This is a genomic window from Bacteroidales bacterium (genome assembly GCA_014860575.1).
Classification (GTDB): domain Bacteria; phylum Bacteroidota; class Bacteroidia; order Bacteroidales; family JAAYJT01; genus JAAYJT01.
Genome location: JACZJK010000043.1, coordinates 115,343 through 173,013, shown reverse-complemented (window position 1 = coordinate 173,013; position 57,671 = coordinate 115,343). Strand labels below are relative to the sequence as shown.

The 57,671-nt window shown below is 44.0% G+C and carries 40 protein-coding genes and 1 tRNA gene (2 of these 41 running past the window's edge); 20 read left to right on the top strand and 21 right to left on the bottom strand.

The genetic code is table 11. From position 1 onward, the window contains the following. Positions 1-398, top strand: partial view of a tail fiber domain-containing protein gene (locus IH597_12350; protein MBE0663242.1) — the 3' portion only. Its footprint begins 1,567 nt before the window's first position; only the last 398 of its 1,965 coding nucleotides appear in the window; the start codon falls outside the window, past its left edge; it ends in the stop codon at positions 396-398. Positions 399-635: 237 nt separating this feature from the next. Beyond that, complete coding sequence (rsgA, locus tag IH597_12345; protein MBE0663241.1) at positions 636-1,706, top strand: ribosome small subunit-dependent GTPase A; 1,071 nt, start codon at positions 636-638, stop codon at positions 1,704-1,706. Positions 1,707-1,743: 37 nt separating this feature from the next. Here rsgA and IH597_12340 read toward each other — a convergent pair whose 3' ends face one another. Next, complete coding sequence (locus IH597_12340) at positions 1,744-2,772, bottom strand: hypothetical protein (GenBank protein MBE0663240.1); 1,029 nt, start codon at positions 2,770-2,772, stop codon at positions 1,744-1,746. 347 nt (positions 2,773-3,119) lie between these two features. On the opposite strand from IH597_12340, the gene IH597_12335 reads away from it, so the two are divergent. Continuing rightward, the gene (locus IH597_12335; GenBank protein ID MBE0663239.1) at positions 3,120-3,872 is read left to right on the top strand and encodes a T9SS type A sorting domain-containing protein; all 753 of its coding nucleotides are present in this window, start codon (positions 3,120-3,122) and stop codon (positions 3,870-3,872) included. Between the two features lie 124 nt (positions 3,873-3,996). After that, a complete protein-coding gene (locus tag IH597_12330) occupies positions 3,997-7,869 on the top strand; it encodes a hypothetical protein (GenBank protein ID MBE0663238.1) in 3,873 nt (1,290 codons plus the stop codon). 280 nt (positions 7,870-8,149) lie between these two features. Here IH597_12330 and IH597_12325 read toward each other — a convergent pair. After that, a tRNA-Gln gene (locus tag IH597_12325) sits at positions 8,150-8,220 on the bottom strand. 260 nt (positions 8,221-8,480) lie between these two features. Here IH597_12325 and IH597_12320 point away from each other — a divergent pair. The 5 genes from IH597_12320 (at position 8,481) to IH597_12300 (ending at position 13,917) form a co-directional block, all read left to right on the top strand. Further along, positions 8,481-8,720: a 50S ribosomal protein L28 gene (locus IH597_12320; GenBank protein ID MBE0663237.1), complete on the top strand. Its 240-nt coding sequence runs from the start codon at positions 8,481-8,483 to the stop codon at positions 8,718-8,720. A gap of 154 nt (positions 8,721-8,874) precedes the next feature. After that, positions 8,875-9,516 (top strand): carboxypeptidase-like regulatory domain-containing protein, encoded by a 642-nt coding sequence (locus IH597_12315; GenBank protein MBE0663236.1) that lies wholly within the window; start codon positions 8,875-8,877, stop codon positions 9,514-9,516. Positions 9,517-9,562: 46 nt separating this feature from the next. Then, positions 9,563-12,082: a carboxypeptidase-like regulatory domain-containing protein gene (locus IH597_12310; protein MBE0663235.1), complete on the top strand. Its 2,520-nt coding sequence runs from the start codon at positions 9,563-9,565 to the stop codon at positions 12,080-12,082. Positions 12,083-12,272: 190 nt separating this feature from the next. Next, a complete protein-coding gene (locus tag IH597_12305; protein MBE0663234.1) occupies positions 12,273-12,884 on the top strand; it encodes a superoxide dismutase in 612 nt (203 codons plus the stop codon). A 334-nt stretch (positions 12,885-13,218) separates the two neighbouring features. After that, positions 13,219-13,917 (top strand): superoxide dismutase, encoded by a 699-nt coding sequence (locus IH597_12300; protein ID MBE0663233.1) that lies wholly within the window; start codon positions 13,219-13,221, stop codon positions 13,915-13,917. A gap of 91 nt (positions 13,918-14,008) precedes the next feature. Here the strand turns inward: IH597_12300 and IH597_12295 are convergent, their stop codons facing one another. Continuing rightward, positions 14,009-16,009, bottom strand: coding sequence for a urocanate hydratase (locus tag IH597_12295; protein ID MBE0663232.1), 2,001 nt, complete (start codon positions 16,007-16,009; stop codon positions 14,009-14,011). A 323-nt stretch (positions 16,010-16,332) separates the two neighbouring features. Here IH597_12295 and IH597_12290 point away from each other — a divergent pair, with 323 nt between their 5' ends. Continuing rightward, the gene (locus IH597_12290) at positions 16,333-17,478 is read left to right on the top strand and encodes a tetratricopeptide repeat protein (GenBank protein ID MBE0663231.1); all 1,146 of its coding nucleotides are present in this window, start codon (positions 16,333-16,335) and stop codon (positions 17,476-17,478) included. 195 nt (positions 17,479-17,673) lie between these two features. Here the strand turns inward: IH597_12290 and IH597_12285 are convergent, their stop codons facing one another. The 6 genes from IH597_12285 to IH597_12260 form a co-directional block, all read right to left on the bottom strand. Next, a complete protein-coding gene (locus tag IH597_12285) occupies positions 17,674-19,593 on the bottom strand; it encodes a DUF3078 domain-containing protein (GenBank protein ID MBE0663230.1) in 1,920 nt (639 codons plus the stop codon). Between the two features lie 370 nt (positions 19,594-19,963). Continuing rightward, complete coding sequence (gene ccsA / locus IH597_12280; protein MBE0663229.1) at positions 19,964-22,351, bottom strand: cytochrome c biogenesis protein CcsA; 2,388 nt, start codon at positions 22,349-22,351, stop codon at positions 19,964-19,966. Positions 22,352-22,544: 193 nt separating this feature from the next. Then, a complete protein-coding gene (locus IH597_12275; protein ID MBE0663228.1) occupies positions 22,545-23,759 on the bottom strand; it encodes a DEAD/DEAH box helicase family protein in 1,215 nt (404 codons plus the stop codon). 112 nt (positions 23,760-23,871) lie between these two features. Further along, complete coding sequence (locus IH597_12270) at positions 23,872-24,258, bottom strand: four helix bundle protein (protein MBE0663227.1); 387 nt, start codon at positions 24,256-24,258, stop codon at positions 23,872-23,874. 64 nt (positions 24,259-24,322) lie between these two features. After that, positions 24,323-24,712 carry a thioesterase family protein gene (locus tag IH597_12265; GenBank protein MBE0663226.1) on the bottom strand — a complete coding sequence of 130 codons (390 nt, stop codon included), beginning with the start codon at positions 24,710-24,712 and terminating at the stop codon, positions 24,323-24,325. Between the two features lie 123 nt (positions 24,713-24,835). Further along, positions 24,836-25,243 carry an OsmC family protein gene (locus IH597_12260; GenBank protein ID MBE0663225.1) on the bottom strand — a complete coding sequence of 136 codons (408 nt, stop codon included), beginning with the start codon at positions 25,241-25,243 and terminating at the stop codon, positions 24,836-24,838. A gap of 138 nt (positions 25,244-25,381) precedes the next feature. Between IH597_12260 and IH597_12255 the strand changes: the two genes are divergently transcribed. Beyond that, positions 25,382-26,671 (top strand): HAMP domain-containing histidine kinase, encoded by a 1,290-nt coding sequence (locus tag IH597_12255; protein MBE0663224.1) that lies wholly within the window; start codon positions 25,382-25,384, stop codon positions 26,669-26,671. Positions 26,672-26,727: 56 nt separating this feature from the next. On the opposite strand, the gene scpA is transcribed toward IH597_12255, so the two are convergent. From scpA to IH597_12235, 4 genes are all read right to left on the bottom strand, one after another. After that, entirely contained in the window at positions 26,728-28,869 is a 2,142-nt protein-coding gene (scpA, locus tag IH597_12250) for a methylmalonyl-CoA mutase (GenBank protein MBE0663223.1), read from the bottom strand. Positions 28,870-28,968: 99 nt separating this feature from the next. Then, complete coding sequence (locus IH597_12245; protein ID MBE0663222.1) at positions 28,969-29,271, bottom strand: nucleotidyltransferase domain-containing protein; 303 nt, start codon at positions 29,269-29,271, stop codon at positions 28,969-28,971. Continuing rightward, on the bottom strand, positions 29,250-29,636 hold the full coding sequence (locus tag IH597_12240; GenBank protein MBE0663221.1) for a HEPN domain-containing protein: 387 nt from the start codon (positions 29,634-29,636) through the stop codon (positions 29,250-29,252). The genes IH597_12245 and IH597_12240 overlap by 22 nt, the downstream gene beginning before the upstream one ends. Before the next feature lie 11 nt (positions 29,637-29,647). After that, positions 29,648-31,546 (bottom strand): methylmalonyl-CoA mutase small subunit, encoded by a 1,899-nt coding sequence (locus IH597_12235; protein ID MBE0663220.1) that lies wholly within the window; start codon positions 31,544-31,546, stop codon positions 29,648-29,650. 268 nt (positions 31,547-31,814) lie between these two features. Here IH597_12235 and IH597_12230 point away from each other — a divergent pair, with 268 nt between their 5' ends. After that, the gene (locus tag IH597_12230; protein MBE0663219.1) at positions 31,815-32,690 is read left to right on the top strand and encodes a TIGR01777 family protein; all 876 of its coding nucleotides are present in this window, start codon (positions 31,815-31,817) and stop codon (positions 32,688-32,690) included. 17 nt (positions 32,691-32,707) lie between these two features. On the opposite strand, the gene IH597_12225 is transcribed toward IH597_12230, so the two are convergent. From IH597_12225 to IH597_12205, 5 genes are all read right to left on the bottom strand, one after another. After that, the gene (locus IH597_12225; protein MBE0663218.1) at positions 32,708-35,650 is read right to left on the bottom strand and encodes a hypothetical protein; all 2,943 of its coding nucleotides are present in this window, start codon (positions 35,648-35,650) and stop codon (positions 32,708-32,710) included. Positions 35,651-35,839: 189 nt separating this feature from the next. Then, complete coding sequence (locus IH597_12220; GenBank protein MBE0663217.1) at positions 35,840-37,999, bottom strand: S46 family peptidase; 2,160 nt, start codon at positions 37,997-37,999, stop codon at positions 35,840-35,842. Positions 38,000-38,097: 98 nt separating this feature from the next. Continuing rightward, positions 38,098-38,475, bottom strand: coding sequence for a RidA family protein (locus tag IH597_12215; GenBank protein ID MBE0663216.1), 378 nt, complete (start codon positions 38,473-38,475; stop codon positions 38,098-38,100). Between the two features lie 54 nt (positions 38,476-38,529). Beyond that, on the bottom strand, positions 38,530-40,038 hold the full coding sequence (locus IH597_12210; GenBank protein ID MBE0663215.1) for an MFS transporter: 1,509 nt from the start codon (positions 40,036-40,038) through the stop codon (positions 38,530-38,532). Positions 40,039-40,350: 312 nt separating this feature from the next. Continuing rightward, a complete protein-coding gene (locus IH597_12205) occupies positions 40,351-41,352 on the bottom strand; it encodes an aminodeoxychorismate synthase component I (GenBank protein MBE0663214.1) in 1,002 nt (333 codons plus the stop codon). 251 nt (positions 41,353-41,603) lie between these two features. On the opposite strand from IH597_12205, the gene IH597_12200 reads away from it, so the two are divergent. Then, positions 41,604-42,020, top strand: a complete 417-nt coding sequence (locus tag IH597_12200; GenBank protein ID MBE0663213.1) for an SgcJ/EcaC family oxidoreductase — start codon at positions 41,604-41,606, stop codon at positions 42,018-42,020. Positions 42,021-42,084: 64 nt separating this feature from the next. Next, positions 42,085-42,657, top strand: a complete 573-nt coding sequence (locus tag IH597_12195) for an aminodeoxychorismate/anthranilate synthase component II (protein ID MBE0663212.1) — start codon at positions 42,085-42,087, stop codon at positions 42,655-42,657. A gap of 326 nt (positions 42,658-42,983) precedes the next feature. On the opposite strand, the gene IH597_12190 is transcribed toward IH597_12195, so the two are convergent. Next, positions 42,984-45,647, bottom strand: a complete 2,664-nt coding sequence (locus IH597_12190; protein MBE0663211.1) for an LPS-assembly protein LptD — start codon at positions 45,645-45,647, stop codon at positions 42,984-42,986. A 217-nt stretch (positions 45,648-45,864) separates the two neighbouring features. Here IH597_12190 and IH597_12185 point away from each other — a divergent pair, with 217 nt between their 5' ends. Together IH597_12185 and IH597_12180 are read left to right on the top strand one after the other, a co-directional pair. Beyond that, positions 45,865-46,995 carry an N-acetylmuramoyl-L-alanine amidase gene (locus IH597_12185; GenBank protein MBE0663210.1) on the top strand — a complete coding sequence of 377 codons (1,131 nt, stop codon included), beginning with the start codon at positions 45,865-45,867 and terminating at the stop codon, positions 46,993-46,995. A 56-nt stretch (positions 46,996-47,051) separates the two neighbouring features. After that, positions 47,052-48,041 (top strand): MCE family protein, encoded by a 990-nt coding sequence (locus IH597_12180; GenBank protein ID MBE0663209.1) that lies wholly within the window; start codon positions 47,052-47,054, stop codon positions 48,039-48,041. 2 nt (positions 48,042-48,043) lie between these two features. Here IH597_12180 and IH597_12175 read toward each other — a convergent pair whose 3' ends face one another. Further along, positions 48,044-49,570, bottom strand: a complete 1,527-nt coding sequence (locus IH597_12175; protein ID MBE0663208.1) for an organic solvent tolerance protein OstA — start codon at positions 49,568-49,570, stop codon at positions 48,044-48,046. Between the two features lie 290 nt (positions 49,571-49,860). Between IH597_12175 and gatE the strand changes: the two genes are divergently transcribed. The 4 genes from gatE (at position 49,861) to IH597_12155 (ending at position 56,028) form a co-directional block, all read left to right on the top strand. Next, positions 49,861-51,831 carry a Glu-tRNA(Gln) amidotransferase subunit GatE gene (gene gatE / locus IH597_12170; protein ID MBE0663207.1) on the top strand — a complete coding sequence of 657 codons (1,971 nt, stop codon included), beginning with the start codon at positions 49,861-49,863 and terminating at the stop codon, positions 51,829-51,831. Positions 51,832-51,849: 18 nt separating this feature from the next. Beyond that, positions 51,850-53,097, top strand: coding sequence for a M20/M25/M40 family metallo-hydrolase (locus IH597_12165; GenBank protein MBE0663206.1), 1,248 nt, complete (start codon positions 51,850-51,852; stop codon positions 53,095-53,097). 126 nt (positions 53,098-53,223) lie between these two features. Further along, positions 53,224-54,609, top strand: a complete 1,386-nt coding sequence (gene gatD / locus IH597_12160; GenBank protein ID MBE0663205.1) for a Glu-tRNA(Gln) amidotransferase subunit GatD — start codon at positions 53,224-53,226, stop codon at positions 54,607-54,609. A gap of 54 nt (positions 54,610-54,663) precedes the next feature. After that, the gene (locus IH597_12155; GenBank protein ID MBE0663204.1) at positions 54,664-56,028 is read left to right on the top strand and encodes a sigma-54-dependent Fis family transcriptional regulator; all 1,365 of its coding nucleotides are present in this window, start codon (positions 54,664-54,666) and stop codon (positions 56,026-56,028) included. Here IH597_12155 and IH597_12150 read toward each other — a convergent pair. Next, positions 56,025-57,671, bottom strand: the 3' portion of a protein-coding gene (locus tag IH597_12150) for a response regulator (GenBank protein MBE0663203.1). 969 nt of this gene lie beyond the right edge of the window; the window shows 1,647 of its 2,616 coding nt (coding positions 970-2,616); its start codon lies beyond the right edge, outside the window; it ends in the stop codon at positions 56,025-56,027. The genes IH597_12155 and IH597_12150 overlap by 4 nt on opposite strands.

Below are 57,671 nucleotides of genomic sequence, written 5' to 3'. Positions count from 1 at the left end.
CGGGTGGCGGCGCGTGGTCTGTATTTTCCGATGCCAGGCTGAAACATTCTATTGAGCCGATTCAGCCCGGTATGCTTGATCAACTTCTAAAACTCAAAGGCTACACATTCGAATATAAACCCGAAGCCATTGAAAACCGCCTCGCGCTTCCCGGCAGGCAAACCGGATTAATAGCGCAGGAAGTGCAGCGGATTTTCCCGGATTGGGTAGATGCCGATAATGAGGGTTACCTGTTTGTATCCGAAAGAGGCTTAACTGCTATTTTGGTAGAAGCAATCCGCGAACTCAGGTTAGAAAAAGATACGGAAATTGAGTCTCTTAAAACCCGGCTCGAAACGCTTGAAGCATTTTTAGATTTGCCAGATGAGCAGGCTAATAAACGCGTTTCACTTGATTAATAGCAATTGGCAATCTATATTTCTCCGTTTCAAAGAAGGGCCTATCGGGGAAAAGTTGGCAATAGGCAATGAGCAGTTGGCAAAACAACAAAATCAGTAACATTGTATTACTGCATCACTGCATCACAAAAAAGCGATCCCATACCCTTGACTCGCTGCCCAGTTTCTGCATGAAGAAGAAAGCATACAATCTCGGTATTTCAGAAAAAAATTTATCCATACTTTTGGGTCATGGAAATACATTTAGAAGACCTGGGGCTGAACAGCAAACTTCAGCAATTATGGGTTGATCAAAACCCCGACAACCTTGAAATCGGAAGAATAATTGCCGAATACAAGGAACGATACCTTGTTAAGACATCCGAAGGCGAATTTGAAGCGGAAATAACCGGGAACATGCGGTTTACAGCCGGCAGACGGGAAGATTTTCCTGCCGTGGGAGATTGGGTTGCTTTGGTTATCTATGATCATGATTTCGCAGTGATCCATAAAATATTGCCAAGGTTTTCTGTTTTGAAACGCAGGGCAGTCGGTGTTTCGGGCGACATACAGCTAATCGCAACGAATATTGATTTCGCGTTCCTTGTACAGGCTGCCGACCGGGATTTTAACATTAACCGCCTCGAAAGGTTTCTTACCATTTGCTATTCAGGCAAGGTGGTGCCGATTATTGTCCTGACCAAAACCGACCTGACAGACAATCAAAGAATTTCAGAATTGTTTGACAGCATTAAGGATCGGATAAAAAATGTTCCTGTACTTGCAATAAGCAACGAAACCCTGGACGGTATGGAAGCCTTGAGTAATCTTATCGAAAAGGGGAAAACCTACTGTATGCTCGGCTCTTCAGGAGTTGGTAAATCCACCTTGCTGAATAATCTTTCCGGCCGGGACATCATGAAAACAAGTGAGATCAGCCAGAGTTCGCAAAGGGGGCGGCATGTTACCAGCCACCGTGAACTGACTGTGCTAACAAACGGAGGAATAATCATTGACAACCCCGGTATGCGGGAAGTTGGAATTGCCGATGTATCTGGTGGATTGGAAGCTACTTTTAACTCCATCATCAGCCTTTCCGGAAACTGCAGGTTCAAAGATTGCACGCATACACATGAAGTTGGCTGCTCTATCCTGGCGGCGCTTGATAGTGGGGAATTGGATCCGGCATCCTATGATAACTACCTGAAAATGGAGAAAGAAAAATCGCATTTTGAAACTACCGTGGCCGAGAAACGTAAAAAGGAAAAGATTTTCGGGAAAATCATTAAGAACTATCTTGATAAGGACATTAAGCAAAGAAAGCCCTGAATTGGGTTGCATTTGGACTTCCCAGCCTCAACCAGATTTATCTCATAAACTTCATGAAGTAGATAGCCTCATTTCCAAAAAGCTGAATGATAAACAGTCCTTTCCCCAGTGATGACACATTTACTGGTGAGGAAATTGTTTCCCCTTCCAATAATACTGCCCCGCTTATCGAGAAAATTCTGTATTCCATCTCAGGTGCAAAGCGGATTGTCAGCAAGTCGTCTTTTAAACTTATTTGTGGCTTTTTCAGAGCATTTTCAGTTGGCAAACCCAGTGGATCCCATACATAATAATAAGCTTCTGACATCTTTTTGCACCCATGCGAGTCAGTAAATTCAAAACTATACCAAGCTGTGGTATCAGGGATCAGGTATTGTCCGGTTGCTCCTGGAATGATATCGTCTCCGGCATACCACTGCCCAGGAAATACAGAGGTGTATAAAGTGTCGGCAATTTGTGTGATGACAGGAAGTGGTGCTACATGCACAATTACCGGTAAATCAATGCTGTACTGCACATAGTTGGGGCAAAGCTCAGGCGAACCGCTCACGGCATAAACTCCTGTTTCCTGGACTCCGTATACCGGACTGTTCGCTCCAAATATCGGCACTCCATTGCGATACCACTGAACGTTGTTATGGTATGGGAGCATCACTTCAAAAAAAAGTTCATGGTATTCACACAATTCCCAGCCAACACCAGGGGTAAACCAGAATCCTTGTCCATAATTTGAAACCACCAAGGGATTGAAAAGCCAGCCATCAACAAGAATTGAAGGCGACATGGCTGATTGTGCTCCCTGAGTAACAAACACTGTGAAGTTGTAACCGGCATCGTTATATCCAACCACTAGGGTCTGAAAAACAGCGCCTGGTATAATGTTCCCGTTTTTATACCACTGGTAAGTGTCGTATTCCTGTGTTTCAAGGGTTACTTGCTCTCCCGGGCACAGGATCACATTACCATTGATGATGGTGGGGTTTAATCCTCCTCCGTTTGAAGCATGAAGCAGAACCGGTAAAATGATTAACAACAGGTATCCGCTAAAAGGTCTGATATTTTTCATGATGACAAATTTTGTTACGGCATTTTGGATTTGCTGGTGCTAAAGGTATTAATAAAATTCCTACTTCATGTAAATGATGAAACAGATTAGCCTGGTTGCATTATAAGCGAAGAATAAATTAATTCCGGAGTTTAACATGATTGGCCAGTCGAATTCTCCTATCTATCAGGTTGCCGAAAGACAATTGACAGATATTTATTTGGAGCTATTCATGCGAACTTCTTTCTAACATGATAGCAAATAAACAACTTCCTAAAAAATATATTCAATTCTTATTGCATTGCGGCTCAAAATCCCCTAAATTGCGCCCTGCTTACCGGATATTATTTACCATCATAATAACCGCAATGAAAAATCCCTTCCTAATCAATTGCTTTCTAATTGTTTGCAATATTAACATCGTTTTAGCGCAGCAAGGTAGTGTAGCCACAGGAGGTGAGGCTACTGGTACCGGCGGCACATTGAGTTATTCTGTCGGACAGACGGATTATCTCGTGTACAGTTCCGAACACGGCAGCTTAAGCTTTGGCTTGCAGCAATCCTGGACACTGAGTGTTCCACCGCTGCTTGAAATCCCTGCTATCATTATTAGCGACAACGAAGCATTATGTTTCAATGCCACAGAAACCGTAATTGTTGCCGGCGATGGCAAACATTTTATTGTTCAGGACGGAGGAAATGTAGATATAATTGCAGGGCAAAACATTCTTATGAAGTATGGAACCTCCGTTGAATCCGGCGGCAACCTGCATGCTTATATCTCCGATGTTTGGTGCGAACAGCCTGAAAGCCTTCTTGCATCCTTCTTTGAAGAACCTCTTCCAACCCGGCAAATTGTTGAACCGGAAACAAATGATTCTTTCTTCAAAATTTATCCCAATCCCACCACAGGAGATTTCACCCTTGAACTGCTGGAGTTTGAAGAATATTCAAACATCAAGGTTGAAATTTATAGTGCGCAGGGACATCTTGTGCTTGGAAAAGAACTTCCTGCAAAGAAACTCTATCACTTCAATTTAACTGAAAGGCAGCCGGGAATCTACATGGTGAGTGTACTTAAAGATAAAGAAATCGGAGTTTATAAAATCATTAAACAATAAACCCTAAAGTCCCCGTAAGGAATGGGTTTGTATATAGATCAGGACTAATAACTGATTCACAGTCTTTACAGAACCTTTAAGTGGTCAAAAAACTCAACAATTTATCCATCAAAAACTAGAAATCGTGCTAAAAATTTTTACAACAACAATCTTCGCTGCAATCTGTATCAGCGTTATGGCACAAGTGCCACAGGGCATCAGCCACCAGGCTGTGATCCGTGATGCCAATAATGCATTGGTAACTGAATCGCCGATAGGTATTCAGGTAAGCATTCTCCAGGGTGCTCCCGCGGGTGTTGTGGTTTATTCTGAAACCCACACCCCGCAAAGCAACGCCAACGGCCTTATCACTTTCATCATCGGCCAGGGTCTAACGATAAATGGTGTTTTTGCGGAAATAGACTGGGCTGAAACTCCATATTTTATCAAAATTGAGGCTGATCCACAAGGTGGCAGCAATTACACGATTGAGGGAGTTAGCCAAATTCTCAGTGTGCCTTACGCTTTGCATTCATCGGCATTAACACTTACTTCGGCAAATGGGTTTCAATACAATCTCAGTATTGATGATTATGGAAATTTTAGCTCGCAATTAATTCCCGGCCAACCTTGTCCCGGATTGCCAACTGTTTCTGACATTGATGGCAATGTGTACAATACAGTCATGATAGGCAATCAATGCTGGATGCGGGAAAACCTGAAAACCACCAAATACAGCGATGGCACCCCAATTGAATATCCGGGAAATGATAATGAGGCATGGGCAGTTAATACAAATGGCGCTTATAGCTGGTATGATAATGACCTGGCTTATAAAAATGATTATGGAGCGCTCTACAACTGGCATGCTGTCGGAAACAGCAAGGGACTTTGTCCTTCGGGTTGGAAAGTGCCAAGCCATGAAGAATTTAGCATCCTGGAAGGTACAGTTGACAGTCAGTATGGCGTTGGAGATCCCATCTGGGATATAGTTGACTGGAGAGGGTATGATGTAGGTAAAATTTTAAAATCAACAACACTTTGGTTAGAGGAAGGAAAGGGAACTGATGATTTTGGCGCCTCCATTGTTCCGGCAAGCCGAAGGGTGTTCAACGGCAATTACGGTACTTTAGGTGATTATGCTTTTATCTGGCTGGAAGAGTCCTTTAATGATGACTTTGCCTGGAGTCGCTACCTGAGCGCCGATTCTGACAATACCAGATATGGGTATTATCTTAAAGAAGATGGCCGCACTGTGCGTTGCCTGCAGGGCGAGGCACTACTTACACCAAGAGTTTCTACATCGCCTGTAACAAATATTTCTTTGAATAATGCCACTTCAGGAGGCAATGTAACCAATGAAGGTGGATCTCCGGTTTTGTCCCGTGGTGTTGTCTGGAGCGCCAGCCCCAATCCAACCTTGGAGGATAACTTTACCGAAGATGGCACAGGCACCGGTTCATTTATCTCTGAAATTACTGGCCTGACCCATGCCACTGATTATTATGTACGGGCTTATGCTACCAACGATTTTGGGATTGCTTATGGCAATGAAGTGAATTTTACGACCCAAAGTGGTGAAATTTCACTTAGCACAAATCCAGTAACAGATATCATGGCATTCTCAGCAACCTCCGGTGGCGACATCACTTCTGATGGTGGCTCTGCTGTTTCGGCCCGTGGTGTTGTCTGGAGCATCAACCCCAACCCAACCTTAGCGGATAATTTTACCGAAGATGGCGCAGGAACAGGTTCGTATATCTCTGAAATTACTGGTCTGATCCAAGACACTGAATACTATGTGCGGGCTTATGCCACCAATGCGTTAGGAACTCAATACGGCAATGAATTCAATTTTTCGACTCAAAATGGTGAAATTTCACTTACCACAAATACGGTAACAAATATTATGGCATTATCTGCAACTTCCGGTGGCGACATTACATCCGATGGTGGTGCTCCTGTTTCGGCCCGTGGTATTGTCTGGAGCACCAACCCCAATCCAACATTAGCGGATAATTTCACCGAAGATGGCACAGGCACAGGTTCGTATAACTCAGAAATTACTGGTCTGATACAGGCTACTGAATATTATGTGCGGGCTTATGCTACCAATGCGATAGGTAGTGAATACGGCAATGAATTCAATTTTACTACACAGGATGGAGTAATTGTGCTCACAACAAATGAGGTTACTGATATAACTAATATTGCTGCAAGTTCAGGCGGTAATATCGCAAGTGATGGTGGCGCTTATGTTATTTCCCGCGGTGTAGTCTGGAGCACATCAGAAAACCCAACAATAAATGATAACGACGGTATAAGCAGCGACGGAACCGGAATCGGAGAGTATATCAGCAATCTTACAGGACTTAATGTCAGCACAGTTTATTATGCCAGGGCTTATGCTAACAACGCCGTGGATACCTATTACGGTTCAAATCAAACTTTCAGAACCTATCATGATATGCTGACTGATTTTGATGGAAATACCTATGGAACAGTTCTTATTGGCACACAGGAATGGATGGCTGAAAACCTCAAAACCACACATTACCGCAATGGTACTGCCATTGAAAATCCAACAGGCAACTCGGATTGGATCGCTAACACCAGTGGCGCTTACGCCTGGTACGACAACGATATCTCATGGAAAGACAGTTATGGTGCACTATATAACTGGTTTGCCGTGACAAATGCCAATGCGCTTTGCCCATTGGGATGGCAGGTACCAACAGGTGCAGATTTCACTATTTTAACGAACTTATTTGGTGGCATCTATAACGGCGGCGGACATTTGAAAAGCACACGCACAGACCCCGATCCACATCCAAGGTGGGAAAGCCCCAACGTAGGCGCAACCAACGAAAGCAATTGGTCAGGCCTTCCAGGCGGACGCCGTCATACCGATGGACAATTCATGTTAATTGGCTATTACGGTACCGGGTGGACCTCTAATGAGCACTCGGAATCCACTGCCTGGACCCACTACTTGTACAATTCGGGCAATTATTCAGTCATTGACTACTACCCTAAGGTTAATGGGTTTTCTGTTCGTTGTATCAAATCCGAAACAACCTCCTCAGTAGTACCCTCAGTTACAACATCTCCTATCATAGAAATTACTTCCAATTCAGCAACAAGTGGTGGTAACGTATATAATGATGGTGGCGCAGAAGTTACTGCCAGAGGTATCGTTTGGAGTTCCACCGCAAATCCGACAATTGAGACCAATGAAGGGATCACTTTGAATGAAAGTGGCATAGGTGTTTTCATGAGCACACTCACATCTCTTACTCCAGAAACAATCTACTATGTTCGTGCTTACGCCACCAATAGTGTTGGAACAGCTTATGGGGATGAGTTGAGTTTTACAACGGATGCTCCTCCTTTTGTATGCGGAACATCAACCATTACTGATATTGACAACAACATTTACAACACCGTGCTTATAGGCAACCAGTGCTGGATGAAAGAAAACCTGAAAACCACTAAATATCGAAACGATAATCCAATAGAATATCCTGGCTCAGATAACAACGCTTGGACAACCAATACATCCGGGGCTTATACCTGGTATGATAATAACATTGGCTGGAAAGAAAGCTATGGTGCTTTGTATAACTGGAATGCTGTAAACAATGCCAATGGTTTATGTCCATCGGGATGGCATGTGCCAACAGATGCAGAATACACTGCCATGACTGACTATTTGGGCGGCACAAGTGTAGCCGGCGGAAAAATGAAGAGCACACTTACAGCCCCCGATCCGCACCCTCGGTGGGAAAGCCCCAACACAGGCGCCACCAACGAAAGTAACTGGTCCGGTCTTCCTGGCGGTTTCCGTTACGACTCTGGTAGTTTCATCCATTTAGGCTTATACGGCATTGTGTGGTCTTCTACTGAGGTCCATAGCACTGGAGCCTGGCTCCTCCAACTGTCTTATCAAGAGGTCAGTGTGCTCGGGTACGGCTACGGCAAGGCTTATGGGTTTTCTGTGCGTTGCTTAAAGGATTAGCTATTTTTTGCATTTAAGAGGCAAGGAGCGAAGCCTGATAATTTTTGATCTGAAAGAAAGCTGGGTTTGCTGATTCGTTTATTAAAATAATCAGATAAAGGAGTTCAGTGAAAGAGAAGTAATACTACCATAACTTCAGACTTCCCAACAATTGAAATTAATCACTCAGGCTGGAAACCCATTATATCTAGAACGAAAGTTTCTGCAAGCATAATCCTCCGCCAAATCCCCGCCATTAAAAACAAAAACCGCTGATTTACAGCGGCTCAATTGTTAATTGTTGTCCGACTAGGATTCGAACCTAGACAGGCAGAACCAAAATCTGCAGTGCTACCATTACACCATCGGACAATCTTCCCTTTTCGGAAATGAGGTGCAAAAGTATGAAAATATTTCATTGCCCAAAGCAAATGCAATAGAATATTACTTCGTTAACCGCCGTATAATAATATCAACGCCAATGATCACGTTTAGCAATCAAACCTGGGAAGTAAACACCTCAGCACCATTACAAAAAATATAATTACCTGCCCCTTGTTTGTTTCAGATTAAATTCCGTTCTTTGCACCCCGATTTTAAAGAACCAAAAATATTACAAAATATTTACAGCCATGTCAGGAATTTGTCAGATTACAGGAAAGCGTATGATGGTGGGTAACAAGGTTTCACACTCCAATATTAAAACCAAACGCAAGTTTTACCCGAACCTCCAGTCGAAAAGATTTTATATCCCTGAAGAAGATCGTTGGATCACATTGCGCGTAACGGCAGATGGTATTCGCCATATCAATAAAAAAGGCATCAGCACTTGCCTGAAAGAAGCCCGCGAAAAAGGTTTCCTCACTGCATAGTAATAGCTCAATTTATATAATCAAGCCTCAATGTACATTGGGGCTTTTTTATTTGTGTTCATAAATAAACCCGGAAATAAACCATTGATATATTGCGTTTATGAACCAGCGTAAGTCTTATGTGTTTACTTCCTGATGTTTATCATCACTTAAAATGGCCACTTACCAACTCTTATTCCCTGTTTTGCTGATATTTATACTGATGTCCGTTGATTTGAACGCGCAGGATAAAGATCATGACCTGGTTCAGTTTTCCGGGCTGGTTGTTACCGGCGATAGCCTGAAACCTGTCCCGTTTACAAATATTCTGAATATGAGCAGGCGACGTGGCATGAGCAGCGATTACCAGGGTTTCTTTTCTTTTGTTGCAAAAAAAGGAGATACAATTGCATTTTCTGCGATTGGTTATAAAAACGGCATGTATGTAATTCCTGACACCATCAGCACCCAGCGATATTCCATGATCCAGATGATGAGTGCGGACACCATCCTGCTTACTGAAACCGTCATTTACCCCTGGCCATCGCGCGAACAGTTCCGCGAAGCTTTTATCAATATCCGACCTCCCGATGATGATTTTGTGGTCGCACAAAAAAACCTCGATGCCATGGAAATGCGCGAAAGATCCTTGCAGATGCCAATGGATGGAAGCCAGAATTACAGGAACTTCATGCAACAAAATACTGACCGCCTTTATTATTATGGACAAGCGCCGCCCATGAACATTTTCAATCCCTTTGCATGGGCGAAATTTATTGAAGCATGGAAAAAAGGCGACTTCCGCAAGAAAGACTAAAAATAGCCGTTATGTTATACATTAATTTCACGCGAATCAAACCCGGATGAAACGTTTCTGCTACTTAACAATCACACTAATTCTATCTATCGCACTGGCATCCCACGCCCAGGTTACAGGAATTGTTACCGGAAAAGTGCTTGATAACGAAAACAGGCCAATAGAACTGGCTTCGGTTAAAATATTGGAAACCAACGGCGGAACCGCTACCGATGCGAATGGCAAATATCGCTTAAGTCTTCCTGCGAACCAACCTATTACGTTGGTATTTAGTTTTTTGGGGTTCACATCCGAACGCACCGTTATTAGGTTGAAAGCCGGTGAAGAAAAGATGTTGAACATTACCCTCGTTGAATCCTCAACGATGATTGCTGGCCCTGTGGTCGAAGACAAGCAGGTTCGAACCACCACGCTCACACGCATAGATCCCAAGGTTGCTGTTGCGATCCCAAGCATCTCCGGAGGTGTTGAAAGCCTTATCAAAACCATGCCGGGTGTATCTTCCAGCAATGAGTTGAGCTCACAATACTCGGTTCGGGGAGGAAATTTTGATGAGAACCTTGTGTATGTAAACGACATTGAAATTTACCGTCCCTTTCTGATCCGCTCAGGACAACAGGAAGGCCTCAGTTTCCTGAATTCCGACCTGGTATCTTCCATCCTGTTTTCGGCCGGTGGGTTCGATGCCAAATACGGCGATAAGATGGCTTCAGTGCTTGATATCCAGTATAAAAAGCCACGTGAACTTGCCGGATCTTTATCCGGTAGCTTATTAGGCGCTTCCGGCCATATCGAAGGGATTTCGAAAAACTCGAAGTTCACTTACCTTGCAGGCATGCGTTATAAATCAAATCAGTACATCCTGAAGGCAATGGACACCAAAGGCGAGTATAAACCGACTTTTACCGATGTTCAAACTTATCTTTCGTACGATCTCTCCCCGAAATTTGAAATTGCTTTCCTTGGCAACTATGCAAGAAACAACTACACGGTGGTGCCCGAAGACCGGGAAACCGCGTTTGGGACCATCAACGAAGCTTACAAATTTCGTGTGTACTTTGAAGGCCAGGAAGTTGACCGGTTCGAAAATTATATGGGGGCTTTGAGTCTATCGTGGAAGCCTCAGCAAAATGTTAACCTTAGGTTGATCGGCTCGGCATTCCATTCCCTCGAAAGCGAAACCTACGACATTCTCGGGCAATACTGGATCGGACGCCTGGATTCGAATATCGGTAGCGGAGACTATGCCGAAGTTGTTGAAGCCATAGGTGTAGGCTCTTACCTGAACCACGCCCGTAACAACCTTGATGCAAATGTTTATAGCATTGAACACCGTGGCGCCGTACTTTTTGAAAATTTAAGCTGGCAATGGGGGGCAAAATTTCAGCACGAACTTATTGATGACCGCCTGAATGAGTGGGTGCTCATTGATTCAGCCGGATATTCAATCCCGCATCCAACAGATTTTCCGGGCATCGCAAATGACAATCCTGCGTTTGGGTTAAATTCATCGGTCAGAACCGATATCATGCTGAGTTCAAATCGTTACACTGCATTTTTACAAAACATCTGGACACTTGATGGTGCCAGCGATCGCGTTCACCTCACAAGTGGGGTAAGAATCAATTACTGGGATCTTAACAATCAATTTCTTGTAAGCCCACGTGTGACCCTATCTTATCGTCCGGTTTGGGAACGGGATATCTTGTTCAGGTTCTCAGCCGGTTATTACCACCAGCCACCTTTCTACCGTGAGCTTCGTGATCTGAATGGGGTAATTAATTACGACCTCAAGGCGCAAACCAGCATTCATTTTGTAGCGGCCGGCGATTATAATTTTATCGCCTGGAACCGCCCCTTCAAGTTCGTGACAGAGGTGTATTACAAACATCTTGAGAACCTGGTTCCTTACGAAATTGACAATGTGCGCATCCGTTACCACGCTAAAAATAATTCCAAAGGCTTTGCCCGTGGCATTGATTTCAAGATCAACGGCGAATTTGTAGCGGGCATTGATTCCTGGGCCAGCCTTTCAATCATGCGCACCATGGAAGACATTCAGGACGATTTTTATTACAAATACTATAATGCAGACGGTGATGAAGTCAGGGCAAGTGCAATAAACGAAATTGCTGACAGTACAAGGTTCGAACCGGGATACATCCCCCGCCCTACCGACCAGCGGGTAAATTTTTCGTTATTTTTCCAGGATTACCTTCCACGAAACCCAACCTATAAAATGCATCTGAACCTATTGTTCGGCAGCGGCCTGACTTTCGGGCCTCCGGGTTCGCCAAAATACAGGCACACCTTGCGCATTCCACCTTATCGCCGGGTTGATATCGGGTTCTCAAAAGAAATTATTGGCGCCGAATCCCGCTTGCGCGAAGGTCATTTGCTGCATCATTTCAAGTCATTATGGATCAGCCTTGAGGTTTTTAATCTACTGCAGGTCAGCAATACAGTTTCCTATATCTGGATCAGTGATGTAAGGAACCGGCAATACGCCATTCCCAATTATCTTACCCCCCGGCAAATTAATCTTAAATTGCAGGCAACTTTTTGACGTTTGGATGGTTTAATAATCAGAAACCAAAAGAACCTTACAACAAATACATTTTTTTGATTTCAAAAACAAACAGGTGAACAATTCAACAACATCTCTTGTTATTTAGATTCAAACTGAATAAAAAACAATCTAGTCGAACTTTTACGAAGAACCTGTGTTTATGTTATTAGAATTAAAAGCGAAAGAAATGAACTTCCCTGAGTTGCCATATGCTTACGATGCACTGGAGCCTTACATTGATAAAGAGACAATGGAGATCCACTATACAAAACATCACAGGGCTTATTTTGATAAGTTCATGGCAGCGGTGAAAGGCACAGAGCTGGAAGGTAAATCCCTAGAAGAAATATTCTCTACCATGTCAAAGCATCCTGCTGCTGTTCGCAACAATGGCGGTGGATTTTATAACCATAACCTTTTCTGGAACATCATGTCAGCAAATGCTGGCGGAGAGCCCGGCAGAGAACTTGCCGCCGCGATAACAAAAGAATTTGGTTCTTTCGAAAAGTTTAAAGAAAAATTCAGTGATGCAGCCGCCACACGTTTCGGAAGCGGATGGGCCTGGCTGTGCGTAAAAAAAGATAAGACATTATGTGTTTGCTCTTCTCCTAATCAGGATAATCCATTGATGGATGTAGCTGATTGCCCCGGAACTCCCATATTGGGGCTGGATGTTTGGGAACACGCTTACTACCTGAAATATCAGAATCGCCGTCCGGAATACATCAGTAATTTCTGGAATGTTGTGAACTGGCAGGCTGTAGGTGAAAATTATTCAAAGGCGTTGGGCAGAATTTAACCTCCTGCTCAATTTGTTTGTTTTCTCGTGGTTAATGATGGGGAAAGCCGGACACTGATTACAGGTCCGGCTTTTTTTTATTTCTATGCGTGAAATCTGAAACATTTTCCTGCCTTCAATCCTTTATTAATTATCAACCTACCATTAAATTAATCATGAGACCGTCTCGAATAGTCAAATCTTGTTATCCTGAACGAAGTGAAGGAACTCTTCAAAGCTTCAAAACCAGTTCCTTCGTTACACTCAGGATGATAGAAAACAGTAGGCTCAGTATTTTTGAAGAATCCTCAAACAAATCAACAAATTAACCTTTTAACCCACTAATTTTAAATCAATGAAAAAGTCAGTAATTACAGTTTTCGCAATTTTACTGGGGCTGAATTTTGCCAGTTCCCAGGTTCAGAAAGAAACCAAAGCCAAATTTGAGTTTCCTCCCCTGCCCTATGCTTTCAATGCGTTGGAGCCTCACATTGATCAAATGACCATGGAAATTCATTACGATCGCCATCACAGGGCCTATTACAATAATTTTATCAAAGGAATTGAGGCTACTGAAATGGAGCGAATGAGCATGGAACAGATTTTTGCAAATATGAGCAAGTACTCCGAAGGAATACGCAACAATGCCGGCGGACATTACAACCATGTGTTGTTCTGGTCGGTCATGTCGCCTTATGGTGGTGGCGAACCTAACATGCGCAATCTTAAAAGTGCAATCGAAGAATCGTTCGGATCTTTTGAAAAGTTCAAGGCCCGGTTTGAAGATGCTGCCCGTACCCGTTTTGGAAGTGGTTGGGCATGGTTGAGTGTTGGCAAAGACGGAAAATTGTTTGTTTCTTCCACACCCAACCAGGACAATCCTTTGATGGATGTTGTGGAACTGCGCGGCATTCCAATCCTTGGTCTCGACGTATGGGAACATGCCTATTACCTGAAATACCAAAACCTTCGAGGCGATTACATCAGCAATTTCTGGAATGTAGTGAACTGGGAAGAAGTGAACCGGCGGTACGAGGAAGCGAAGAAGAAATAGTTCAAGGGTAGGTGTTCATTGTTCAAAGTTTCAGGTTCAAGGTTAATACAAACTCCCCAACCTTGAACATTGAACCCGGAACCTGGAACCCTTAATCAAACAATCCTGCGATAAGACTTTCATCCGCAATATTCGGAAGTGTTATTCTGAGCCGTGGCTCCTGCGCCATGGCTCTTTTTATTGCGAAGATAGCTTCGTTGTTGCGAGCCCAACAACGGCGGGCTATGCCATTGTTCACATCCCAGAAAAGCATTGATTTGAGGCGGCGTTCTGCATCAGCGCTGCCATCGAGTAGCATCCCGAAACCGCCATTGATCACTTCACCCCAGCCAACGCCTCCACCATTGTGCAAGGAAACCCAGGTGGCCCCGCGGAAAGCATCGCCAATTACATTGTGCACGGCCATGTCGGCAGTGAATTGCGAACCATCATAAATATTGCTGGTTTCACGGAAGGGTGAATCGGTGCCGGAAACATCATGGTGATCGCGGCCGAGAACGATGGGTGCAGATATTAATCCGTCTTCAATGGCTTTATTGAAAGCTTCGGCAATGCGCATGCGGCCTTCGGCATCGGCATATAAAATTCTGGCCTGCGAACCGACTACCAGTTTGTTTTCCCTGGCTCCGGCAATCCACTGGATATTGTCTTTCATTTGCTGTGAAATCTCAGCGGGGGAAGTGGCCGCGATCTTCTCCAACACTTCCATAGCGATTTTATCTGATTTGTCCAGATCGGATGACAATCCGGAAGTACACACCCAGCGGAAAGGCCCGAAACCATAATCGAAGCACATGGGTCCCATAATGTCCTGCACATATGAAGGATAGCGGAAAGTTCCATCAGGTTTCATCACATCAGCTCCGGCTCGGCCGGATTCAAGCAGGAATGCATTGCCATAATCAAAGAAATACATGCCGCGTTCAGTCAACGTATTGATAGCTGCAATCTGCCTGCGCAAAGATTCCTGCACCAGGACTTTGAATTTTGCTGGGTCTTTGGCCATCAACTCATTCGACTGATCATAGCTCAAACCCACCGGGTAATAACCACCCGCCCAGGGATTGTGCAGGGAAGTCTGGTCAGAACCCATATCAATCGGAATGTTGCGTTCAACAAGGCGTTCCCACAGGTCAACTATGTTTCCGAGGTAAGCGATGGAATGGGCTACTTTTTTATTTTGCCAGTGCAATGCCAGGTCTATTGCTTTGTCGGCATCGTCGGAAATCTCATCCACCCAGCCCTGGCTATGGCGTTTATGGGCGGCAACAGCATTGATTTCAGCAGTGATGCTCACCACGCCTGCAATATTTCCAGCCTTGGGTTGTGCGCCGCTCATTCCGCCAAGGCCGGAAGTAATAAATAAATTCACTTTATCGCCCTGTCCGGCTTTCGCTATTTTCCTGCCTGCATTCAGCACGGTAATGGTTGTACCATGCACAATCCCCTGCGGCCCGATATACATATAAGAACCGGCTGTCATCTGACCGTATTGGGTCACACCCAGCGCGTTGAAGCGTTCCCAGTCGTCGGGTTTGGAATAATTGGGGATCATCATGCCGTTGGTAACCACCACGCGGGGCGCATCGGTATGTGATGGAAATAAGCCCATAGGATGCCCGGAATACATGATCAGGGTTTGCTCATCGGTCATGGTAGCCAGGTATTGCATGGTAAGCAGGTATTGCGCCCAGTTCTGGAAAACAGCTCCATTGCCGCCATAAGTGATCAATTCGTGCGGATGCTGTGCAACCGCCGGATCAAGGTTGTTCTGGATCATCAGCATGATGGCTGCTGCCTGCGTTGATCTTTGAGGATAATCATTGATTGGCCTGGCAAACATCTTATAATCCGGGCGGAAGCGGTACATATAAATCCTTCCAAAGTTCTTTAATTCTTCGGCAAATTCCGGCGCCAGCACCGCATGATGCCGGGGATGAAAATACCGCAAGGCGTTTTTGAGCGCCAGCTTTTTCTCAGTGCTAGTCAAAATATCTTTGCGAACCGGTGCATGGCTAACACTTGAGTCTAAGGTTTTATGTTCGGGCAATTCTTCAGGAATGCCTTGCAGTACAGCAGTTTTAAAATCAATTGATGACATAACTGATGGGCTTGGATTGTGATGGGCAAAGATAGGGAAAAAGGCGGAGGCTAAGGCCAAGGAAAAGGCGGAGGCTGAGGCGAAGGGGGCTGATTCAATAGTTAATGTGTAGTAATAGGATTAAGCACTCGAAGCTATAGTAAACGAAACTATGTGGGTTTTATCTATTGTGCTCTACTGTGACTACTGTGGTAAGTAAAAAGCTATCGAAAATGCATCCTCAATCCACAATGTAAGTTCAAATTGGTCGTTTTTTAATAGTCAGCCTTTTATTAACTCACACAACCAATACCAGGATTATACTTTCAGATCGCATGAAGAACTTGCTTCTTATCTTATTACTAACCATTGTTTTTGGCGGATGCGCAGTGATGCAGCCTTTGCAAAAGCGTAAGCTTATTGCTGTTTATCATCTGATTGAAACGGCCAAATATGCTGAGGCTAAAATCGAAGTTGAGGAACTTATTGATGACAAAGAAGCAGCACAATGGCCCAAAACATGGTATACCCGGGGCGTGCTCAGCCAAATTGCCTATCGTGAAGGGATCAGGAAAAATGACAGAAAGCTCTCTGAACTTTATCCCGATCAGCTTTATGTTACCCTGGAATCGTTTAACCACACGCTTGCACTGGATAAATCTGGACGCTTTGAAAAGCAACTGGCGCCCAGGTACATCCTTCTGGCCAATGATTTCCAGGTGCTGGGCGAACGGCATTTCGGCAGTAAGAAATATGCAGAGGCGCTGCGGGCTTTTGAGCAGGCATTGGCAATTTCTGAAAAACCTGTTTTTTCGCTGCAGGCAGATACCAACCTGTTGTATAATACCGCGCTGGCGGCTTTTGAAAGCAAAAACTGGGATAAGGCCATCATCTATTTCGGCAGGCTGCATGATCAGCGGCATTCGGCAAATGTAGCCCACCTGCTGTTCAAAGCACATCTCCAGAAAGGCGACACCCTTGCAGCAGAAAAGGTGATGGCAGAAGGTATCGAACGCTACGAAGACGATCATGAACTGGTTTTATTGCTTAGCGATCTTTATTTCACGAGAAACGATACCGCTGCTGCCCTGCTCACACTTGAAGATGCGATCCGGGAAAACCCTGACCGCCAAATATTTCATTACACGAAAGGATTGATTTATCAGAAAACCGGTCGCTATACTGATGCAATCGCCTCGTACAATGAAGCCATAGTACTAGCTCCTGCTGAGCTGATGGCTTACGTTAACATAGCCACCTGCTATTATAATATTGGGGTCGGAATTGATGAAAACGCCAGATCAATCATGAACGGCACAAGAGCCAGGGAAGAAAAAGCAAAATCAACAGCAGCTTATGAAACTGCAGTCAGTTGGCTTGAAAAAGCTTATGCCACGAACCCGAAAGACAAGGAAATTCTCGCAAAGCTTAGCGAAATTTTAAAAATGATCCGTATTCCTGAAACAGCAGGAAATCCTTAACTCAACTTTTATATTTGTTCCTAAGAAAGGTTCTTCGGGAAAGTTGGCAATAGGCAATAAGCAGTTGGCAAACAAATACATCACTCCATCACTCCAATACTCCAGGCTTCGACAAGCTCAGCCACCGCATCACTGCATCACAAAAAATCCGGCAACATGATGGTTAGTCTCGAACCCTAATTACCTAAGGTTGTTTTACATCCTGAGGGACAAGGTTAGTCCAAGAAACTGATTGAACTGTGTTTTTGCAACTTTTCGGGGGCTGCCATCAGGCAACAGAACGGGTTCATCGTTCGCATCGAGTACCGGGAACCGGATATCATCGTCATAGATCAGGTGCAGGTTCAAACGAATCGTGAATAGCCAGTTAATTTGTTTGTCAATGTTCATTTCCCAATCCACATCCACGTTCTGAGGTTTATCAATATAGTTTGAGAAAAGGCGGATTGCGTTGGTAATACTCAGACCATCCATAATGAGGGCTTTGTTCCTGATCATAAGCTGGCCACCCATTTCCTGCTTCGCCCGTTTGCCAATTTCAACGCCATGTGTTGTCTGGCTGATATTTGTTGTGTCCAGTACAAAAGTGTTTTTATAGGATAGCACAGAAAAGTTCATGAGCGTTTCCTTAAAAGGTTTGTATTCAACGCCTACCCCAATGGTAAAGGTTCCTGGGTTTAGGAATTTTGAAATTACTACTGAATCATTAGGATAATTGTATCCTTTGGCCAACTGTGTTTTCGCATAAAAAATTGAACTGAAGTCCAGCTTATTCGCCATTACTCTGTTATACTGAGAATTCAGCTCAACAATATCGGTACTGGTTCTAACCCCTTGCTCTTTGGTTCTGATGGAACCGTATCTGATTCTTCCGATGTTTGTCCATGTAGCCCCTGAAGCTTTGTTCGCGTATTTCGCTTCGCCCTTCACATCAATCATGCCCGATAAGGAACTCTGTCCACCCTTCGACCAGTTTGCCAGGTAATTCTGGTTCAGTGAAAAAGCGTTTACCAAACTATAACTCCAATGCACCGGGGTTTCTTTAAAAGGACTGAGTTTTGCCAATGTCCTGTCGGGTGTAATGGCAACAATAGGAATATCATCCGCTGTTTTCTTTTGCATGCGCTCCACACGAATATCATCCTCAAGGATCATGGTCAGGTCATACTTTGCAGGGTTTCCGAGCCAGATTGTAATAGAGTCATTTTCTGCGTTTCTGACCCAAAACCGGTAAAGATCATCTTTTGCCGAACCAAGCCAGAATGGTTTTCTCTGGCCTCTGACATCGTTTATGAACATCTGTATTGAGTCGCGTTCGAAGGTATGGGTCAACAAAGTTTCAACGGCAGACTTCAGGGAATCGGGCATTTTGCCGTCAGGAACTATATAAAATGGCGACTCGTCGTTGGCCATGATAACCTGCCAGGTTTCAGTAATGACGATGTTGGTGGAATCGGCCAGAAAACGGGCTGTTTTTCCACTTCCGGGAGGCAGCAAAGGCGGAACAATAGTGCCGCTTTCTATACTGTGAACCGGAACGTTTTTGGATTCGAGGTATTTATAATCAACATACACTTCAGTAATCGTGTCCATTACACGCGTTGTTGACCAGAAAATGGAATCAATCATGGCTTTCAGATCCGAGGTATTTTCAGGCAATGTAAGGACGAGGGCATCAATATCAATTGTCCGCATGGTGATGATTTGGCGCTGAACAACAGGATCTTTTTCAAGAAGCATTGTATCAATAATAAAAACATCTTCTTCCAGCCACCTCACTGGCAAAGTATCATTCAATGAAATTTCCGTGAGGGTAAATTCTGTTGCATCATATGGGAAGCTTGAAAGACGAATTCTTACACTGTCGAAAGGTTCATTGAAATGCTCAATCAATCTTGAAAGAGATTGCCTCAAAGTATCCTTATCCGATCTCCAAAGATTATTCAGCTTCAGAAGGTTGTTAATATATTCCGATGCTGAGGCCGGTTCAAACACAATGGGTTCTGACGAAATTGTGTCTTTTTCAATAAAGACTACTTCTTCGTTGTTTTGTGCATTAACACTGCTAAAATACAATAAACCAATCCAAAATAACAGCAAGCAAATCCGACGCATGAGCCAGTTTTTTAATGTTGATGAAATTCCTGATGAAAGAATGAAAACAATTTTCAAAGCAGAATATTGTAAAAGGAAATCGTTTGAACCCGGTAGTGTCCGGCTAAAAGTGAAAACATTCCAAAATGAGTTTGAGATTACCTTCGGTGAGCTCCCTTTGGTCGGTTCCTCACTACGTTTGGAATGACAAGCTATAAGCTTGTTAAAGATGGAGTGAGCTGCTTCAAAAGGTAAGATCTTGTCATCCTTATCCACCGCGGCGGATCAGAATGACAAAAAAAAGTAAACTCAGTGATCTTGAGATATCCTCACCGGTTTCAACCTTTACGATGTTCTAGCTCCGCCGGGTCTTAAGAAATACCTGACCAACTTACAAGATATTATTCTGGCTTGTTGAGCGTGCTCCTCTGATCCGTCTTACCAGCGCCCAGATAAACCCGCCCAACATGATAAAAGCGCCAAGCCAGAGCATACTTATGTAGGGAAAGATAATTGCACGCAGAATAATATGATCTTCGGATTTGGCATAAATTCCCAGCAAAATGGTTTTTGGTTGCTCGGTTACACTTTCGAACCGCATTTTCATTTCCAGTTCCTCGATGTGGGCATCTTCAAACCGCTCATTTTCTTCATCAAGGTGATAACTGATCCAAACTTCACGCGAAGGCATCATCATGCTCCTGATCTGGAAGCGGGCATGCAGGCTGATCTTCTCAGTACCATCGGCTGGCATTTCAACCCTCAGGCTATCAAAAATAACAAAACTCCGCATCGCAATTATGGTGTCGCCAGGTTTCATCATTTCCTGCATCATAATGCTGTACCCATCGGCATCGGTGGCGTCAACTTCGTGGGCATGGCTCACATAAGTGTAGATGTCTTTAAATAATTCATGCCGTGTAGCAGGATTGCTCACCTGGCCCATTTGCGGATGGCGATTGATTGATGGAACCAATGAGAAATCCAGCACATAAGTGCTATCGGGTCGCACAGACAAGAAATCGAGCGTGTAATGGGTTTCATTTACTTCGGTTGTACGGCCACTGTAAACAACGTTGTAATTGCCAAGGCGGGCTAACTGACCTTTGACAAGTTTCACATCTTCGGCCCGGGTTACAGGATCGCGGGAGATGGTTCTTTCATTGGTAAAAGTGAGTACAACTGCTGCCAGGAAAATACCAAAGCCAATATGGGTTATCGAAGAAGGAAGGTTTTGAGGCTTCTTCACAAACCTGAGCATATAATCCAATGATGCAATGGCTGCGAAAATTGAAAAACCTAAAAGCACAAGGTTCAGAAAACGGGTAGGATAAAATACAGAATATGCTAAGGTAAGCGCCGCTGAGATTATCAATGCGAATGTGAGATTCCTTACGAACACGCCTGCATCACTTTTCCCGTAGTTCAGGTAATTCGCCAGGCCGATGAGTCCGGCAATCATAATTGCAAATGGCAATTGCCAGCTATTATAATAATCAACCGGTTCAGACGGCGGCGCCATATTGGTTCCAAGCACAGCATTGATAACCGGAATTGAGGTGGCAAAGATTATCTGGAATGATGAAAGCAGCAATACGATGCTACCGGCAAACAGGAAGAAATCGCGCGACAACAGATTGTCCGTTTCAATATGTGGGATTTTTTTCCAGTACTTTATCAGTCCGAACAATGGCAAAATGAAAAATACGGCCATGTAAACAACCAGTTGCTGGAATTTTTTATCGGCGCTGAATGAGTGTACCGAGGTTTCGGCAAGAATACCACTCCTTGTTAAAAACGTCGCATAAAGTATAAAGAGGAAACCAAGAAAAACAAATATAAAGCTGGCGCGATAATATTGTTTCCGGCGCAGATTGAGCAGCATGAAATGTAAGGCTCCAACCATGACAAGCCAGGGAACCAATGATGCATTTTCAACAGGATCCCAGGCCCAGAAACCTCCGAAAGTAAGCGATTCGTATGCCCAGCGGCCACCTAATAGAATTCCGGTACCAAGGGCAATCAGCGATGCAATTGTCCATGGCATAGCTGGTTTTATCCATCCTGTATAATCTTTGCGTAATAATCCTGCAATTGCATAAGCGTAAGGAACAACAAAAAGTGCATACCCCAGGAAAAGCATTGGAGGGTGAGTGACCATCCATGGATTCTCCAGCAAAGGGTTAAGTCCGAGCCCATCCGCAATTTGTGAGATGTAATTTGGGTTCAGGAAAAATGCATCGCCGGCATAATCAGGCATGTTGCGCAACAATGCAAACGGACTGCTGCCAATCTTAAATCCCAGCACATGGATGCCCAGCATCATTGAGGTGAGGAAAAACTGCGATAATGCCACTACCGACATTACAGGCGCTTTGCGATTGCGAACCCAGATGACTATAAATAAGCCAGTTAGACCCTGGAGTAAAGCCCAGACCCAGAAACTACCTTCCTGCCCGGCCCACATGCTGGCAAAAACATATCTCGGCTGTAACGACATGGAGCTGTAACGCCATATATAATTAAATTCGAACCTGTGGTTGAAGATCAGGTAAACAAGCATTGCTCCAATGCCCACAAGCGCAATGGAGTGAAATATATAGATCCAATTTCCCAGCTTAACTAACCTCTGCTTTTCGATCCCATCTTTGCGTTCTGACAGCCAGTAATAAAAAGCTGAGAGCAAGGCAGTGAACACCGTAATCAAAACAAATACATGGCCAATCCGGCCTGATAAGGCCCATTCGCCAACATACTCGATCCCATCAAAATTTTCCATTCGTTGTATGAGTTGATTAATTTTAAAATATGCACAAAACTACATGAATTCTTTTAATTATTGTCAGGTGGGAACCTTTTCTGTGATACAGTGATGCAGTAATACAGTGTTGCACTAATACAGTGTTGGCATTCAGGTAGCAATCAATCATAAAACGGTTGTCATACATTGTCATACGGTTGTCATACGGTTGTCATACATTGTAATACAATGGTAACGGTCCTTCTCCATTTCTCCATTTCTCCATTTCTCCCCCTCTTTCCCGAACACGACTCCATACCTCAGCTCTTTCAGCTTCTCCGTAACGCGAATGATACACGCCCACCACATCGCCAAAAAATCGACGCAGGCGACTAATGATTTGGGTGGTAAGGGCGATTTCGGGCAGTAGATACAAGACTTGTTTACCACGCTTCAGCGCCTCATCAATGAGTTTGATATAAATCTCAGTCTTTCCGCTTGAAGTGATGCCATGCAGCAGCACCGGCATTTGGTTCGTAAAATGCGTTGTTATTTTTTCATAAGCCTCAGCCTGGTGTTCAGTAAGCTGAATATCTCTAACTGACTGAATTGCATCATGGGTTTCGAGCCGGGAGATTTTTCGTTCCACTTCATCAATCAGGCCTTTTTCAACCAGCGAATGCAAGGCTGCATCGGCAGTGGGAATTTCAATCGCCAGCGTGGATTTAGGAATACCTTTTTCCGGTTCATCGGCTATATCAAGGTGGTGGAGCAGGGCCTGTATTACCTCGCTCTGCTTTGGGGCACGTTTTTCCAGATAATCGAGCATAGCGCCCAGCGCCTTTTCGTCTTGCTGCCAGGTTTTTGAAAGCTGATAATGTTTCTCTGTTTTTGGTTTGTAGCGTTGCACCACTTCCTCAAAAACCTGCACGGCATTTTTTTCAATCAATGAATTGATCAGGGGAATTACCTTCAACTGCCCGGCAATTTGCGCCGCTTCGCCGATGTTTATTTCTTTGCGCTGCTCAAGCACATTAACGATGCGGTATTCGCGTTCGTTCAGTTTGCTGTAATCTTCGTCAAAATCGGGGTTTAAGATAATGCGGCTTTCGCTGCTGAGTTTGAGGGCCGGCGGCAAGGCTGCGTTCATCACCTCACCCATGGTACACATGTAGTAAGTGGCCAGCCATTCCCAGAACTCAAATTGCAAGGCATTTACAACCGGCTTTTTATCCATTTGCGCCATGATCTCCTTAACAGAAATAGTTGGCTTTTTTTTATGAATTTCCCGAACCAAAGCTGTGTAAAGCTTCTTTTTCCCAAACTGCACCACCACTCGCATGCCCACCTGCAAACTCCCTTCCAGTTCCTCAGGCACCGCATAGGTAAAGTAACCCGGAAGGGGAATGGGAAGTAAAAGCTCAGCATATATGCGTGAATCGAACATTTTTATTCCAGATTTAAAATTCCAGATTCCTGATTCAAGATTCAGATTAAACTCACTATGCAATGAGATTTTGAATCTTGAATATGGAATTTTGAATTACTTGAATTTTGAATTATTTGTATTTGGTTCCTTTCATTTCACTTTGTTTCAGGTATGCCATGAATCCGGAAATATTCTTACTCAGGGATGTTGTTCTGGAAATCAAATCGTCGAGTGTTTGCTGATCTATATATCCTGAATCAAATGCCCTGTAACATTGAGAACGGCATTCTCCGCAGGAACCCTTGGCGATACTCAGAAACTGAATGAACTCTTTATTTCCTCCCCGTTCAAAGCCTTCTGCTATGTTGTCCATGATTGATCCGCTTGAACCTCTGATTTGATCACGGAACTTAAAATCACTAAAAAAGAGATTTCGGGAGGTGATCTCAAAAATAATTTTATACAACTCTCTTGCCTGTTGCCATACCGGCAAATCTTCAAACCGTGAAATTTTCATGATCCTTCATTTGTGAAAAGTCAATATAGAGTCGAATTTTGAATCTTGAATTTGAAATTTTGAATTATCCTTTCGCTATTTTATCCATAAACGTTGCCCCATGTACGATAAACCTTTGGTGTGTTCCGGTGCCGATCTTGCCTTGCTCATCCCAGGCATCAACCCGGAAGCTGAGTTTGCGGCCTTCAACTTTGATAAGTTCTGATTCGCACCACACTTTTTTGTCTTTTGGCGTGGCTTTCAGGTGTTTGATGTTTACTTCGGTTCCAACAGTGATATAACCTTCCGGCAATAAATCCTGAATGCTGAACTGGCTGGTGCCCTCCATCAATGCTAGCATCGCCGGTGTTGCAAAAACTTCTACCAGTCCGGAGCCAAATCTTGCGGCTGTTGCTTCATGCACAACCATCATCTCCTTGTAACCTTTTATTCCTTCTTTGAGATTATATTCCATAGTATCAATTCAAAATTTAAAATTTAAAATTCCAGATTCCAAATTCCAAGATTTACTGATTTATAAAGTTTTGCAAGATCTTTCATCAAAGGCAATCTTGAATCTTGAATTTTGAATCTTGAATTAAATAAAGTTCAGTGTTATGGTTTGCTTTACATCTGGGTGCAGGCTAAGTGCCACAGGGCACGTATCGGCACAGATTCTGAGAATTTTTTTCTGTTTTTCGGTGTATTCGATGGGTGGAAAATCAATGTCAATCACCACTTCAGCAATGCGGCGCGGATCGGATCGCATAATTTTGGTGATGCGCAGTTTGGCGCCATCCACATTAAAGCTGTGGGTTCGGGCAGCAATACCCATGATTGTCATCATACAACTTCCCAGGGCGGTTGCAACAAGATCGGTGGGGGAGAAGGCTTCAGCTTTTCCCTGGTTATCGAGGGGTGCATCAGTAATTATTTCGGTTCCGGATTGAAGATGCGTTGCCTGGGTTCGCAGTTCGCCAAGATAAATGGTTCGCGCAGTTTCCATATTTATCAGTGTTTAACGGTTATTTCTGAGGTGTAAAGGTAGAGAATTCTGCACCAAATTTGGCGCTTTGAAATACCGTTGAATATTAAAATTATCTTTGCAACTCAATGGCGTATATCAATAACAATTCCTGTATCAATGGATAAGAAACGATTCTCCATTCTTGTTGCAATATCTGCCATCGCACTTTCCGGAATCATGATCATTCAATTGTATGGCATTCGCAATGCTGCCATGTTCCAGCGTGAGCAATTTGCCGGAAGCGTTCAGATAGGTTTGAAAACAGTTGCCAACCGCCTGCTTGAAATGCAGGTAGATACCAATGTACTTCTATTGCAATCATGTAAATATACTCAGGATTTTGAAAGACAGAGGATTCTACCACTGCTCATTTCCCCCGCTGTTGAAAAATTGATTGATGATGAGTTCCAAGTCCTGAAGATTGGCCTTGCCTACGATTACGGCGTTTACAGAACTCCGGATGATATTATTGAGAAGACAAGCAATGTGAAGTCAAACCGAAACCTGCTTGACTCACCGCATTTTGTATCTTTTTCCTGTATTTACGACCACGAAGGGTATAACCTCGCCGTCTGGTTCCCAAATCAGAAATCATTGATATTGCAGAGTATCTTACCGTGGGCTTCGTTGCTGTTCATCCTGATTGTTGTTCTGGTAGTATCATTTTATAAAATCATCCGAATGTTTTTGATTGAAAAGAAACTTTCGGATATGAAAACAGATTTTGTCAACAATATGACCCATGAATTTAAGACCCCCATTGCTTCGCTATCTCTTGCAGCGGATATGTTGCTAAGATCCGAAGTGAATAGCATGCCATGCCAGGTTCAGAAATATGCAAAGATTATCAGCGATGAAAATAATCGCCTGAAAAGCCGGGTGGAACAAGTGTTGCACCTGACCTTGGTGGAACGGGGTGAGTTTCAGTTGAAAATGAAACAGGTAGATGTTCACAAAGTGATTGATGAGGGCTTAAAGCCCTACAAACTACTTATAAAACAACAGAAAGGCAATGTGACCAAAAGGTTCACAGCCCAAAATACTTTATTGGTTGCCGATCACGACCACCTGGAGAATGTTGTTTCCAACCTTGTTGACAATGCCATCAAGTATTCTATCGGTTCACCTGAAATTACAATTGAAACCAGGAACAATGATGGGGGAGTGTATATTGCTGTTGAGGACAGAGGCATAGGCATTAGCAGCGAACACCAGCAGGATATTTTCCGCAGGTTTTACCGCGTTTCAACGGGCAATCTTCATGATGCCAAAGGCTTTGGGCTTGGTTTGTTTTACGTGAATACTGTTGTGAAGGCGCATCATGGCAATATAACCGTGAAAAGCCAACCAGGCAAAGGAAGCCGTTTTGAAGTTTATATACCATCGAACGGACAGGCAACCGATTAAACCTTTTTACAGCCTGAACCTAAATTTGCTTCAGCAAAAGAATTGCAGCAAAGTATTTAGACCTTGCGTGATGCGATCATGATTTCCAGCAGTTTCACCGCTGCATCAGGAATTGAAGTTCCCGGTCCGAACACAGCCACCGCACCCGCTTTATAAAGAAAAGCATAATCCTGTGGTGGGATTACACCACCAACGATTACCATGATGTCTTCGCGACCATGCTTCTTCAGTTCTTCAATAACTTGCGGCACCAGGGTTTTATGCCCGGCGGCAAGGCTTGAAACACCAAGGATATGCACATCGTTTTCAACCGCTTGCTTTGCCGATTCCGCAGGCGTCTGGAACAATGGGCCAACGTCTACGTCAAAGCCGATATCGGCATAACCGGTGGCAACTACCTTGGCACCCCGGTCGTGGCCATCCTGACCCATTTTGGCAATCATAATGCGGGGACGACGGCCTTCCATAGTTGCAAAATCGTCAGCCATCGTGCAGGCTTTGCGGAACATATCGTCGTCTTTGGATTCTGAGGAGTAAACTCCTGAAATGCTACGTATCACAGCTTTATACCTCCCATAAACTTTTTCCAGTGCAGTTGAGATTTCGCCTAATGACGCTCTTTTGCGGGCTGCGTCAATCGCCAGCGCAAGCAGGTTGCCTTCGTTTGTTTCGGCGGCGCGGGTGAGAGCATCCAGGGCGACCTGTACCTCTTCATTGTTGCGGTTGGCACGCAATTGCTCCAACCTTCGTATCTGCGAACTTCTCACGGCAGTATTGTCAATATCAAGGGTTTCAATCGGGTCTTCCTTGTCGCGGCGGTATTTGTTTACGCCCAGGATCGTGTCTTTGCCTGAGTCAATGCGCGCCTGACGGCGCGCAGAAGCTTCCTCGATGCGCATTTTTGGAACCCCGGTTTCAATAGCCTTGGCCATTCCGCCCAGTTCCTCCACTTCCTCGATCAGTTGCCAGGCCTTGTGCGCCAGTTCATGGGTCAAAGCTTCAACATAGTATGAACCGGCCCAGGGATCAACGGCCTTGCAGATATTGGTTTCTTCCTGTAAATAAATTTGTGTATTTCTTGCGATCCTGGCCGAGAAATCGGTGGGCAGCGCAATGGCTTCGTCAAGGGCATTGGTATGCAGGCTCTGGGTGTGGCCCAGTGCAGCCGCCAGCGCTTCAATGCAGGTTCGCGCAACATTGTTGAACGGGTCTTGTTCCGTGAGGCTCCAGCCTGACGTCTGGCTATGGGTTCGCAAAGCCATAGACTTGGGATCTTCAGGATTGAACTTTTTAACAATTTTTGCCCAAAGCATGCGCGCGGCACGCATTTTTGCGATCTCCATAAAGTGATTCATACCTACAGCCCAGAAGAAAGAAAGCCGCGGAGCAAAGCTATCAATGGGAATGCCTGCGGCGATGCCGGTTCTCAGATATTCTAAACCATCGGCCAAGGTGTAGGCCAGCTCAATATCAGCGGTGGCGCCGGCTTCCTGCATGTGATAACCGCTGATGCTGATGGAATTGAACTTTTTCATGTGTTGTGAAGTGAACTCAAAGATATCAGCGATAATCTTCATGGATGGCAGCGGCGGGTAAATATAGGTATTGCGAACCATGAATTCCTTGAGGATGTCGTTCTGTATAGTTCCGCTGAGTTTTTCCATGGGCACTCCCTGTTCTTCGGCGGCTACAATGTAAAAGGCCAATACCGGCAACACGGCGCCATTCATGGTCATTGATACCGACATTTTATCGAGCGGTATCTGATCAAACAGGATTTTCATATCCAGGATAGAATCAATGGCTACACCGGCCTTGCCAACATCGCCTTCCACGCGTTCGTGGTCGGAATCGTAGCCACGGTGTGTGGCCAGATCGAACGCAACTGAAAGTCCCATTTGCCCGGCGGCAAGGTTACGGCGGTAAAAAGCGTTGGATTCTTCGGCGGTGGAGAAACCGGCATACTGGCGGATGGTCCAGGGACGCATCACATACATGGTGCTGTAAGGCCCCTGCAGGAATGGCGGCAATCCGGCAGCATATTGTAAGTGCTCCATACCGTTCAGATCATCGGCAGTGTAAACGGGTTTCACCTTGATGCGTTCATTGGTGAGCCAGGTGCAGGCAGGGTTCTCAACCCTTGTAGCCTCTTGCTTTGGTAGTTCCTTGAAATTTATTTTGCTGAAATCGGGTCTCATTATTTACGATTTTTGAATTACGATTTTGGATTTTTTGTGAAACGGTGATGCAGTTATACAGTGATGCAGTGGCTTATACCTTGGGAATAGGTAAATTGTTCAGGTTATTTTTATGCCATAACGTTGGATTTCTTCCAGGAAACCTGATTTGTCCTCATTCTTATGAATCAGAATGGGTTCTATTCTGTCATCAACCTGCCTTCTGAGTTTCCACAGCAATGGATTAACTGAAAAAAAATCCCCTGTGATGTTGGTAACAACCACGGCTACATCAATATCACTGTCTTCTTTGTTTGTATCCTGTGCATAGGAACCAAACAAATAAACCGATTCAAGATCAAAATGCTTGCCCAGCAGCAATTTGTATTGCTTAACCTTAGCTATAGCTTCTCTTTTATCCATTGTTGAAGTTGCTTTGTGTTATGAATGATCTCTGTGCACTTTTCATATGTCAGGCTCTTCAATAGCCTTTCTTTGTGCGATGGGTATCGTGTTTCAATATTTAATGGTTCAAGTTGATCTATGAAATCTTTCTGCTCTTCTGAAAAGCTTTCATAGAATTCCCCTTTTTTTGCGAGATAGGATAAACTGTGTGAATATGGAGCAGTAACTGATTTTAGTTTTACAAAACAGGCCTTGAATATCTTTTCAACGGCCTGGTGACACATGAAGCCAACATAGAGGTATCTTTTGCTTTTCAGCATCGCCATTGCAGTTTCAAGATCATAATCTGATAGTTCCTGCCAATAATCTACTTTATCATCCATTGATTTATTATTTATTGCACAATTCCCAATTTCCGTTGGAAGTTGCTCAAAGTCTCCAGTACATTGCTTCTCACATGAATGAACTCCTCAATACCGGCTTGCTTAAAGCTTTCAATCTGATCCTTTGGATAACCGGCCACCACCAGGATGGCTGCGCTTCCGGTGGCTTTGACTTGCTTGCATATTTCAGGAACAATATCCACATATTCCTCATCTGAGCTGCAGATTACAACGATTGACGGATTTTGTCCGCTTATAGCTTTCACACCTTCTTCAACAGTTTTAAAACCGGGGTTCTCAATTACTTTGTATCCAGCGCATCCAAAGAATCCACTGCTGAACGAAGCGCGGGCTTTGCGCATGGCAAGATTGCCGGTGGTGAACAGGAAAACGCCGGGTTGTTCGTTTCCGGCATCCATAAATATTTCTGTAGCCAGACGCAAATCTTCGAATGCATCGGCGGCGCGGCCAGGATTCAGCGTTTTATATTTTGTCTCCGTTGGCTGGGTTTCTTCCTGTTCCATCACTTCTTCCTGAATTTTTTCAAGCATACGCTCATCCTGGTTCGGCTGTTGATTTGTTCCAAGCATCACCAGACGGCGGTTGGCTATATCCTGGCGACGGGCATTGGCGTTTTTCTCCACTTCATCCTGTATGAAACCGTCTTTCACGGCCTGGGTCATGCCGCCCATTTGCTCAACCTTAACAAACAATTCCCAGGCATGGGCAGCAATGCTTTCGGTGAGTTTTTCAATGTAATATGAACCTGCTGACGGATCAATGACTTTATCCAGAAAAACTTCTTCCTTAAGGAGTATTTGCTGGTTGCGGGCAATGCGGCGTGAAAAATCATCAGCTTCCTTATATGGCGTATCAAATGGGTTCACCGTAATGGAATCTACACTGGCAATAGCAGCTGCCATGGCTTCGGTGGTGGTTCGTAGCATGTTCACATAAGGATCGTAAACGGTTTTGTTCCAGTTGGAAGTAACGGCATTGATATGCGCCATCATACTTTCCGGTTTTTCTGGTTTGTATTGCTCCACTATGCGGGCCCAAAGCAAACGAGCAGCACGGAATTTTGCGATCTCCATGAAGTAATTGCTCCCAGAGGAAAGGAAAAAGGTGATGCGTGGGGTTATGTCATCCACTTTCATGCCTTTTGAGGTAAGCAGCGCAACATAGTCGGAAGCGGAAGCCATTGCAAAGGCCAGTTCCTGGATCATGTTTCCTCCGCTGTCGTGAATGTATTGCCCGTTAATACTGATGAACCTGAATTTCTTACCAACGCCGCTACTTCTAAGAATCAGATCATACGATTGATTCATATCTGCAGACTCAACATGATAAAAATCACCGTTGATCAGCACATAACTGATAGGATCGAAATCAAATGAGCCATGCAGTTGTTTTGGATCGCAATTTAAAAGTTTGCATGCTTCTGTCAATTGACTGAGCAATAATGGATAATTACGTGAACTGAAATAATGTATATCGGTTTTATCCAATGGTATGCCTTTAAGCAAGGCTGCCAGATCAGAAGCGGATTCCACTTCACTAACATCAAGACTCAGGGCAGTGGCTCCTTTGGCAAGTGCATTCACGGCAATACAATTGGCTTCCTTGATATTTGAAACATCAATGCACTGCCTTATTTCCCATGAATTATCTTTTGTTTTATTGCTTCTTACATAGGGATACTGGCCGGGCAGGATTGCTGAGTAAGGCAATTCGCTGATATGTTCAGCACGATAATAGGGTTTTACATTTATGCCTTCAGCGGTCTTCCATACGAGCTTTTTATCATATTCGGCGCCTTTCAGATCTTCAATTATTTTGGCTTCCCACTTTTCTGTAGTAACAGGTGGAAACTCGTTGAAAAGCTTAACATTATTGTCTTTTGGTTCCATGTTTTACACAAGTTTTTGAAAAGTGATGCAAAGGTATAGAATTCCTTTAGAAGAGTATGTTGAATTATATAGTCTGGGGCAAAGAACGGAGGGCTTAGTGCGGAGAGTATGGGGAAAGGGACGAGGGGCGAGGAACGGAGGGCTAGGAGAGCGGGTGAAGGGGAGAATGGGTGAAGGGCGAGTGCTTATATTGATCCGCGGAAATCCGTTCAATCTGCGTTATCAGCGTTCCATTACTTGCTATCTTTACCAACCTAAATTGAAGTGAATGAATATGAACCGGGAGAAAACAATTGCCATTTCAGGAGCAGGCGGCCTGATAGGCAGCCATCTGACAAAACATTTTCTATCAAAAAACTGGGTGGTGATCCCTCTGGGTCGCAAAGATTTTGCCGGCAGCTTTGAAGCATTGGTCGAAAAAATTGAACAAGCCGATGTACTGATAAATCTAGCCGGAGCTCCCATCATTAAGCGCTGGACAAAAAAGCACAAGGAAGAAATTTACAACAGCCGCATTCTTACAACCCGTAAACTGGTTCATACCATTGAAATAGCAAAAAAGAAACCTTCGCTGTTGATTTCTGCATCTGGCGTCGGTATCTACGATCAGCAATGTGTGCAGGACGAATACAGCAATCAGTTTGCCGGCGATTTCCTGGGCAAAGTTTGCATGGACTGGGAGTTCGAAGCAGAAAAAGCATCCACTTTTACCAGGCTTGTAATTGTCCGGCTTGGGGTGGTGCTGGCGCAAGCCGGAGGCGCTTTAAAAACCATGCTTCCCTTATTCAGGTTTGGACTGGGGGGAAAGATAGCTTCAGGCAATCAGCCTTTTGCATGGATCCATATCGAAGACATTGTGTCTGCCATTGATTTTATGGTTCAGAACCAGGAAGCCAAAGGTGTTTACAACCTGGTGGCTCCGGGGCTGATCAACAACCGACAGTTTACCTTTGCTCTTGGTAAAGCGCTGAACAGACCAACATTATTTACCGTTCCAGCTTTTGCTCTGCAATTGCTTTACGGTGAAGCTGCGATTACTTTAACAAGCGGGCAAAAAGTGGTTCCTGCAAAGTTGGAAAAAGAAAACTATAAATTCCTCTTCCCGGAAATAAATCAGGCCTTCACAAACATTGTAAGAGCCTGAAGTTATGTTTTACAACCTTAGTGAACGTAAATCCGCCTTACTTTTCCATAGCTGTAAGAACCCATACGCACAATGTAAACGCCTTTGGGTGCATACGACATGTCGAGCAGGTAAGTGTACTTGCCATCAATATTTTCCACCCTGTTTTCAACCAGTTTATTTCCGAGCACATTGTGTACATTAAAAATTAAAGTGCTGTTTACTTCCCTTGTTTGAAGAATGATTTCAAATTGGTTATTGCCAAGCGAATTTACCTTCATTTCAGAATTATTCAGCGGCAAACCTTCAAAACCTGTGAATAGCCCAATGTTAACCATATAGTCTTCAGTTTCGCCAAACTCAGTTGTTTCACATGCATTATCAGGAACCGGTTCCTGCCAGCTTAATCGCGCCCTCAGCAAATGTTCGCCCAATGCAGCTCCGGCAGGTATTGTAAATGGAACATCAAAACTATACAGGCCGGGGCCTTGTCCGGGTGCCAGGTGAACATTGTCAACAAGTATTTCGTCTTCTTCGAACACAAAGTTATCGTTATAGTCAATCCAGAGCTTAATAAACTGATCGCCGCGACCGGTTGAAATCCGGAGTTCATACGAACCGCCCTGGTGCAATACAGTGACGAGGTCTGAGTAATCGCTGTATCCATCGGGTGAGCAGGTTGATGGGTTGTTGATATCAACAAGGCTGAATAACCTGAACCCGGTTCCATTTGAACATTCAGCAAAAGGCTGGCACATTGAATTTGCGATCTCCACCGTGATTGAATCGTTCAAAGGATTGGCATCACCTTCTAATGATGTAAATGCCTTTAGATCATGAAGCGCGACTGCAGAGAAATCGCCGGGAGTAGTGAACGTATATGGAATGGTTCCGGCCATAGGAATCGGACCCACAGCCTGTTCAGAAATCAAGCTTCCATTCAGCATATAGGACACATCAATCATGTTTTGTTCAGTTGATCCAAAATTCTCGATGACAATTGTAATTTCTTCGGCCGGGGTTAAGCCGCTGCCTGAAACAGGGCTGACAATGGCCTGAACCCCTATATCGTTTGGATACAGGTGTTTCACTGATTTACTGAGTGTGTCATTTTCGGGAACCATATCGCCGTCGAGGATCGCACCAACGGTAAGCAAATAGGTATTGCCAACAATGTTCAAATCGGCTAGGGTATCAAAAGTGTATTGAATTGATTCGCCTGCAGCCAGCGGGCCTGCAAATACTTCGGTAATAATTTCATTGGTATCAACCTGGAAAGTTAGCGGAATATCAACCTGATCACTCAGACCGTAATTATAAATTGTAATGGAAACGGGTACGCTATCGGATAAAGCCCCATTTACAGGCGCATCAATGCTAACAACACCAATATCGGTTGCGAGTACAGCCGCGATCTGAAAAACGCCAACCACATCGCGTCTTTGACCTAACTTGAAATATTCCGCTATATGCCAGAAGGTGATATCGTCAGCGGGATCAACTGTCAAGTGCACATAATCAGCAAGGCGGTTCGAAGGATTATTTGATGTGCTCTGTCCTATAAGTGTTTCATCAATGGTCATAACGCCCAATGGATCTGAAGCCAGACGGCCTGTATAATAGATGGCTATCATCTCCTGAGTGCTAACAGTTGTATAGCCCATTCCAATATTTCCCTGCCCGTCCATGGCCATACTGCCCGAAAATGCATCCTTGTTGTTATACGGCGAAATGTATGTTCCTTCCTGGTAGATTTCCCAGGGTTCGCCATCGGCAGTTTGCCGCAATTCATACCAACGGATGCCGGCAAGCTCGCCGCTTGATGCATCGGTATCAACCACAAAATTAAAAAGCACTGAATTGTATCCGGGAAACCGCCTGTATTGTGCTTGGTTCATAATGGTTGCCTGCAATACATCCTGTTGTGGCCCGGAAGGCTGTGGCCTGTTTGAAAAAGAACCGCCGTCAAAAACTGAAATAAAAGGAGTGGTGTTCACAATTTGTGCAGCCGAGATGGTTGAATTGGGCGTATTTTCCCAGTCAACGTTGATAGTCCATATTTTAAGATGGTCAACAGATACCGACGACCATGCATCGTCCTGCAGATAAACAATATATCCGTTTCCGGGAGGCGGCATGTCGCCGTTTGAAACATTGAATGCCTGTGGACTATAAAAACCCGAGGTTCCAATTCCGGGAAGGGGTAAGGCAACAAATTTTGCTGTGAGCCCATCCAGCATTTTGTCCCTTTCCATTACAAAGGTTCTATTCGCAGAATTAATATTGGCCGTAACATAATACCCATCGGACCAGATTGAGAATTTGGGATAATCGGGGAATGAGCCTGTTGTGAACCCGGTAGTATACACCCACCATCCGTCAGTTACCGGATTCGGGCCTTTGCTTATGGCAATGTTGAAACCATTCGGGCTGCTGTCGAATTCTGTGATGATAAACCGATCTGCATCTTTATCATACAATACGATGGGATCGCCAAGATTGTTGCCAGGAAACAAGGTTGACAATGAAGCTGCTGGTGTGAGCGGGTTTCCTTGTTTATCAAAAATTCTGAACCCGACGTTCCAGCCTCCAATAAAGTGATTCGGGCCTGCAGCGCCGGTAGGGTCGGAAGGAGTGTAATTGGAAGTATTTGCATCAAAAACCAATAAGGGTGATCTGCCCCGGTGTTTGATGGCTTCTTTCTGGTACTTAGCTAATGCATCGTTTTCATTTGGAAGACCTTTGCCGGGAACTGTCTTGTTGGCGCCGCTTCTTTTTGGTTGCCCGAGCCGGGGTGTTTGGTTTGGATCAACACCTATAAAGGTTCCATTTGCGATTTGTTCAGCAATGCCTGGAACCGAGGTTGCTTCGGGCATGACACCGGACGAGCTTGCTTTCATTGGCCCGCTGTCCTGAGCGATGGCAATTGTATTGGCGCTCACAAGTAATGAGAGAGCAAGGATGAAAAGTGGAAATTTCATGAGATGGTAAATTAAAATTTGGTGCAGGAGATAGCTTTAAAACAATGCAAAGGTTTGATAGTTCATTTTGCAGACAACTGCAAATGAGGCATAAGCTTTTTTTCTTAATTATAAACAGTATAAGCCGTATGAGATAAATACAATAATCTACTCGCTCCAACTAGCCTGATCAGCAAGCTAATCAATCGTCTATTCAATAATTGACATTTCGCCCACCAGATGCCCTGCACCGGCAAACTTGTCAATAATGAATAGGCAATATCGGATATCGAGCGAAATATTACGGCACATATCAGGGTCGTACATCAGGTCGCTCATGGTGCCTTCCCAATTGCGGTCGAAATTAATGCCGACAAGATGCCCGTCAGCATTTAGGACCGGGCTTCCTGAATTGCCCCCGGTAGTATGATTTGAAGCAATAAAACAAACACGCAATTGACCATCACTGTCGGCATAGCGCCCATAGTCGGCATTGCTGTAAAGTTCTTTTAGTCTGTCTTCCACCACATAATCATAGATATCGGGGTTTTCCTTTTCCATGATTCCTTCAATGGTAGAGTAATGGCTGTAATGAACCGCATCCATTGGATAGTAATCATCAACTTTGCCATAGGTTATGCGCAGCGTGAAGTTAGCATCAGGGTAAAACCTTCGCTCCGGCTGCATTTCCATCAGACCCTGCACATAAATTCGCTGCAGGCTATCAAGCTGGCGTTCATATTTTTGAACCGATCCAGCAATATTGTTCCTGAAATGCTCATTCAATCCGCTCGCAAGCCTGTAAAATACATCCCGTTCAATTTTTTTGTGATCACGGGGTTTGTAATTATCAAGGAAATTTTTGAGACGCTCAGGATCGGCAAAAATGGACTTCTCATAAGCGTGATTGCTCAACGCTTCAAAATCATTGTTGAACTCAGCCCTTAATTCGGTAAGCACCTCCGGATGATAAACTGGGTTGAGTTCAGAAAAATATATTTCCAGCATCTCGGCCATTATTTTTTTATCAATGGGTTCGTGGTAATTCTTAAAGAATCCATCAGCAGCGTTTTTCAGAGCAAGCAGCCGCTTTTGCTTTTCTTCATCAGGTTTCTTTTTGTCCTTGCTCATGCGAACCAAATCGGCAAACTGGCCGGCAAATCTCAGCATTTCAATCCCTAATCCTGCTTCCGACATGTATGTTCTTGAAAGGTTCAGCGGAATGAAATGCTTGTAAATGGCTTCAAATGCAGGAATGATTCCTCCATATTTGGCTTCGTACGCCGGTTTGGAAGCAGCCCAGTTCATGAACTCTTGTTCATGTTCCCTTTTTTTATCAATGGCTTCCATCCGTTTTATTCCGCGGCTTTCGCCTATCATTTTTTTCCAGCCATTTGCAACGCCGGCATATTTGGATGCATATTGAATGCGAACGAGCTGGCTTTCGTTCATCGCCGACTGAAAAGTTTCCAGGCGGCGTTCACGTAGTTTTATGGCAACCGGATTACTTACTTCGGTAATGCCTTCCACGGCTACTGCGGGCAGGTATTGCTGTGTGCGTCCCGGATATCCGAATACAAAAGTGAAATCGTCTTTTTCAACGCCTTTCAGCGAAATCGGGAAATGATATTTGGGAGTGTAAGGCACGTTATCGGGCGAATAGTCGGCAGGTTTATTGTTTTCATCGGCATAGATCCTGAACAAAGAAAAATCACCCGTATGGCGCGGCCACATCCAGTTGTCGGTGTCGCCACCAAAATTTCCAATATTTGAGGGAGGGGCGCCTACCAATCTAACATCGCGGAAAGTCTCAGTAAAAAAGATATAATATTCATTGCCAAAGTAAAACGGCCTGATCTGAGCATCATAACCACTGCTGTCGGCCGACTGTTTTTCCAATGCCTTGATGTTAATGCGGATGATGGAATCGCGCATGATTTCACTCATATCAGCGTTAACTCCTTTCAGGATCGTTTGTGTAACATCTTCCATGCGAACCAGCAACGTGACGGTCAAACCGGCATTGGGCAGTTCTTCACTTCGGTTCATGGCCCAGAAACCGTCCTGGAGGTAATCATTTTCAAGTGAGCTATGTCGCTGTATGGCTCCATGACCGCAATGATGGTTAGTAAGAAGCAAGCCTTCCGGCGAAATGATCTCTCCGGTACAACCCCGGCCGAAGATCACGATGGCATCTTTCATGCTGTTCTGGTTCACAGAATAGATGTCTTCTGCTGTGAGGCGAAATCCCATTTGCTGCATTTCTTTTTCATTCAGTTGCTGTAACAGGATTGGCAGCCACATGCCTTCAATGGCAGTGAGGCGCATAATAGCCAATAGTAATACGAGTGTGATAAGTGTTTTTTTCATTGATTTAATTTCATTGAGATTGTGAGTAGTAAACACCGACGGGTTGAAAAGCACCGTCTGGTTTGTGAAACCCCGACGGGTTGAAGAACCCCGTCGGGTTATTTACAAGCAATTGTTTCAATTTCAATCAATACACCAAGGGGCAGTTTAACAACAGCATAAGCAGCGCGTGCCGGGGGATCAGTTTGGTAGTAAGAACCGTACACCTGGTTCATGGCTGCGAAGTCATCCATAGTACTGAGCAGGCAGGTTGATTTAACAACATCGGCAAACGTATAGCCTGCGGTTTCAAGTATGGCTTTGATGTTTTCCATCACTTGCTTTGTCTGCACCTGTATGTTGGTTTCAACAAGCTGTCCGGTGGCAGGATCAATTGGAATTTGTCCTGAGATAAAAAGCATGCCGTTCATTTCAGTAGCCTGGCTGTAAGGGCCGATGGCTTTCGGAGCGTGGGGGGTGTTGATAATTTTTTTCATTGATGAGGGAATTAAGTATTATTTAAAAACTTCGTACAGATGATTTTTTAGTTCTCAATGGCCGGTTCTGCTAATATTGTTTCCTTCTGTTTCAGCTTTTGTTCCCGGTTCCTTTACAAACATCCAGAAGATGACCGAAGTAGTAATAAACAATCCGCAAAAAATGTAAAGCAACTGGAAATCTCCGGTTTGTTTGATCACATGCGCCACACCATTGCTCATCATCTGCGGCAATACTACAGCCAGGTTGAAAACACCCATGAAAAGGCCCATCTTCAACGGGTTCACACGTTCGCTCATAATGGCGAATACGATGGAAATTACCGCTGACCAACCTATTCCGGCCAGGAACATGCCAATGTAAAAATCAGCCTCAATCCTGCCCAGAAATGCAATATAAAAGTAACCGATAGCTGCAAATGAAAGAGCGAAAATGTATGTCTTAACGCGGCCAATTCTACGGGCAATGGCCTGCAATGCTAGCGGAAACAATGCTCCAACAAAGTTTAGGATGAGAAAACCCAGTGATAAAATATTGCCAATGGATGAATCGGAAGTCTGGGTGACACCTGTAAGCTTTTCTGCGAACCAGTTGGCCGTGATGCCCGAAAGTTCAACGTTGGGCAGTATTCTGTTTTCGATGAAGAATCCCGACATGATAAACATGCTCTGAAACGCTACCCATGTAAATGAGTGCGCGAGCATAATTTTATGAAACTCATTCTTATTGCCTGGCTTTTTCAATCCGCGAATGATACTGATCACGCCAATAATCACTGAGTAGACTAAAGCTGAGATCAGAACCGTGTTGTGAACCGGGGTCAGACTTTCAAAAAAATGGTTGAACACACTGTAAACCCCGAAAACCAAAAAGCCATACAAGGGGAAAATTTCTTTGATGATTTGCCATACGCCATATTTTTCAGCGACCTGGTTCAGGTTGGAATTCAAATCTTTGGTTTCTTCGATCAGTAAAATTGGGAAAACGGCCATAATGAGAACCAGCACTGCGGCAATATATAGTAAAAGCTCATTGCCGAACACCATTGAAAGGAAATACGCAAATACTCCAAAAAAACCAGAGATTATCTGCATCCATACATAGCCTTTGGTTCTTTGTCTTCCTTCCGGGGTGAGATCGGCAATGATGGACCTGGCGGGGTTAAATGTAACATTGACAGACAAATCCAGAAACAGGGCAATAAGGGAAGCAATGATTGTGATATCTGCAATTCCGGTAATATTTGAGATTTCCTGGATATAGGGCAACGACAGGAAGGCGAAAGAGCTTACTATACCACCAATGATTATGAAAGGCCGCCTCCGTCCGCCCATGAACCAGACATTATCACTAATAAGGCCAACGATAACCTGTCCGAAAATCCCTGCAACCGGGCCGGCAAGCCAAACAAAGGCAACCTCATGGATGTCGAGCCCATATTTTTTTGATAAAATCCAACTCAGCGCGGCAATCTGGGTAGATAGTGCAAAACCGACTGCTGTGGCAGGAAGAGCGAGGGTAGCATAAAACAGCTTGTTGAGTCTCTTTTGAAATTCCAGCATAATGCCTGATTTTAAAGGTGATTAATGAATGGAAGTATTAAAATTCGAACGGTCAAAATTAGGTTTTTTCGGATTATATGTTGCTACAAATCCATTTTTGGTGGCCACGAATGCACGAATTCACTTTTGACTATCTCGAACCAGTCTACCGTGGCGGATAAACGGATTCATTATTATGATGCCACGAATGCACGAATATTATTTTTCATGGGTCACTAAGAGGTTTATTTATTGTAAATTGCCACGAATACGCGAATATATATTTGAGACTATCTAAAGAAATATTATTTGAAATCGTTCATTCTCTGAGTTTTAAATGTATTTATTCGTGCATTCGTGGCTAACAAAAGGCAGATAAACTTTATCAATCAATTCCTGGTATTCATCCTCGCAGCGGCTGTTCACAGTGATTCCGCCCCCACTTTTGAAGAAAAGTTTCCCTTCAATATTTTCAATGAAGCGTATCATAACGCCACTATCGAGGTTATGGCCGTCGAAGATTCCAAAAATGCCTGTGTAATACCCCCGCTCATAGCGCTCGGATTCCAGGATTACCTCAATTGTTTTTTTCTTTGGTGCACCACTTATGCTGCCTGCCGGCAACAAGCCAAAGATCAGGTCACCAATATTTTCATTATAATTAGCATCAAGGTTGCCTGCAATGCCAGAACTTACCTGCAGCAAGGTCTTGTTTTGTGTTCGAACCGCAGTTACGAACCGGAATTTTTCAACATGCACATTGCGGGCAACGCGGTTCAGATCATTGCGGATCAGATCAACAATGGTGTTATGCTCGGCAATTTCTTTCGGATCGCCAAGAATGCGATTTTCGGCATCGGGCACGGATGCATCAATGGTTCCTTTCATCGGATGCGACTCAATGCGGCCATTGGTGATCTTAACAAAAAGTTCGGGCGAGAACACCACAATCTTATCCTCATACCAAAGCTTATAAGCTGCGCCGCTCCGGTAGAAAATCTCTTTCAGCGCAAGATTGGTTTCAATAGCAGTGGGCATGGTTAGGTTCAGCAAAAATGAGTTGCCGTGAAGCAGATGCTTCATGGCATAATGGTAGGCTTCCTGGTAACGGCCAAAACCGGGCGGTTCTTTACTAAAGGTAAATGACTGAGTGAAATTTCCTGGTTTTAATGATGCGTTTGTGAACCCGTTAAGATTATACAGAATATATTCAGGGTTTACCTCATCAAGCGGAATGATTATGGGCTGCTGCATAAGGAAATCAATGACAAAAAGAAATGGGCGGCGGGATTTGCCGTAATGGTTCATTGAGTGAATTGCCGAAGAAACCGTCATAAACAGACTTAAATTATCTGGGAGAATTTTAAAGTGCCGGAAAAGATACCGGACTAATAAACGAACGATTGCCGTAAAGTTTATTTTTCTACTTTTACAGACCGCACAAAGATAGTACGACAATTGTGTTTCAACCCGGTTATACTTACGAATTTCCGCAATTGCATCTTCACTAAACCCCCACATACATTATGAGAACAATTTCCAAAGCTTTATTACTGCTAAGCATTGTTTGGGTTTCGTCAACCTTTATGGGTTGCTGGCTCAGTGTGGCTCCCACAAGTCAAACCCTTACTGAACAGGAAGTACTTGATCTTTTCAACAATTGGAACGATGCCCTTCAAACCGGCGATCCACACCAGGTTGCTGCCCTTTATTCCTACAAGGCAACATTGCTGCCAACGGTTTCAAACAAGATCAGGCACAACCATGAAGAAATTGCTGATTATTTCGAACACTTCCTTGAACTTGACCCTTACGGAACCATCAACGAGTCGAATATCAGGGTTTTCGATAGCCTGGCTATGAATTCAGGGATTTACACTTTTTCGGTAAAGGTAAATGATAGTATTTCTGAAGTTCAGGCACGCTTCAGCTTTGTTTACGAGCTTATTGACGGCGACTGGTTGATCCTGGCGCATCATTCATCTGCCATGCCCGAACATTAACAATGTTTTTTCTTTGGATCCCAACCCCGAAAGTGATTCGGGCAATTAACCTTAAGCTTTCTGCATGATCCGCGTTCTGCTCATAAATAACTACGATTCTTTCACTTTCAACCTGGTTCAGGTCCTGCGCGAATCGGGATTATGCAACTATGAAGTAATGTTGAATGACGAAATCCAGGTTGAGGATTGTGAAGATTTTGATAAAATACTGATATCGCCCGGGCCGGGTTTACCGGCCGAAGCCGGGGTTACCTGCGATGTAATCAGGCATTGGGCTTCAGAAAAAAGTATTTTCGGTGTTTGTCTTGGCCACCAGGCCGTCGCTGAGGTTTTCGGAGCCAGGCTCAAACAATTGCCCCACCCAAAGCACGGTCAGAAAGAACTTGTTGAAATTATCAGCCCGGAAACAAAAATCTTCAGAGACCTTCCAGCGAATTTTGAAACCGGCCACTATCATTCCTGGATCGTTGATAACGAAGGATTGCCGGAATCATTGAACGTAACAGCAAGAGACAAAGCAGGAAATATCATGGCCATCAGCCATCGCACATTCGACGTTCATGGAGTGCAATTTCACCCGGAATCAATCATGACATCCTTTGGACGGCAAATCGTACTTAACTGGCTGAAACAATAATAACTACACTGCGAATCCAAGATCAAAGTCCAAAGTTCAAAATCCAAAGAGCAAAATCCAAAGTTGAGCCCTAAGCTAATGAATCACTGATTTACAAAATACCAGCATGTTAGATCATTCAATCCCCCTAACCCCCTTCTCCAAGGGGGACTCGTTCTTCGCAAACTTATCGGAACAGAGTCTAACCAAATCCCCCTGGCCCCCTTTTTCAAAGGGGGACTCGCTCTTCGCAAACTTTTTCACATCACTCCATTACTCCATACCAATCTACGAATTAACTAATTGACTAATTGACCGTATACCGCATCACTGCATCACAAAAAAAACTAAAAGTCCCTGAAATCCTTCTTCCGGGTAAGTTTTAAATCCTGAAGCATCGGCGATTTTACATTGATCTGGAAATTCCAGCTTTTCTGTGTACCGGTTGGAATCCAGTTGAAACGCATTTCCCAGCAATGCAAATCGCGGTAGAAATTAAAAGAAGTGTAAGTGAATTTATTGTCAACGAAGTCGTAACCCGAACGGAACCCAATTTTCCATTTTGGCGTGAGGTTAAAATCACCATTGAAGTTAAGGGATTGGATGGTTTGTGTTTCAAATTTATCGTTTTGAACGCTGAACTGGCTGGTAAGCCTTAAGCTATAATCCATGCTGAAGTTCCAGGGTTGGTTCCAATCAATAAACTCATCAGGATACATTATAATTTCAGCCAATTCTTCTTCTGCACCCGCTTCGTCAATAGATGTTTCCGGCCGGGTGCTGGTTTGGGTCTTGCCTCCAAAAGTGCTGGAATTGATACTATAGCGCATGCTAAAATTCCAGGAAGTATTTTCGCGCCTGAGTATCCTGCGGTCAACATCCCACACAAATTTATTGATCATACGCCCCAGGCTGTCAATTGCGTAAGGGCTCCATCGTCCGGTATATTGTATCTGCAGGTTTTTGAATAGTGTTGTACGACCCGAAACATTCAGGCTCGACCAACGGAGTGAATCCCGCGCAAGATCGTACGAACCGTTAATGGATAAACTTTCAATCAGTTTCACTTTTCGCATTCCGGTTATAGTATCTTTTTTTGATCGCACCTTAATCTCAAGATTATTCGAGAGTGAAAAATTCAAACTTCCTGATTTGCCATCGGGCGGAGTGCCATAAATTGAGTTTTGATAATAAGAATAACGTTGTGTTCTGCCGGTTGTATCAATTTGTACTTCATCCCAATAATCCCAGTATTCAGAGCCAAAATCAGGACGAATGCTAAAACCAATGGAGGGGTTCACCACATGCCTGACTGCCCTTAAGTAACCCTTTTTGAATTGCATCATACCATAAATTGTGGTATTGATGGATGTCTGGTACGAAAAATCCCTCACGCCATAAAACCCGCTAAGTGTATCATTCTTCACGACGCCTGGCTTGAGAATGCCTTCATCGTCCAGTTCGTCATCAACCCATCTCCGCTCAATGCGTTGCGAATACCAGCGCTCGGTGAAGTTCAATGAATTGCTGAGATTGAAATGTTTTAACACTTTCAGGTTGGAAGTAACTGGAATAGTATGTTTCACCCCATTTCGGAAATCATCCAGAGTTTCGGGCCGGAAGAACAGCGAATCAAGTGTTGTAACCTGGTTGCGCGCATTCATGGTGTAGTTCATATTGATATCTTCGTACCATCTCAAAGCACCGACACGGGTTTTTCGCCTGAAAGGATAAAAACGTGTGGCATTGAACGACACTTCCGGGAGTGTCATGGTTACGGAGTTGTTGAGTGTATTCTGGCTGTGCGTGGCACTAAGGTTTAAAAAGTATTTTCCGGCAAAGGACCGCTGGTAAGATATGCTGGATGTAAAAGTATTGGAAAGGAAGTTTTGGGTTGAAACCGGGTTAGAGCGATTGAATTTACTTGACTGAACATTTACATTTGCCGAAAACTTCTGGGTTGGATGTGACTTTGGGTCCTGGCTATGATTCCAGCGAATAGCAAAATCTTTTCTTTTTTCGAAAGATGGTGTGCCTTCATCACCAGTAATATTAATTGCATAATTCAGGTTCAAACGGCCATTGTACTTGTATCGCTTGCGGTAATTCAGGTCGGGTTTTAAGGCCCAACTGCCACGTGAATAGATGTCGCCAAGAATATATAATTCCAGGTAATCGCTTATTCCCCAGTAATAGCCGCCGTTTTCAAGGTAAAACCCCCTTGTGTTAGCATCGCCGTATGACGGCATTTTGATGCCCGATGTTTGTCCTTTTTTATTTGGAAAATAGCCAAAAGGAATGGCCAGCGGCAGGGGCACACCTTCAACAACAAAAAATACCGGGCCGGTAATGATTTTTTTGCCTGGGATAACTTTTGCCTTTTGAAACTGAAATTCAAAGTGGGGGCAATCGAGGTTGCAGGTTGTGTAGCTTCCCACCCCAACATTGGTAGTTTCGTCCTCCATCTTTTTTACGGCTTGTCCGTGCAGAAACCCATCTCCTTCCTGAGTAATTACCTGTCGGATATAACCGCGCTTGGTGTCAAAATTATAACTCATTGTATTGGCAACAAAGCTTTGCTCCCCTTGTGTGAACACCGGGGTGCCGTGCATTTTTCCGGTTGAATCGGGAAGTCCGCTCGCATACAAAGTGTTGGAAGCAAAATCTATTTCAATATAATGGGCCTTGAGATTGATATCGCCGTATTGGATTTCGGCATTAACAAAAAGAAAAGATTTATTGCGGGCAAGATCAAAATATAATGAGTCGGAGGAATGATAAACAACTTTGTTTTCCAGTGCAAATTTGCCTTTTGCCGTATCAGCTTCAGGCGTTTGCCTCAATGGTGCATCATAGAGGTCGAAACTTAAAGTATCGGCGTTTTGGGTAATTGTATCACTTACAATTACCGGTTCCTGTGAGAAGATTATTCCTGGTGATGAAAGAGCAAATGCAATAATAATTTGAACCGCAGTCAGGTAGCGCTGCTGCCAACAGGTTCTGAACGACATGATTAAATGACGGATTGTTATCACTTTTTACAACAAGACTAATGACCAGAAACAAACAGGCATCATCACATTAAGGAAATATCAAAATCAAGCGGATCACAATGTGCAGAACGAAAAACAAAACCATTTAAGCGAAAACATGTAAGTTTGTACCTCAATCAGTACAACACAATCCAATATTTTGACGTTTCAAAGCTAAATAAAAACAACTACTTTGGTGAAACGAATAGTTTTATTTTTTGGTATTGCCTTGCTCATGTTTCATTCATTTGAAATATCTGCACAGCGCCACCACCATTCTATCCGAAAGGTTGTTATTGACCCCGGTCACGGTGGAAAAGACCCTGGCGCCGTTGGAAAGAAAGCAAGAGAAAAGGATATTGTTCTCTCAATAGCCCTTAAAACAGGAAGATACATCAGCGAAAACCTTACAGACGTTGAAGTGATCTATACCCGCAATACCGATGAGTTTATTGAATTGTTTCGCAGGGCACAAATTGCCAATGAAAGCAATGCAGATCTTTTCATTTCAATCCATTGCAATTCGGTACGCTCGCCAACGCCTTACGGTGCCGAAACTTTTGTGATGGGTTTGCATAAAAGCCAGGATAACCTGGAAGTGGCTAAAAAGGAGAACGCCGCTATTTTACTAGAAGAGGATTATGAGGTTACCTATGGTGGTTTTGATCCCAACTCTGCTGAGGCACATATTGTTTTTTCGCTTTACCAGAATGCCTATCTGGATCAGAGCCTTGAATTTTCGCGACTTGTACAAAATCAGTTTCGCGAACGTGTGAACCTTAACGACCGTGGAGTGAAACAGGCCGGCTTCCTGGTTTTATACAAAATTGCCATGCCTGGTGTGCTTATTGAAACCGGCTTCCTGAGCAACGCGAAAGAAGAAGCTTTCCTCATGTCAGAACAAGGACAATCTTATATCGCTTCTGCCATTTACAGGGCGTTTCGCGAATACAAGGAAGGAGTTGAAAAGGCTGGTTATGTGGAGCAGCTTGCCAGGGTAAATACTCCCGAAAGTACGGTGGATCAAACAGTACAAAGCACCGAAGGAAAGGTTTCATTCAGGGTGCAGTTTGCTGCATCAGCCGAGCTTATTCCATTGAACTCTCCTGTTTTCAAGTCGTTAAGCCTTGTAAAGATGTATGCACATCAGGGTCTCAATAAATATACATCGGGCGATGAGCCTACCCTTGAGGCAGCGGTTAAACACAGAGAAACTTTGGTTAAAAAAGGGTACAAAGATGCTTTTGTAGTTGCCTTTCTTAACGAAGAAAGAATTGCGATTGACAAGGCAGTTGAGATAACCCAGCAAAGAAGTTCATTAAAATGACATGTTCCTAAAAGCACGGGTTTTATTACCTTTGCTAAACTCAATCAAAAAAGTTTATGAAAATCAGACGTGAAATTAAAATAGGTGCGTTATTTATTCTGGCACTGGCAGCTTTTATCTGGGGCTTTAATTATTTGAAAGGAACTAACCTTTTCTACAACAGGCTCATACTTTATGCTGTATATGACGATATTGGGGGCTTAACCAGTGCGAACCCCATTTACCTGAAAGGAATGAAAATCGGGCAGGTGCATCAGCTTAATTTCGAGGGTGAAGGATCAACAAGGATTATAGCGAAACTGATGATTGACGAGGATGTACCCATTCCAATCAACTCCGTTGCACGCATCCATAGTTCAGATATTATGGGTTCTAAAGCTATTGATTTGAAGCTTGGCGATTCACCTGTTCTTGCGCAATCAAATGACACCATACTATCGGACGTGCAAGCCTCGTTGCAGGAAGAAGTTAACAAACAGGTTCAGCCCATTAAACATAAAGCCGAAGAACTGCTCTCATCACTCGATACTCTGGTTACTGCACTTCAGGCAGTTTTTGATGATAGAGCCCGTTCAAATCTCGGTCAGAGTTTTGAAAGCATCAGGCTCACTATCCGCAGCCTTGAACATACAAGCTACACCTTTGATACCCTCATCCAGTCAGAAAAAAGAAGACTAGCAATTATACTTGAAAATATTGAATCTATTTCCACTAACCTGAGAAACAGCAATGAAGAAATAGCCAATACCATTCGTAATATCAGCTCAATTTCCGATTCGCTGGCAGCCACAAATATAAAACAAACCTTTGCCCATATTGAGAACTCTCTGAACCGGCTGGGTTCGGTAATGGACAAGGTTGAAAGCGGTGAAGGCACGCTCGGTCTGCTTATCAATGATCCAGGTCTTTACAACGAACTTGAAGTTGCCTCAATGGAGTTGAACCAATTGCTGGAAGATATGAAACTAAACCCGGGAAGGTACGTGCATTTCTCAGTTTTCGGCAGCAAGGTTGACAAACGGCCTTACACGCCACCGGCAGAATAATACTAGCGGTTAAAAATATCAGTCCACACTTTGGGCCTTTTATCGTCCCTCCAGTTGAAATCCGGTAACTGGCGCTCCGAAGCCGGAAGATCCTTATCAGGAAAAGTTGTCCCATCGGGTTTTTCAAAATAATAGATCCGGCTAATCTTACTGTCTTCAAGTTTGATCCGCATCCGACTGGCTACAGCCTTGTTGATCCCAATCAGGTAACCGTCTTCTTCCTTTACGTAATAAAGAGTTTCAGCATTGCCAACAACAACAATATTATCAAGACTGCCATCAACGAAATAACCGGTCATATTGCGTCCTTTTACCTGATTAAATTGCAGGCTGTCGTCGTTGTTGATTAAAAAAGCAGAATTATAAAGCTCAAGCGTTTCGATCGCTTCTCCATTGGTATTTACATGAATTGAATCAGCGCTTAGCTGACTTTCGCCGGTCCAGAGCACCGGATCGCGGTACATCACAATCAGTGAATCACTCATTTTATAAACCAATGAATCGCACGATCCCTGTAAGTCGTCCCTGAAAAATTTAACCTTATAATACGCCATCACCCGCTCGATATCCTGATCCTGGTTAAAAGTGGTCCGGATAGTATCGGCATGCATATACAATGAATCGCCGTTTTCAATAAAGATTGCTACCGGAATATCGGTGATGTAAGTATAACCCAGGTGCTTATAGTATTCTGAATAATTGCCTTTAAGTATTACATTCTGAACCGTATCAACAATAACCACATTTTCAAATGCCTTGGCCGATTCATCGGCGCGATTGTAATACAGACTATCGCCCCGGATATTGTGTTCGCCACTGATAATGTAAGCGTGTTTGTTAAACTGGGCTTTGTCGTTTTTTGTATCATACCATCCATTTTCGCAATAAATAAAGGAATCGTCAGCATCAATGGTCGTAGGCCCGAAAAAGCTTGAAACCTGAGTTTCGGTGTGATACACCAATGTGTCGGATCGCATTACGTATTCCGGGTTTACGAGTACAACATTCTTACGGAAATGCGCACGCTTTTCTTCAGTCATATAATAACCGCTCCTGCTGGTGAGATCATTTTCATCATCTGTAATTTTTCCTTCGCGTTCGTAGTAGGCTATACCGGTGTTGCGGTTATAGTTAAGTTGTTCAGTGGTGAGAACCGTGTTGTCATCCACAAGTTTTACATCATAGAAAACCTCGGCCAGGCGGGTGTTTCCATTGTATCTGAGATATTTTCCATACAAAAACAATGTATCACCCGAGTTGATCTTCACATTGCTGAACGCTTCAAAGCTGTTGCTGGCTTCCTGCATGTAAGCGCTATCACAATACATGAGTACTTCGTCATGCTCGAGGATCACATTGCCAAGCAAACGCCTGATATCCTTGCCAAACCGCCTCTCAAACCGAAGTTCATCCGCCTGTATGATCTTCACACGTGTGGGCTGCTGCTTTTCCTGCATTGCTGCCGGGTTGGAAGCAAGCATAAGAAGAAAGGAAACCAATATTGCGCTGGATAACAAGAGTTGTTTCATGGATCGCAAAAATACTGAAAGTAACTATAAGTTGGTAATGCGGACTAAAGCCTCCAGCTTGTGTCATTCTGAGCGCAGCGAAGAATCTAATTTCTAAAAAGATCCTTCACTTCGTTCAGGATGACAAGATTCGACCTTTTGACACATCCACATTAAATAACAATAAAATTATACCTGGGTGCCTGCCAAGGCATTCCCACCGGATAACGAATAATTACAAGGTTTAATCTTTCGGGTTAAAATGATTTCACTAATTTTGAAGCCTTGTTCCAAATTCTTATCTTCACTTTATGTCCGGAGCCTTCGATCCCAACTCAAACTACAAGCAAACTCAACAAGCTATTGGCTATGTTACACGCCGAAAAGCCACCCAGACTGATTACGACCGGATTGGCTTCATGTCAGGACTGGAAGTGCATCAGCAACTGAAAACCGGCAAGAAATTGTTTTGCCGTTGTCCGGCCGGTATTTTCCAGGCACCCGACGATTTTGATGCCGAAATCATCAGGCACATGAGGCCGACACTCAGCGAACTTGGCGAATACGATGGCACGGCGCTCATGGAGTTCAAAACGAGAAAAACAATTATTTACCGGCTCAAAAGCCCCACGGCATGCACCTATGAAATTGACGATACTCCACCTTTTCTTGTAAACCAGGAAGCGCTGGAACAAGCAATTGAAATTTCATTGCTTTGCCGGCTCAACATCGTTGGCGAGGTTCACATTACGCGCAAACAGTATCTTGATGGCAGCATCCCTACCGGTTTTCAGCGTACAGCTATTATTGGCGTAGAAGGTGAAATTCCCCTCAAGAATAAAAAAGTGCGGCTCATCCAACTCAGCCTTGAGGAAGATAGCTGCCGCGAGGTTTCTGACATCGGCCATGTGCGTGTTTTCCGAACCGACCGCCTTGGAATGCCTTTGATCGAAACTGTCACATATCCTGATATGGTTAACCCCGACGAGGTGATGGAAGCCTGCAATTACATCCGCTTCCTGAACCGCAGTACTGGCAAGGTTCGTACAGGAATGGGTGCCGGCCGGCAAGATGTAAACGTAAGTTGCCGTGGCGGAACAAGGGTCGAGATTAAAGGCGTTGCGCATACCAAATGGATTCCGGAACTCACACATAACGAGGCGTTCAGGCAATATGCACTGTTAAATATCAGGTCACTGCTGTTGGAAAAGTTTCCCGATTGGAAGCAATGGAAAATGAAGGCTGAGAAACTCAGCCGGAAAAGTGTTGAGTTTAATTACGAACCACTTGGCAGTGCGCAGCGTTGCAAAACCCCTGTTTATGCCATCAACCTGCCGGGTTTCAAAGGCATGCTATCGCATTTCACGCAACCCGGTAAAATTTTCGCCGACGAACTAAGCGAACGCCTTAAAGTGATTGCCTGCATTGAACATCCCAATCTTGTTCATTCCGAAATGCTTTGGACGGTTATTGAACCGGAAGCATTTGAAATAATACGGAAAACCTTGAACGCAACCGATGATGATGCTCAACTCATTATCTGGGGCCCTGCTGATGATATACCAACGGCGCTTGAAACCATCGAAGAGCGTTGTATGATGGCTTTTCAGGGTGTGCCAAACGAAACCCGAAAATCATTTGAGGACGGCACCACTATTTTTGAACGCGTGCTTCCGGGCGCCGACCGCATGTACCCGGATACTGATTCCCCGCCAATACCTTTGAAGGACAGCTATATTGATGAACTCAAAAAACGCTTGCCTGAAGATGTAATTGACAGATACCACAAGCTCAAAGCATGGAATGTGCCTGAAGACACCTACACTTATATTTTCAAGAAAGATCTTTTCCCGCTGATTGAAAGAATAATCAATGAACTTAATGTACCACCTGCTTTTTGCGGAACCTTTTTCGGGCATACCTTAAAATTTGTTGAAGGCCACTATAAACCTTCTTCGTCATTCAACTATAAGATAATCTTTGGGCTGTTCAGGTATTTGAAAGAAAACGGCATAGCACTGGATCTGGCAAAAAAGATGATGCCTGTGATCTACCAATATCCCAAAATGGAATTTGAATCGGTTCTGACCACAATACATTACAAACCAACTGATAAAAACAACATCATCGACCGTATTCCGTTTCTGAGAAACAAGTTCAAACAATTGCACGCAGCATCCGGTCTTGCAGATATGCATAACTGGATGATGGGGCAACTGAGACCCGTTGCAAGCGGAAACATTTCCCTCACGGAATTATCAAAGCATTTACACATTGACTAACATAAACATCCTTATACAATGAAAAACCTACTGATCCTCCTGTTCCTGATTCCAGCCTTTGGTTTTCAGGCAAAAGCACAGATCACGCCACCATGGAACACTAGTCTTGATTCAATCATTATTGAGTATACTGACATGGTAAATGCCGATAGTATTCAATCCTATATGCAGTCGCTTGAAGATATGGGAACCCGCTTCTGCCTTGCTGAAAACCGGCGTGAAGTTTCAGTTTGGATCAGGGATAAATTTATTCAGCTAGGCTATCCCGACAGTCAACTGGATTCTTTCCCGCTGAACAGAACCTATAATGGTGTTTACTACCAAACCTGGCAGTATAATGTAGTGAGCACCTTGCCTGGTTATGCCCGTCCTGACGAGGTTTACATTATTGGCGGCCACCATGATGCAATTGTTCCTTCATCAAGCAATCCGTTTTTAATAGCGCCCGGCGCCGATGACAATGCAAGCGGAGTTGCCGCTGCGCTTGAAGTTGCACGCATTATGAACCAATATGGCTATCAACCGGAATCAACAATCAAGTTTGTAACATTTGCTGCTGAAGAACTCGGCTTGCATGGTGGCTGGCACTTTGCCGACAATGCCGCCGCTCAAAACATGAACATCAAGATGATGCTCAACAACGACATGATAAGTTATTGCACCTTGCCCCAGGACCAGTGGACCATTCGTTTGGTTAAATATCCCAACTCTCTGTGGGTCACCAATCTTGCTCAATACATTGCTACAAATTTCACGATACTCAACACCTTTGAAACCACGCAGTATATGCAACAGTCGGATAGCTGGCCGTTTTACTCCAACGGTTTTAACACCATATTTTTTATTGAGGATGAGTTTACACCTTTTTATCATACAGTAAATGATTTGGTGTCGTCAACCAACAAAGACTTTGCTGCCGAAGTTGTTAAAATTTCATTGGGCATGCTGATTTATGAAAACGGGCCCGGTTTAAACACTGGTATTGTTGGCCCGGAGTTAAAAAAACTGGCTTCACTGCATCCTAATTTTCCGAACCCTTTTACGGGCAAAACCACGATTAAATATTCCCTTCCCGAAGCGGAATGGGTCAACATTAAAGTGTTTGATGGTTCAAACAGGATGATAACGGTATTGCACGAAGGTTGGCAGGAAGCCGGATCACACTGGGTTACATTTAATGCCATAACATTACCGGCAGGCATTTATTTCTGCCAGATGAAGACTGAAACAGCCACTGCAACCATTAAACTGGTAGTAAGTAATTAAGGAATGACGGCTTTCTTGAATTTGATTTCTCCTTTGTAGTTTTTAAGCCTCGAACCTATTATTCACGCTGAACATACATACTAAACAGATTCTACATTAACCACTTTTTAACACCATGCATTGGCGATGAGCGAAGATTTTTTCCAGGGCTATAAAGGCGCCGCACTCGAAACATTGAAGAAGTATCATGCCCGCGTATGGGGGCAAGTGCAAATAAATACTACCCGTGGCGCTTTCAAAGGAACTATCCTTCCGCGCGCTGAAAATGATGATTCCAGGCATATTGTGCTAAAAATTCCAACAGGCTATAATATTGGTATCAATGTAGATAACGTCATTGAAATGACGGAAACAGGCTACAAAAAAGCGGTTTATAAAATCCCTGAAAAGGAATTTCCCTATACGCCCAACCTTCCAAAAGTTAAGCTGTTTGGCACCGGCGGAACCATCGCTTCACGGCTCGATTATCGTACCGGCGCTGTGATACCGGCATTTTCTCCTGGCGAACTTTATGGTGCGGTACCCGAATTGGCTTCTATCTGCAACCTTACCACTGAAAAGATTTTTTCGGTTTTTAGCGAAAATATGGGACCGGATCAGTATAAAAAACTTGCCATCGCCATCGGGAAAGAAATTGAAACCGGTGTTGATGGGATCGTAATCGGGCACGGAACCGATACACTCCACCATACGGCAGCAGCGCTCACTTTTATGATTAAAAATCCGCCCGTGCCGATTGTGCTGGTGGGTTCGCAACGCTCATCTGACCGCCCCAGCTCTGATGCCGCCCTTAACCTCATGCATGCTACAACCGCCGCTGGTCATGGCGATATTGCTGAAGTTATGGTTTGCATGTTCGGACCCACAAGTGATGAGTATGGATTCTTGCATCGTGGCACACGGGTCAGGAAAATGCATTCATCATACCGCTCCACTTTCAGGACGCTGGGCGATATACCGCTGGCCACAGTTACACGCCAGGGTGTAAAACCCCAGAAAGAAAATTACAATCTCAGGCGCAAGGATCGTAAAGTTGAAATATTGCCCTATTTCGAGGAGAAGGTGACCATTGTTTATTATTATCCCAATATGCAACCCGATGTGATTGACGGGCTGGTGGACAGGGGTTATAAAGGAATTATTATTGCCGGAACCGGGTTGGGTCACGTTAACAAGCCTTTGTACCCTGCCATTGAAAGGGCAACAAAAAAGGGCGTGGCCATTTATATGACTGTGCAAACACTTTGGGGTTATGTTCACATGTTTGTGTATGAAACCGGTCGCGACATGATGGCCAAAGGCGTTGTGCCGGCTGAGAATATGCTCCCTGAGGTAGCCTACATCAAACTTGGATGGGCTTTGGGTCAAACCAGCGATCTTGACGAAGTAAAGAAAATCATGCTCACACCCATCAACGATGATATCACTGAGCGTGAACCGTATAACGGTTACCTCGTTTACCAGGGTGGAGTTCCTGAAGTTGAAGAATTTATCCGCAAGGTTCATAAATAGAGAATTCTTCCTACTTTTGTACTGAACGAATTGATAGTCAAAAATATCTGTTGAATGCACCGAGTTCTGATAGTTGATGATGATCCTACATTCTGCATGATGCTGAAAACCTTTTTGTCTCAGAATGATTTTGAGGTGAAAGAGGTTTTTAGCGCCGGTAATGGCTCCAAAGCTTTCCGCGAGACTGATTTTGATATTGTGCTTACCGATTATCGCCTGCCCGATAAAGACGGCATTGAATTGCTGAAGGAGTTCAAAGCGCTGAAGCCCCAGGTGCCTGTAATTCTTATGACCCGTTATGCTGATATCCGTACAGCTGTGAGCGCAATAAAACTGGGCGCTTTTGAATATGTTGCCAAGCCTGTGAACCCCGATGAAATTTTACTTGCCATCCGTACCGCCTTAAAAAAGAAAGCCGGATTGGATGAAAAGCAGGGAGGTGTGAGCCGGAGTTTCTATATAAAACAATCGGATTTCCAATTCGTTGAGGGCGTAAATTACCGTTCCCAGCGTATCATGCAATATGCGAACCTTGTGGCACCAACTGATATGTCGGTGATCATTCATGGCGAAAGCGGAACAGGGAAAGAATACATTGCACGTACCATTCATATTAAAAGCAAGCGTCATAATAAACCCTTTGTGGCAGTTGATTGCGGGGCGCTCTCAAAGGAACTTGCAGCCAGTGAGTTGTTCGGGCATATGAAAGGATCTTTTACCGATGCGCAGAACGACAAAGAAGGCCAGTTTCAGATTGCCAATGGTGGAACCTTGTTTCTTGATGAGATCGGAAACCTTTCCTATGAGATACAACTTAAATTGCTGCGTGCAACCCAGGAAAAGAAAATCCGCCGTATTGGTGGCACCCGCGATATTGATGTGGATGTACGCATCATTGTTGCTTCCAACGAGGACCTCGATAAAGCCGTCAAAAAAGGAACTTTCCGCGAAGACCTGTATCATCGCCTGAACGAATTTAAGATTGATGTGCCTTCGTTAAAGGATCGCCCGGAAGATATCGGAATTTTTGCCAATCATTTTCTTAAACTAGCCAATCAGGAACTTGAGAAAAACATCAGCACAATTGATCCTGCTGTGATTGAAAAGTTCATGCAATATTCCTGGCCAGGCAATATCCGTGAAATGAGGAATGTTATCAAACGCGCCGTATTACTGGCATCATACGAAAAAATTACACTTGACCTGCTACCTTCGGAGATGATGCATGAGCAAATGATTACCAATGCAGCAACCTATTCAACTACCGATCTGAAAGTGATTTCAGAAACCAACGAGAGAAATATTATCCTTCAGGCGCTTGAAAAAGCCTTTTTCAACAAAACAAAGGCAGCTAGGATGCTCAATATTGATAGGAAAACGCTCTATAATAAGATGCGCCTGTATGGAATTGAGGGTTAGTTTGCCTGTTCTTCAAGTTCCGTTGCCTTTTTCTTTATGAATGGGAAAATCCCTTCACTCTTTTGCTGAACCACGGTAACAAGTTCTTTGATTTCTTCGTGGTCGGGCGTAGAATTAATTTTTTCGAGCCTCGATAATTCCTCGCTTACATGCTTCACACCCAAATGTCCGTAGGAAGTGAGCATTTTATGCGCAAGTGCTGAAATTGTGCCATAATCGTTGCTGGCAAGGGAAAGTTCCAGGGTTTCGAGATTGCGCTTGTTTTCGTCAATAAATGAGTGCAGGATCACAGCCATTGCCTTTTTATTGCCTCCCGAGAAACGTTTCACATCATTAAGGTCAAAATCACCGTCGCTCAGGTCGGGTTCATCAGCGCCATTATCTGGCTGTGGGGAAACGATACTCTCTAATCCAAGCTGTCCGGCAAGTTTCAGGAACAGGTCGGCTTCCCGGTAAGGTTTCAATACATAATCGTCCATTCCGGATTTCATATAATGATCCAGTTCGTCTTTCATGATATTGGCTGTTATGGCTACAATCGGAACCGATGCCTTATTAATGTCAACCATTGCCCTGATTTTCTGCGTCAGCTCAATGCCGCTCATGTCGGGCATATGAATATCAGTGAGGATGAGATCGTATTCATTTTTATTAATCAATGTTAGCGCTGCATTGCCGCTGAGTGCAACATCAACTTTAATGCCCCAGCGTTCGAGGATCATACTGGTGAGTTTGATGTTGAAAGCATCATCATCAACTACAAGGATATACTTGTTCTTAAGCAAAGCCGGTTCAAAACGGTTGGCATCTGCGGTCAGAACTACCTCGCCTTCGACAGCCTGCGTATAAGACAATTCAAAATGAAAAACGGATCCTTTTCCGGCTTCAGAAGCTACGCCGATGATACCGTCCTGCATTTCTATTAACCGCTTGCTTATTGTAAGACCCAGGCCTGTGCCACCAAATTTGCGGCTCAAAGATGAGTCGGCTTGTGTGAACCCTTCAAAAATAGCTTCAAGTTTTTCAGGTTGAATCCCGATGCCGGTATCGTGCACTTCGAACCTGAGCCTGACATGCTTATCAGATGCCAGCGGGTTGGTGATTTTGCGACAGAGAACAAATACTTTTCCCCTATCGGTAAACTTGATTGCGTTTCCTACCAGGTTAAAAAGCACTTGCTTTAATCGAAATGGATCGCCAATTAAGATATTTTCGCCATCAAACTCAATATGATAACCAAACCGGATTCCTTTATCGCGCGATCTGACCCTGAATGTTTTATACGTTTCTTCCATTACATCCTTAACGGTGAAGGGGACTTTTTCGAGCTTGAGTTTTCCTTGTTCTATTTTGCTGAAGTCGAGGATATCGTTTACCAGCGATAGTAAATGCTCCGATGAAAGCTTCACGGCATCAAGTTGTTCTGTTTGGTCACGGTTCAAATGTGTTCGGCTCAATTGCTCTGAGAAACCTACGATGGAATTTAGCGGCGTCCTGATTTCATGGCTCATGGTGGCAAGGAATTCCTCTTTTACCCGTGCAAGCTGTTCGGCTTTTTGTTTGGCAACAATCAATTGGTTTCGCAGGAAATTACTCCTTGATATGGCTCGTAAAATTAGGAAAAGAAAAATCAGGATGATAAA

What these genes read in the sequence shown, in the direction of transcription:
- IH597_12275 (MBE0663228.1), bottom strand. Translation starts at nt 23,759, where the DNA reads ATGTTCGATTCACGCATATATGCTGAGCTTTTACTTCCCATTCCCCTT.
- IH597_12175 (MBE0663208.1), bottom strand. Translation starts at nt 49,570, where the DNA reads ATGAAACAACTCTTGTTATCCAGCGCAATATTGGTTTCCTTTCTTCTT.
- IH597_12270 (MBE0663227.1), bottom strand. Translation starts at nt 24,258, where the DNA reads ATGAAAATTTCACGGTTTGAAGATTTGCCGGTATGGCAACAGGCAAGA.
- IH597_12165 (MBE0663206.1), top strand. Translation starts at nt 51,850, where the DNA reads ATGAAAAACCTACTGATCCTCCTGTTCCTGATTCCAGCCTTTGGTTTT.
- IH597_12265 (MBE0663226.1), bottom strand. Translation starts at nt 24,712, where the DNA reads ATGGAATATAATCTCAAAGAAGGAATAAAAGGTTACAAGGAGATGATG.
- IH597_12235 (MBE0663220.1), bottom strand. Translation starts at nt 31,546, where the DNA reads ATGGAACCAAAAGACAATAATGTTAAGCTTTTCAACGAGTTTCCACCT.
- IH597_12315 (MBE0663236.1), top strand. Translation starts at nt 8,875, where the DNA reads ATGGCCACTTACCAACTCTTATTCCCTGTTTTGCTGATATTTATACTG.
- IH597_12220 (MBE0663217.1), bottom strand. Translation starts at nt 37,999, where the DNA reads ATGAAAAAAACACTTATCACACTCGTATTACTATTGGCTATTATGCGC.
- IH597_12210 (MBE0663215.1), bottom strand. Translation starts at nt 40,038, where the DNA reads ATGCTGGAATTTCAAAAGAGACTCAACAAGCTGTTTTATGCTACCCTC.
- IH597_12305 (MBE0663234.1), top strand. Translation starts at nt 12,273, where the DNA reads ATGAACTTCCCTGAGTTGCCATATGCTTACGATGCACTGGAGCCTTAC.
- IH597_12290 (MBE0663231.1), top strand. Translation starts at nt 16,333, where the DNA reads ATGAAGAACTTGCTTCTTATCTTATTACTAACCATTGTTTTTGGCGGA.
- IH597_12260 (MBE0663225.1), bottom strand. Translation starts at nt 25,243, where the DNA reads ATGGAAACTGCGCGAACCATTTATCTTGGCGAACTGCGAACCCAGGCA.
- IH597_12320 (MBE0663237.1), top strand. Translation starts at nt 8,481, where the DNA reads ATGTCAGGAATTTGTCAGATTACAGGAAAGCGTATGATGGTGGGTAAC.
- IH597_12285 (MBE0663230.1), bottom strand. Translation starts at nt 19,593, where the DNA reads ATGCGTCGGATTTGCTTGCTGTTATTTTGGATTGGTTTATTGTATTTT.
- IH597_12180 (MBE0663209.1), top strand. Translation starts at nt 47,052, where the DNA reads ATGAAAATCAGACGTGAAATTAAAATAGGTGCGTTATTTATTCTGGCA.
- IH597_12215 (MBE0663216.1), bottom strand. Translation starts at nt 38,475, where the DNA reads ATGAAAAAAATTATCAACACCCCCCACGCTCCGAAAGCCATCGGCCCT.
- scpA (MBE0663223.1), bottom strand. Translation starts at nt 28,869, where the DNA reads ATGAGACCCGATTTCAGCAAAATAAATTTCAAGGAACTACCAAAGCAA.
- ccsA (MBE0663229.1), bottom strand. Translation starts at nt 22,351, where the DNA reads ATGGAAAATTTTGATGGGATCGAGTATGTTGGCGAATGGGCCTTATCA.
- IH597_12340 (MBE0663240.1), bottom strand. Translation starts at nt 2,772, where the DNA reads ATGAAAAATATCAGACCTTTTAGCGGATACCTGTTGTTAATCATTTTA.
- IH597_12205 (MBE0663214.1), bottom strand. Translation starts at nt 41,352, where the DNA reads ATGACGGTTTCTTCGGCAATTCACTCAATGAACCATTACGGCAAATCC.
- IH597_12255 (MBE0663224.1), top strand. Translation starts at nt 25,382, where the DNA reads ATGGATAAGAAACGATTCTCCATTCTTGTTGCAATATCTGCCATCGCA.
- IH597_12200 (MBE0663213.1), top strand. Translation starts at nt 41,604, where the DNA reads ATGGGTTGCTGGCTCAGTGTGGCTCCCACAAGTCAAACCCTTACTGAA.
- IH597_12335 (MBE0663239.1), top strand. Translation starts at nt 3,120, where the DNA reads ATGAAAAATCCCTTCCTAATCAATTGCTTTCTAATTGTTTGCAATATT.
- gatE (MBE0663207.1), top strand. Translation starts at nt 49,861, where the DNA reads ATGTCCGGAGCCTTCGATCCCAACTCAAACTACAAGCAAACTCAACAA.
- IH597_12155 (MBE0663204.1), top strand. Translation starts at nt 54,664, where the DNA reads ATGCACCGAGTTCTGATAGTTGATGATGATCCTACATTCTGCATGATG.
- IH597_12240 (MBE0663221.1), bottom strand. Translation starts at nt 29,636, where the DNA reads ATGGATGATAAAGTAGATTATTGGCAGGAACTATCAGATTATGATCTT.
- IH597_12300 (MBE0663233.1), top strand. Translation starts at nt 13,219, where the DNA reads ATGAAAAAGTCAGTAATTACAGTTTTCGCAATTTTACTGGGGCTGAAT.
- IH597_12245 (MBE0663222.1), bottom strand. Translation starts at nt 29,271, where the DNA reads ATGGATAAAAGAGAAGCTATAGCTAAGGTTAAGCAATACAAATTGCTG.
- IH597_12195 (MBE0663212.1), top strand. Translation starts at nt 42,085, where the DNA reads ATGATCCGCGTTCTGCTCATAAATAACTACGATTCTTTCACTTTCAAC.
- gatD (MBE0663205.1), top strand. Translation starts at nt 53,224, where the DNA reads ATGAGCGAAGATTTTTTCCAGGGCTATAAAGGCGCCGCACTCGAAACA.
- IH597_12230 (MBE0663219.1), top strand. Translation starts at nt 31,815, where the DNA reads ATGAATATGAACCGGGAGAAAACAATTGCCATTTCAGGAGCAGGCGGC.
- IH597_12225 (MBE0663218.1), bottom strand. Translation starts at nt 35,650, where the DNA reads ATGAAATTTCCACTTTTCATCCTTGCTCTCTCATTACTTGTGAGCGCC.
- IH597_12190 (MBE0663211.1), bottom strand. Translation starts at nt 45,647, where the DNA reads ATGTCGTTCAGAACCTGTTGGCAGCAGCGCTACCTGACTGCGGTTCAA.
- IH597_12310 (MBE0663235.1), top strand. Translation starts at nt 9,563, where the DNA reads ATGAAACGTTTCTGCTACTTAACAATCACACTAATTCTATCTATCGCA.